Genomic DNA, 57671 nt, shown 5'->3' with positions numbered 1-57671 from the left:
CCTTGGTCGCTAGAGTTGTAAGGCATAGCTTGGGAATGCCTAGAGGGATGCCTTGCATCGCTGCCAGGGCCATATAAGTACCTCCTCCCCCGCCCATGCCAATGGCTCCTTTGATCCGGTTCTCAGCCACCAGCTGGGCTACTAATTTAGAAGCACCTTTGCCCATGACCTCAATAGCTTTTCCCCTGTCACCGAGCTTGCGCAAGCCTTCAAGATCATTATCCGCCGCCAAGGCCACCGCTTCTGAGGTAAAGTCGACCTGAAAATGGCAGGTACCCTCCATCACGCCAGTATTGAGGGTAAGCACCTCCTGTCCTAAAGACCGAAGCCGCTCTAACAAATATTCAAAGACAACGGCTTTCGTATCGAAGCATCCTAAAATCAATATTTTTTTATCGTTCATCCTTACATTCTATTTTAAATGGTACAATTGGCACTAGACAAGGGCCCCTTATACTTCGATATCAAATACGATGCACTGTTCCAGGCATGGCACCACCAGTTCCTTCACCCGTTCATGAATGGGATGGGGCAAATAGGCATCCCGAGCTTCAGCGCTGTCGAAGGTCATTAAAAAGCCATGAGTAAATTCCCCATTCAACCCTTCATTGCCATTATATGGGCCGTGCTCACAGGAAATCAGACCCTCTATCTGCCCTACCATTCCTTTCAAGGCTTCAAAGCACGCGTCAATCTGTAGGGCACTTACCTCTTTTTTAAATTGAAAAACACCAAAATGTCGGATCATACTGTCAATCGATTGGTTTAGAAATCATTTCAAGGTCTTAATATAAGATAGCAAATCGGCGACTTGTTGATCGCTGTAATGATCGATCAGCCCTTTGACCATAAAGGAACGACCTCCCATAAAGCCCTGACGGGCAATGCTGGATGCGGGAACAAACACCGTGGTCCCGCCCATAAAAGCAATGGTAGCTCCCCGCTCGTCTTTATTGACCAGATAGCCCTCTACAGTGCTTCCGTCTTTTTTGCTAATGCGATAAACTGCATAGTTGGACTCGACGGCAGCATCGGGATCGAGGATGGCAGTCAGGAGCGCTTCCGTTTCCCGGGAGGCCGAACCGTCCAGAGCGGGGGCTATTTTTTGACCCTCATTGCCTACCTGATGACAAAGGAGACAGGTTTGAAAGAGCAGTTTACCATTTTCAGGAGCGCCCGACTTCTTGGCTGCCAGAGCCATATAATGGTCTAATTTTTTTTGCAATTGCTGCTTACTTGCTACCTCGGCAGCTTTCACTTCTTTCAATAGCTGTTGGGCGTGAACATCCGATTTTTTGGCATCTAGAATCCGTTCGGCAGCCGATAAGTCGAAGGACTTGGAGCTTAATTTCTTATTCCCATACAGTGCTTTCATCAGGGCACCCCCTTCCACCGTACGGGATAGGTCTGTCACCAGTTCTTTTTTCTCTGATTCAGACAAAGCCGGAAGCCAGGAAAGCACCAGTCTCTGGGCTTCGGCCGCGTCCGATTTTAGCAAGTTACCGATTACCTGCCTTTTTAAGTCCACTCCTATTTTTTCATTTTTTAATAGCGCTACCAAAATAGATCTGCTACCGGCGGGGTCTACTTCCATGGCCTTCAATGCAAGAGTCAAAGTCTTTTCCGAAACATCTTTAGAGAGTATACTTCCGATATTTGTCAGGGGTAATTGCAACTGATAACGCCCCATGGTTTCTAATGCCAGTTGCCGCTCCGACTCTAAAGTACTTTTCAGTAGATTCTGCACTGGCTTCATCAATATTCTTTTCAATGGCTCAGTTTGTATCTGAGCCTGATTTCGAACGGCAAACTCTAAATATTGAGGCTGGTTTTCTTCTTGATAGAGAACCTTTTCGGCCATCCCGTATATATTCGGGTTGGTCAACATTCCCGCCACAGCGACAAAAGTGGACTCATCGAAAGAACCACGTTTTGACAAGGGCCAAAACTTTTGAAATGCAACTTCCCTTGCCTCCTGTGGAAGGGCCTGTATGGCCCATAGCAAGTTCTCAATCGGAATGCCTGCTGGTAAATCCTGACTCAAAAACATATTCAGAGCGCTGCTATATTTTTCCAGTGCTTTTCTTGCCAGATAACGCTCAAGTTTTCTTTCATAGCTCCCTCCCATTTCATTCCCTGGCAGCTCGGGCTTACATGCATCTACCAACATGGCTATTAATGTAGGACTGGCTTTATCCAGATCGGCCGCACTGCGAAGTATTTGAGAACGTATCATAGGATTAGAGTCCTGGGAGTAGGTCATGAGAAGCTCCGACTTCTGCTCGGTAGTCCCTGCAAAACCTACCAATGCCCTCATGGCTTCTCTACGCAGGTCGTCATAAGGCCCTATCATAAGCTGATTGAGGAGCTCCAGGTCATCCGCTTCCAGACTTTCAAGAGCCCACAACGCATGGATGCGTGTAGACTCAGTTTGAGACGAATCCAGAATTATCTTCGAAAGCAGGGGGATTAGCGCCTTGGTTTCCTCTAGAGGTCTATCAGCAATCTGATGCCACGCAGCACGTTTTTGCCAAATTGAAGGCGCTTTTATATGATCTACCAAGTCGGCAGTCGGTATTTTTGTCAGATTGGGGACGGCACGAGGTTTTTGGCTTTCATGTCTGATGCGCCATATGCGTCCATGTCCTTTGTCCCGGTCGGGATGTGTAGTGGGCAGTTCATTATGCGAAACGATTTTGTTGTACCAATCGGCAATATACAAACAGCCGTCCGGTCCAAATTCCATATTAACGGGACGAAACCAGTCGTCTTCTGAGGTCAGAAAATCGGCTTGATGGGTAGCCTCCACCTGGCCATTGGGCAGTCTGATGATTTTCACAGCATTAATGGTGCTGGTAATCGGATTGGCCAACAGGGCCACATCTTTCCATTCGGCAGGAAAACTTCCGGAGTCATCGTCGGCAAAGGCCAGGCCCGAGATGCCCGTACCTCCTACCCGAAAGCCATGCAGCTGAGGCATAAATGGCTGATAGGTCCGGAGCCTATCATTACCTATTCCCGGGAAGGCCGCACCGGGTTCCATTGGGGCTATGGAATAGCCCAGATCATTGGCTTCGCAGCCATACCATTGGCCGTTCCCCCTTAGTTGATAGCCCCAGATATTATTCAGCCCGGCGTTGAGCAGTTCAAGATTTCGCCCATCCATAGAGAAGCGACCAATTTTGCTATAATCAATTACGAGTTTGTCATCACTAATCAGCGACGTTACCTCACCTTTATTTAGTGCACCATGGCTAAAATGTATCCAGTTACCCGGAGCCCGGGTTAATACATGGGTCATGGTATGTGTATCGGTGATCCCAAAGCCAGTCAGCAAAGGCTTACGATGCTCAGCCTGGCCGTCAGCATCCTGGTCATCTAAAAAAAACAACTCTGAGCCTTGAGCCACATATGCTCCATTTTTGTAGGGCAAAATACTCATGGGAATGGTAAGCCCATCGGCCCAAGTCTTCACCTGTGGCCTAGCTGAATCATAGAGTCCGGAGAGAATCAAAATCTTATCCGTCCCTTTAGTCCTACCCGCATACAGATCCAGTATTCTTTTGAATTCCGGGTGCTTCTGTTGAGCCTCCCGATCGTTCATTAATTTAAGCAATTCATCCCATTTTATATTGGTGACAGGGTCGAGGGGATACATCGATGCCGTTTGAGTCCATAGTCTTCCGGCGTCGTCGAAAGTAAGATCAATGGGATTGATGATCCCATCTTTTTCGCTGGCAACCAGCTCCACCACGAAGCCTGGAGGAACTTTAAATCCCGCCAACTCTTCGGCTGGAGAATAAATACGGGTCCGTGTTGAATGTGTTTTCTTTTGCCCATAGGCCATGGGGGCAAGCAGCAGATAAATGCCTGCCAGAATAATAGCATATTTTTTCATTAAGTCTCGGTCTAGGAAATGTGTAATACGTTGGAGTTTAAAGCTCGGTAATAGTCAGATCCCGAAAGGCCACCTGCGCCTTGCCCCCTGAGTGAATCTGCACGGCTATAACTCCCTTCTGAGGGATCGACGGGTCCTTTTCGACATAGCTAGCGGTTTTTATGCCATTAATATAAATTTCATGTAGCGAGCCTTTGCAGCGGATGGTATAGCTATTCCAGCCCTCGGGATTCAGCACATGCCGAAGGGTTGATAGCTTCCCTCCAACCAGCTTTCCTCTTCGGTGTTCGTCGTAGATATCGCCCCAGTAGCCTTTGCCGATATCGGCTTGGTACCCGATCATTTTCCCATCTTTGACAATAGAACGGTATTGAATACCACTATTGATTAGTCCGGTAGAGGCATCTCCCCAGATTTTAAATAAACAGCTGAATTCAAAATCGGCATATTCTTTAGTGGTATACAAGTAGGTATTGGCAGGAATCTTATAAGTACCATCACCACTTCGGATGGTGCTATCGACTACAGACCACGCACTCATCTTGGCAGGGTTTACCGTAGTCCAGCCGGTGAGATCACGCCCATTAAAAATTGATTGAGATTTTGGCAATGACTGCGCCTGAGCGGCAAGTCCGGTGATAAGGAATGCAAAAAGAAGACATTGTTTTTTCATGTATCAAGTGTTTAGGAATATTCTCAGGTACCATAATCATATAATACGAATAAGTCCAAAAACGCTTTAATCTATCTGAAAATAGATATAGACTTTTGTAAAAAGTTTATATCTATCATAGGTTATCTTGATATCAACAATGCTAGTACTCCCTTATTCTCGGCCTGATCTAGCAAGAGGTAAAAACAAAGTCACCCCCACTTACCGTCCAAACACCTTTTCACCGTTGATATAGGTGGCAAGTACTTTGGTAGACAACACCTGTCTGAGTTCGGCCTCCATAGGATTGGTATCGAGCAATATAAAGTCCGCCGATTTTCCTACTTCCAGACTACCCTTTTCCTTCTCCTCAAAGGCCGCTTTGGCGGCCCATATGGTCATGCCACGCAGCGTTTCCTCTCGGCTCAGGGCCTGGTCGTACTGGAATCCTCCTGCCGGAAAACCCGCAGCATCCTGACGAGCGGTGGCAGCATAGAAAGTTTTGAAGGGAGAAATATACTCTACAGGAAAATCCGTGCCAAGTGGAATCCAACCATTGGCACCTAGCAGCCGCTTAAAGGCATAGGCCCCTTTCACTCGCTCTGTTCCCAATCTATCCTCAGCCCAATACATATCACTCGTAGCATGGGTTGGCTGTACGGACGGAATAATGTTATAGTCTTTGAAAAAATGAAAATCGTTTTCATTCACCACCTGAGCATGTTCAATACGCCAACGACGGTCGTTGCCAGGCTTTAAAACCTTGGCATATGCCTTTAATATCTGCCTGTTACCACTGTCTCCTATGGCATGGGTACACATCTGAAGATTACTTTTTACCAACATTTGAGCGAGGCTGTCGAAATGTGCAGGATTGCTCAATAGAAATCCTTTCCAGCCCGATTTATCAGAATAATCATGCAGCAGGCTCGCGCCACGGCTGCCCAGCGCTCCATCGGCATATACTTTGAACCCACCTACATGGAGAAGATCCGTTTTATATGGTCCTTTTTTAATCCAGCGCTCGTAATAGTCCTTCGTATCGTTCAGTAAGGCGAAGACTTTCATTTTTAGCTTTCCCGCTTTCTGGCTGGCATCAACAAGTTCAACCGTATGCTCACTCACCCCGCAATCGTGCACACCTGTAAGGCCTTGTTGAAAACAATACTCCTGGGCCTTGAGGTAGTAGGCCGTGGTCAATGAGTCGGATAATGGGGGAATATGGATCTCCACCAAGCCCATGGCATTATCGATTAGTAATCCGGTAGGCTTTCCATTTTTCAATTCTATACGCCCCCCTACAATTTGGGTGGCAGCCGTTATTCCTGCCCGATCGAGGGCTACCTGATTGGCCAGGGCGGCATGTCCGTCTATACGGGTTAGAAAAACAGGTCTGTCGGGGAACATTTCATCGAGTTCTCTTTTAGTAGGAAAAGACTTGTTTTCCCAGTCGTTCTGGTCCCATCCTCTTCCGAACAACCATTCCATGGGCGCTGACTGGGAATAAGCCTTCATTTTCTGCAATACTTCTTCGTAGGACGTAGTGCCTGTTAGCTCGCATTTCCACATATCGGTGGCATAGCCCGTAAAATGGCAATGTGCATCTATAAATCCTGGCAATATCGCCTTCCCCTCTGCATCTACCGTTTCTTGAGACTCATAATTTTTTAGAATTTCATCGTTACTACCGATGGCTATCACTTTCCCATCCCGAATGGCCATGGCCTCTGCCGTCGTAAAAACGGAATCTACTGTGTACAGCATGGCATGGTGAACGATCAGATCGGCCTTTTGTTTGGAATTACAAGCCAGATTGAGGGTCAATCCTAGAAATAGGGTCCAGTTTAAAAAGGGAATAGATTTCATGCAAAGAAAATAAAAGATTTGGGATCAGTAAAAATACACACTTTTAGTAGATCTGAAAATCCCGTCCTAAAACGTAAGGCAGGCACCATGTTAACAGAATCCTACCAGTGATCCCTCCACTCCTCCTATAACGACGGATTTGCAGAACAGGGAAAACCCTGAAATCTTGTAATTTGAAACTTACACTTTCAAATTACAAGATTTTTTAATGATATTTGTACTTTAGGATTCAATAGTAGAATAAAAAAATGATCGAAAGATAATTATTATCCCCTTGGTAAGAGCACTGGAAAGCATGCCATCGGTAGCTTACTAGGTCCTAGACAGGTAGGCAAAACTACTCTGGCACTGACTTTATCCTCAGAATACATTGACAAACCTTTTATAGATCTAGAACTGGAGTCGGACCTGGCGAAGTTAAGCGATTCGGAGGTATACTTTGCGCAATGTAGAAACCACCTAATCATCATTGGTGAAGTACAGCTCAAGCCAGAAATATTTAAAACTTTACGAGGCATAATCGACAAACGAAAAAGGACAGGTGAAAAGTCGGCCCAATTCTTACTATTGGGGTCTGCTTCTAGAGATTTATTACAACAAAGCTCAGAAACATGGGCAGGTCGAATTCGTTATTTAGAATTAACACCCTTTCTAGCCTCCGAAGTATACACGGACAATCCAATTGATTTTAAAATAGAACGGTTATGGCTCAGAGGAGGCTTTCCTGATAGTTATTTGGCACATGATGACCAAGAAAGTTGGCAATGGCGTTCAGACTTTATCGCGACCTATGTGGAAAGAGACATCCCTAAGCTTGGGATTAACGTTTCCAACTTACGGATGCGCAGGTTTTGGAGCATGTTAGCGCACTATCACGGACAACAAATCAATATGTCGTCCTTGGCTAAGAGCCTAGAAGTATCACATACAACCATACGCCATTATCTAGATATCCTGACAGACCTGTATAGGGTTCGTCAGGTACAGCCTTGGTCTGGTAATACAAAGAAACGACTAATCAAATCCCCAAAGATATATATACGAGACACGGGCCTGTTGCATCGGTTGCTTTCCATTCCGGAATTCGAAGATTTATTGGGCCATCCCGTAATAGGTGCTTCTTGGGAAGGCTTCGTAATTGAAAGTATTTTGAGCAATATATCGGACCAATGGACGGCGAGTTATTATAGAAGTGCAGAACAAACTGAAATTGATCTAATATTTGAACGCTCCATGATCCGATATGCTATTGAAATTAAGAGAACCAGTGCACCTAAGGTTCCAGCTGGATTCCTTAGGGCCTGCGAGGACATTAAAGCCACAAACAAATTTATCATATACACAGGCACTGACCGATTCCCTTTATCAAATCAAATGGAAGCAATTGGTTTAATTGAATTCTTAAAAAATTTTGAGTTGCAAACCTACTGACATACTGCTGTCACTGGCCACCGTTTTCTTTGTATCAGGAATCAATTACTTTACCTTAAACCAGAGAAAGAAATGGAAACAAATCAGAAATCTGCCCCCACCGAAGAAGCAGTTTTAATAAGCCCTATACAGATGCTGACCCATTGGCAGGGCCACCGTAGCCTTACACGGCGGGCAATAGAAATCTTTCCAGAAAAAGAGTTCTATGAATTCAGCATAGGTGGCATGCGTCCCTTTGCACAGCTTTGTATGGAGCTCATAGACATTGCCGGAGCGGGGGTTCGGGGAATGGCTACCGGCGACTGGTCGGGGCCCGATATGAATGGGCACCCGGCTCCTCCGGCCACCAAGGCCGGACTACTGGCACTGTGGGATGCAGACACCGAAGAGATCAATAAATTCTTCCCCCTGATTACACTAGAGAGATTTCAGGAGCATGAAGCGGCCTTCGGGATGTATGAGGCTCCCATTTATAGTAGTCTTCTTTACTTTATAGATAACGAAATACACCATCGTGCGCAGGCTTATGTATACCTGCGTGCCTTGGGAGTAGAGCCTCCGGCTTTTTGGGAAAGGCCTCGTTAAAATAATAAACTGGGCACTTACCGATTTGTAAGGGCCCAGTTTGTTGGATACAGGTTTGGAGCTGTTAAGCCTATGGTACAATCACAAAGGGCGCAACACCAGACTGTGATCCAGCGAGCACTTTAAAATAATATCGACCCATTTCCAAATGTGGCAACATACTACCAACGATGTGCTGCTGCGCATCCAGTTCAGGATCTGACTGCTGAAAAAGTATTTGGCCAGCTTGATTATAAATATGAAGTTCTACATTACCATTATTACCATTGGCACCAATACCATCGAGGGCAAAAACGATATTTTGCTGCGTACTGGGATTGGGCGACACCGTGATTGTAAAAGGTACCTCATAACCCTTTACAGCCACGATACGAGAATAGACATGCGTCCCATCCCAATCGAGCTGATTCAGACGGTAATAACTCCAGCCGGCGTGGCTGTTGTGATCTAAAAATCGATACTCTTTTGACCTTGAGCTATTCCCTGCACCATCGATATAGCCTACTTTTTCAAAATCGTTAATTCCCGTAAAAGAACGTTCCACTTCGAAGCCTTGGTTGTTGGTCTCGCTGGCCGTTTCCCAGGTCACCTCCACCTGATCTACCTCTTTTCGTTCGGCTTCAATCCGAACCAGAGTTACCGGCAAGGCATTATTGCAAAGGTAATCGTTTCCACAGTCGGCTTGGGTACGTAGGTTAGAATGTGGTGGACTATAGGTTAACGCCAACTGTTTTTTATAATAATCGGGGTCCGTTCGTCGTACCAGTTCCTCCGCCCGTAGCTGATGCCCAGACTTATAAGGCTGTTGGATATTCTGATTTGTAGAAGATAATACCTGACCACTCGTCTCAGACCAAATAAAACTCAGGCTACAAAAAATGATTGAAGAAATTGAGTTCATAGGTACGATTATCAAGGTGTATTAGTTTCCAAATTCCAAGTAAATACCTGTTCAACTCTATTGTCCATATTATGGGTAGTCTTGATTTTCGCAAAGTTCAGCGAAAAGCTTTCAGACATCATGGGACAACCTCCACCACACTCAGCAGAGCTAGCTGAATAACTAGCAATAAGTACATCCTCTAGTTCAACTTCCGAGACCTTTCTATCTTCGCCATTATAATATCGGATAAATGCTCTGGGAATGATCATACCCAAAGCTAAGGAGTTCATGATCTTCGTGGAACTGATATCCAGATCCTTGGTCAGGCTATATTCCGAAATGGTTAGTTTAGAAGCCTCTCTCGGCCCCCCAGCACTTGATTCAATTTGCCTTTCCATACCCATCTGGGCACTAGTTAGTTTGACTTCGTCGGCATGTGGCCCAGTTAGCCCTGATCCTGTTGTAATATCTCTAATATGCAGATAAATGCCCTGTGCGTAACTCGTTGAACATGTCAAAATAAGTGCCAGGAGGAGAAAGTACTTGTAGGGTTGCTTCATAAATTCTATATGGTTTAATAAAAAATATCCTACCCACTCAGGAAATATTCTAGAGTGAGTAGGATAAATTTAATCAATACAGACTTTAAATAAAATTATATTTTGCAATATTCAAATTAACATGCGATTAATTCTTAGTCAACCTAAATAAAATGATAAAAAACAAAACATAATTTGCTAACAAAACTATTACTTATCTAAGTGCTTCAATTTCTGAAATGGTTTTGGGTAAGGGCTTTCCAAGTACTCGATTTCCCGTTTCCGTGATCAGCAGATCATCTTCGATTCTTATTCCTGAAAAGTCTCTATATTTTTCGAGTTCTGTATAATTTACAAATGCCGCTAGTTTGTTTTCAGCCTTCCACTGGTCGATTTGGGTAGGAATAAAATAGAGGCCTGGCTCTACCGTTACCACAAAACCTGGCTCTAGAACACGACCAAGTCGGAGAGATTTCCAGCCAAAGGCGGTACCCTTTTGAAGGTTATCGCCATAACCTACGAGTTGCTCTCCAAGGTTCTCCATGTCATGCACGTCCATACCCATCATATGGCCCAATCCACATTGGAAAAACAGGGTATGCACATCAGCAGCCAAGGCCTCCTGCATATCACCTTTCAGAATCCCTTGTCCTTTTAAGCCTTCCAAGAGTTTCAAACTGGCCAAAGCATGGATGTCTTTAAACAAAACCCCAGGTTTGCAGGCCTGTATGGCGGTCATTTGAGCCTCCAGAACGATCTGATACATTTCTTTTTGAATGCTGGTAAACTGTTTTCCTACCGGAATGGTTCGGGTGAGATCGCCACAGTAGCGCATGGCCGTTTCGGCACCGGCATCACAGAGGGCCAGTTGCCCCTCCTGAACCGGCAAATCACGGGCATGGGTATGCAGTATCTCCCCATTTACGGTCAGAATAACGGGATAAGAGACATTTCCCCCACCTGCGATGGCTAGGGCTTGAAGTTGTCCGGCCATGGTGAGTTCAGTCATTCCCGGACGTAGCTCCCGCATAAAATGCAGATGCATATCAACGGAAGTATTCACAGCCTTTTCTATTTCAGCCACCTCTTCCTCCGACTTATAGGCTCGCATGGAGACTATAGCACGAATAAAATCGGCTGAAGCACGGGTAGGGATTTCAGGCACTGCCATCCCCAGTAACGCCTGAAGTCTCAGCGTATGTTCGGCCCGGTAGGGAGGCAGAAAATGGATCGTCTGCCCACTATGAATGGCTTTTTCGACATACTTATAAAAGGCTCTGGCAGGTCGAACCTCAGAAATACCCACCTCCCCAGCCTGGTCCTGCAAGGAGGTTTTAGGGCCTGTCCATACGATATCGTCGAGGGTGAGCTCATCACCAAAAATAATAGTCAAGTCGCTATCCACATCCACGATGGCATTGAGATTGGGGGCATCCAAGCCAAAAAAGTACAGGAAAGAACTGTCCTGACGAAAGGGATAAATATTGTCGCGGTAATTCATACCACTATCCTCATTGCCTAGAAATAGCAAGAGTCCGTTCCCCATTTTCTCTTTAAGGGTTTGGCGTCTGTGTATATAGGTTTGTTTGGAAAACATAGCTAGATAGTCATTTGTAAGGTTCAAATAAAGGCCCCCAAGTTAAACGAAATTCTGTTGCTCACCGCTGAATCGCATGTCCTTTTTGGTGACCAAGACATTTTTTTTTGCATAGCCTCTCTTTTGTCATGCTGACCCTTACAGGTCTACTAAAAGTAGCTCAGGAAGAGCATTTAATATGGACAATGATAAGATACAACGACCCATCATAAACGAGCCAAGAGGTTTTATAAAAAAAATTGCCCTAATTGTATACGAATCCGTGTATCTGGAATAGAAAAACCATAAAATTATGAATAGACACTCAATAAATTAAAGGGAAGCCCATGAATATTAAAGAGTCATTAAATATGATCCTGAATCTAAAGAATGCTTCATCTGAGAAATCTGAGCTTAAAGTCTATAATAAATTCATTGGGCTATTGTCTGCCTTAGAAAATCGAAATTTGACCACTACTCAAATTCAGTCTATAGAAGAGAAACTGAATGGATTGGCATTTTATACTGAAACCGGGGATCGAAAAAAATTCTTCAGAAAAGAGCTTGCCGAATTTGAAAAATTTTTGAGGATAGAACATTCCTTGATACCAGAAGGTTATTTCATGGGTTATGGAATGATTTGGGGGCTTTTTGCTGGCACCTTATTTCAGTTTCACTTTGGCGTTTACGCGGTGATCGGGGGCGTGATCACGGGAATGGTTATTGGGGCAGTCATGGACTCCATGGCTCAAAAACAAGGCAGAGTAATCAAAATCGACGTTTCTTCCAAGACGGACCCGTAGTGGCTTCGCCCAGACAGTTCGGAATTGTAAGGGCCCCCTCCCCGCCCATATACCTTCTACGTTTCTCTCTTAGTCTGGTGTTGATGTTACCAGGTGTCGAAATGACCTTCGGTAAGTGCCGGGAGCCTTGCCCGTAACCTTTCGGAACACGCGATTAAAATTGGTAACATTCTCAAAGCCTGAAGCAAAAGCCACTTCCGCCAGGGTCTCAAGCTTTCCAGATAGAATAAGTTTACAAGCTTCATTAACTCTGATTTCGTTAAGAAATGCCACAAAGGTTTTACCGGTATGTTTCTTAAAATAACGACAGAAGGCCTGCGGTGAAAGATTGGCTTCATTGGCGATCTCTGCGAGAGAAATATGCTTTTGATGATGGCTCACGAGATATTGAAAAATTCGATCCATTCTATTACCTTCAACTTCACTAAGCAGTTGTTCTCCCACATTGGTAGAAAGGGGTTTCAAATGGGGAATTTCGGTAAAAGACTGTAAAAGCTCAATAAAGGAGGAGATCAGAAGACTGCCTCTAGCTTTTGCCAGAGTTAAAACCAATCCGCTCATATGATTGGCATGAGTCTCTGGCACCTGACACCCATTCTGGTGAGCCACTATAAATCTGGCCAGGTGTTGTAATTCAGGCAACAGAAGTAAGGACTCCTGAAGATATTTCAAATTAAAGAAAATGGAGACAGATTTAGTTCTTAACTCAGATTCGGGTGCGAAATAAATGGGGTCACTCTTAAAAATATGGGCCTGATTGGCACCAATTAAATAAATATCCCCCGACTGAAACCGCTGCATATAATTTCCTACAATAAGAATACCACTGCCCTCCACAACATATTCCAGCTGAACCTCCTGGTGACGATGCAAATGCGGGTAGTAATGATTCAATGTTCTCTCCTGGACCACTAAACACTGGTCCTGAACGACTGGTATCGTAAAGGGGATCACTTTCATAGGCTCCAGATTTACTTAGAAACCCCAAAGTTAAGGACAGCATGAATTCAATGAGAATAAAAGATCTATTTTCCGCATAATTAGTCCTGTTCCCAGAATGAGCCGGGAACAGGACTGGCAGAAACCATACAAAATTAATTAAGCATGATCTTTATTGGCTCGCTAAACAACATTTCTGCTACTCCGGAAGTTTTGACCGCCAGCCGGGCAAATACATAATCGCGGCCTTGGAAACTGGTCGGTACATTGACAGACAGCTGAAGCGGCTTGGTCAGATCGGCGACCTCCGAGGCTGGAATAGACGCCGCAGCAATATTATTATTAGGATCTACGATCACGGTAGTACCTATATATAGGCTGATTCGTTCTAAGGATTTAGAATTGTCTAACTTCTCCACGGTAAAACTAGAAGACACCTTTTTATTCGCTTGTGAGAAATTTACATTTGCAAATCTGTGATAAGGCTTCACTGGGACCTCTAGCTCCAGTCGGCCCCTTAAAGCAACATGGATCGTATCGGTATTATCCACCCATGGGCCATTGCCTTTCAGTCTTACCAACTGATAGTCCCCATCGAACAGGCTAGCGGAGAAGGTGCCATCCTGGTTCACATAAATGGGGATTTTGGTAAATAACTGATAACCATGTTGCCAAAGCTCCAGCTGAACACCATTGGAGCGTAGTCCTATAGCCTGATCCTGATAGACAACCCTTCCGGTGAGCTTTGCACTGGGGGCAGGTTTGTTGTCCTTCTCGCATGCCCCGAAAACAAAGATCAGGGCTAGGGCGATGAATAAATTTCTAAGCAATTGGTTCATTTTCATAGTCTTTTTAAATTAATGATAGGGATTCCGGACCACCTTAGGATTGTTATCGATGATACTCTGCGCTATAGAAGAATAGTAATTGCCCATCTGAAAGAAACGCGGGGCCCTAAAACGCGGAGCCCTGAGTTTATCGAAGACATATTTCCCATGGGTAGGATGGCCTGGCCGAACCACACGATAGGGATAAAGCGCATTGATGACTGCATCTGGATTTGACGCATCTCCATTCCAGATCTCATGAGCTTTTCTCCAACGCATCAGATCCCAGACCCTATGGTCTTCAAAGGCCAGTTCCACCCGGCGTTCATTCTGCAAGCGACCCAGAGTAAGTGACTTCAGGCTATTGGCTCCGAAGCCGGCACGCTCCCGAACGGCATTGACATACTCTAAAGCCTCAGAGGTTTTGCCTAGTTCCAAGGCCGCCTCACTGGCATTCAGGTATATTTCTCCCAAACGGAAACGCACCCACCACATATCACTGCGTATCCCACGGGTACTCGACATGGCCGTCTGATCCACATACTTGCGCAGATAGAACCCCGAGTTGGTGACCTCCGTCTGGGAGCGCTGAGGCCCTGATGCCCCTGTTAACAAACCACCGTCGTCGTAAGTGGAGCCTAGCACATTGGATTCCACATTCTTGAAGCTTTTGGAGGTTTCATCCCATACTTTCACCCCAGCCTGAATCTCCACTGGAGTAGCCCTGAAGGAGGTGCCCGGATAAATAACAGTCCCGTAGAGCCTGGCATCCTTATTCTCAAAGGGCCCGGACAGACTGCTATAATAAATATAGTCCGAGTTATCGGCCGTTCGGGTTTTTAAGATTCCGGGACTGCCATCCAGGAACTCGTAATCTTCCACGAGGTTAAGGGAAGGGGTTATTGAGGAAGAAGAGAGGTTATCCTCCCGGACGTTTCGGGCGATATTGTCATAGGTAAAACCATGTCTTTTATCCTTGCTGACCAGGAAATCCTGAGCCAAAATAACCTCTGGGTTTGCCGTTTTCTTGGTGATGGCTTCATAGAAGTTTTCGCCCAGATTAGGATTGGTTTTATAAAGTCTATACTTCCCACTGTTCAAAAGTTGTTGAGAAGCTAACAGGGATTTCTCGTAATAGTCCTGAGCACGAGCCGCTGGAATTCCCACCTCCCTACCTGGAGTCATAATGGGTTCGGCCAATAGATTATTGTATTTCGCTATGGAAGCTGCATACAACATCGCTCTGCTTTTTAAGGCCAGGGCAACATATTTATTGGCGCGGGTGTTACTGTCTTCATTCCCCAGTTTATCCTGAATGTCGTCTAGTTCAGAGGCAATAAAATCGTAAACTTCCTCCTCCCTGTTGCGAGGCTGCTGGAGATTGGTTGGGTCACCTTTAAAATCATAAATCAGCTGTTTGGTTACCAAGGGAACACCCCCCATTCTTTTTACCATTTCAAAATATACGAAGGCCCTGAGAAACCTTAGCTCCGAAGAAAATTGGGATACCTGAACAGCAGAAAGGGACGTACCAAAGGTTGCAATATTCTCTATTGCCAGGTTGATATCCCGAATCAACCCATACTCCCACAGGCTCCAGCGATTGAAGGGGTAGCTCACTATATTGTTGCGACCATCATCGTTATTAGACCACATGGCCTCGTCATAAGCAGCAAATTCCGCCCACCCGGACGTTAGGGAGGTATGTGCCGGGAGGCGATCATAATAATTGGCCAGCAGCCCTTTGATCAGCTTGGGGTCGTTCCAAACTTGTTCTTCCAGAATAATATTCTGTGGCTTTCTATCTAACCAGTCCTCAGCACATCCTGACATCAGGAAAATGACTAAGAACATAAATAGTGATTTTGATATTTTTTGCATGGTGAAAGTTTAATTAGAAAGAAATATTGAACCCTAGATTGAATAGGCGTTGCTGGGGATAAACCAGACCATTACCAGCAGAAATTTCGGGGTCTATACCAAATTTCTTTACGTTGTCGATCGAAAACAGATTGCTGGCGCTGAAATATACTCGAAGTCCACCGCTGCCTATTTTCTTCAGCATTTCGGAATCGAAGTTATAGCCCAGTTCCACATTCCTTAAACGTATATAGCGTACATTGGTCATCCAGAAATCACTTTTCCTGAAATTAACATGACTTGAATTATCTTTTCTAATGGCAGGGTAAGTACCTGGTATCCACTTACTGGCAGGATCGAAAGGATCTTCCCTATGCCAGCGATCCTCCAGCATATATCCTGGAGAAGTACCATTATTCTGATAAGGGATTTTCAATTCCCAATTTCTTTGAAAAGTTTGAAGGGATGCACCTGCAAAGTCCATAAACAGACTAAAACCTTTGTAGGAAAAACTACTGTTGAAGGCGAAGCTCAGATAAGGATTGGCTCCTTCAGCGAAACCAATAGGGCGCTCATCTAGATTATTAATTATACCATCTTCATTCACATCCTTGTAAATAAAGTCTCCTGGCAGCTGTGTTCGGTTACCCTGGCCATCATTATTGATTGGGTGAGTTTCTATTTCTTCCTGGCTTTGGAATTGACCTACTACCTGATATCCCCAATTAATATTTCCCCACCGATCGACATAAGAATCGCGGTATTCCTGATAGGAATTTCCAAATCGGGGTTTATAAAAATCCAGGTCTTTACGGCGTGACATGGTAGCATTGGCACTTAAGGTGTAGTCGACCTGCCCTACCGAGCTCCTATAAGTAATCAGTCCTTCCAATCCTCGGTGGGTATCACTGTTTAAGTTTTCATTAGGCAAAGAATATCCTACTTCAGAGGGCAAGAGGACGTCATACCGCGCGGCGGGTAATCCCTCTCTTTTTCTTTCAAAAATATCGAATTGCCCTGTTAGCTTGCCTTCCAGCAAACCGAAATCGACTCCAATATTACTCGATATATTGGTCAGCCACGAAAGGTTCGTTATGGGTAGTCCCCGAGGCCTTAGTCCAATATTATACTCTCCGTCAAATATGGCGCTTCCCTGAAGATAGTTATAGCCCGTTAGGTAGCTAAAGGGACTCACCAGAAATGCGTCATTCCCTAGCCTGTCGCTGCCGGTGCGCCCATAAGAGGCTCTGAGCTTCAGATTGCTTAGCACCTTGCCCAGTTTTTGCTTAAAGAAATCCTCTTCCGAAATCCTCCATCCGGCAGAGACACCAGGAAAGAACCCAAAGCGCTTGCCAGGAGCATACAAAAATGAGCCGTCATATCGCCCTACAACCTCCAGCAAATATTTTTGTTGGAAATTATAATTGATTCTACCAATGTATCCAGCTCTTGCTTCGGTACTCCATTCGTCGATCAGTAAATCTTGATTCGCAAAGGACATTAAGGGAATATAGTTGTTGGGAGGTACGGTATGCACCACCATCCTTGAGAACTCAGTATCTGACTGCTCATAGGCGGCTACAGCGGATATTTCGTGATTCCCTAACTGCTTGTTATAGCTAAGCTGAAACTGAGCAAAACGATCAACCGTATTATGTTTTCTTCTTTCTCTCCAGGGATTCTGATTACCCCCTCCCGGCACTACCGAATAGCTGTCGGTAACCTCATCGTAGGTGTAGGCATCGTAGGTATATTCAAACCCATCGAAATCAAAGTTATTGTAACTATAAGAATAAGTCCCTTTCGCTTTGAGCCCAAAATCAAAGGCATATTCGGCATAAAAATTCCCTTTTACTACCCGGTTTATTTCGTCGATATAACCTGTAATGTCTTTCTTGTAAGTAGCAGGATTAACATTTACATTATGCGTCTGATTAATATATTTCGGATTATCATTGGCATAGGGCCTTTCGGTGGGCCACATGGTAAAAATACTCAGGAAGGGGTTAAAATAGTCATCCAGCCCTGGAACACCTACCTGAAACCGGTCCTCGATGCGTGCGCTGATTTGGGTTCCTACCCGAAGTCGCTTAGTGACATTGGCATCGATATTGGCCTGGACATTGGTACGATTGAAGTTATAATCGCGAATGAGTGCATCCTGATTTAAGTGGCCCACCGACAAAAAATAATTCACTTTTTCTGTACCACCAGAAACATTTGCATTAAGGCTATATTGGGGCACATTTGGCCTCATTACCATTTTATAATAGTCAAAACTCTGGTAGCCTTTATCGGTACCCTCCTTCCATTTAGCCAATTGTTCGGGAGTTATCGACGGGGTGCGCCCCTGATTCACATCGGACTCCACAAGGCCCCTCATATGTTGATAGGCATTGGCAGGTTTAGGGTAACGGGTAAAATTTTGTAGTCCGTAATAGCCAGAAATATTGATTTTTGCCGGGCCATCACCCGCTTTCCCTTTTTTGGTAGTAACCAATACCACCCCGTTGGCGGCCCGAAGTCCGTAGATAGCCGCGGAAGCATCTTTCAGTATAGAAACACTTTCTATATCGTTTTGGCCCAGATTATTAAAATTCGCTGCATCTGAAGGTACGCCATCGATCACATAAAGCGGGGTGCCCAAATTCCGAATCTGGATGCTGGTAGCCGCCCCCGGACGGGCATCGGCTTTCCTGGCCGTAATTCCCTGTATTCTTCCTACTAGTGCATCTGAAGTACCAATAGAAGGGGTTCTTATCAGATCCTTGGCCTGAACATTTCCAACAGCGCCTGTAACGGTCGCTGTGGACTGGGTTCCGTAACCGACCACCACAACCTCCGAAAGATCTTCGCTAGAAGGCTTCAAGGAGATCTCAAAGTTCGTTCGGTTTCCTATACTGACTTCCTGTGAAGCATAACCTATAAAGGAAAAAATAAGGGTCTGAGCCTGGTCCCCTACCTGCAAGGAAAACCTTCCATCCGCTTGGGTACTGGTTCCAGTACTTGTCCCTTTTACCACCACACTCACCCCGGGTAGTGGGGAATTATGCTCATCAGTAATGCGACCCGACACCGTTTTATCAACGCTTTCGATTTCCTGCGCAATAGGCCATGTTTTGTGCCGTTTCTCCGACCGTCCATCCATGGGCATCATCAAACCCAGAAAAATCAGGGCACAAGAGGACTTGCCAAGTCCCAATTTAGGAATTTGTTGTATACGAAACATTATTTTTAAAATTAGGTGAGAAGTAAATTATTTGGAGCTATTTAGGCACCGCTATCCTATTTATTATTTCTTTATTTATATTAAAAAAAGCATATAATTCTCCCTATAATCAAACCATATAATCGGCCTGAGTCCTGGCATGCTGGTGGTTGTTGCTTATCTGAAAACCTGGAGTTCAGGCTTGCAGATAAGCAACGATATATTTTATACGTAATCGTTTCTTAACGAGATTGCCATTTCAGTTTATTACTCTTTCACCACACGCATCACACCTGTCATAAGGCGCCAATGCCCCGGAAATGTGCATACAAACGGATAGTCTCCGGGCTGGTCTGGCACAACAAATCGTAAGCGATAGGTTTGTCCCGGATTCACCAAGGGAGAAGCTGCTATAATTTGAGGAATATTTGGAACGTAATTTTTCTCAGCACCTTTGGCATCCGTGATCATCTTATCTGCAGCGGTGCCTATAACCTCCATGGTGTTGGGTTTACCAAAAACGATATTATGCTGCATGGCATCGGGGTTTTCAAAGACGATCTCGACCGTCTTACCCGCTACGGCCTTAAAGTCTGTTACATCGTATTTCATCTCCTCTCGTATGGCTTTGATTTTCACAATCTGGATATCAGGATCTTCCTCTGCCATTTCTTTGATACCGAAAGATTCTAAGAAGGTGGTATACTTGCCGGCAAGGTCGGCCGTAACCAGGTCTTTAGATTCGGACAACCATTTTTGATCTTCCCGACTCACCTTTTCGGTACGCTTTGGATTCCAGCTATTTAGGATTCCTCTTAAAACGGCATTTCTTGCAGCGGGATCAAGGTTTCCTGCTTTTTTCAGAACGGCAAGAATTTCTGCTCCGGTAGCATAAGAGGCATACCCCCTCAAACTCCTTTCCAATGCGAAGTCTGCTAGCTGATCCAGCATTTTAACCTCAAAGGTCTTGCTTAGACTATTGTTTTTAAAGTCTTCCTTTTCCGGTACGACATTATCCAAATCGATATTGGCGGAGACCGTAATAGGCCCTGCCTCATCGGATGCAAAACCAAAAGTGCTTCTCCAGGGCCCGTTATTTCCTTCTGTTAACAATATTTTTTCACCCGGAGCCAATCCCTGATCTAATTTTTTACTGATATAATTCGTATTAATTGATCGACTCCTTACGTTCACATTCACTACCGGAACAACTCCTTTTTTAACCGCTACACTGCCTTGGTTAGCAATCTCAACCACTACCCGCGCATACTCTCTGATAAAAGGTTCAGAAGGTTCTATTCTGATATCGGTAATAGCCAATTCGGCCGTTCCTTGAGCCGTAATTGCTTCGTTTGTAGCTTTGCCATGGTTCATCTTACTATGGTCCACGCTCAGTTCTTTAGCCAGTGACATGGCTAACCCTGGCTTCCCTTTCCTTTCAGAGAGGTACTGATCTCTTAAAGCACCATCATGGGCATTCAAAATAGCAGCAAATGCATCGGGCATCCACCGATCTTGAGCATCAGGATAGGTTTCCATAAGTTTCAAAACAGCCTTCCCAATTTCATTTGTAAGAGGGATATCTATAAAAGCCAACAGGGTATTTAACACCACGGAAGGTGATTGATCTTGCAACATGTTTAGCGCAAGCAGAGTCCGCCCCGAATCGAGAGTCTTAGGAAGCACCTTGAGGGCTGTTTTGCGCACATCGGCACTAGGATGTCTCAAGGCTTCTTTTACTACAGACAAAACGGAAGGATCGGAGATGGCCTGAAGCCCTTCCAAAGTCCATAAGGCATGAATGGCAGCCGTATTTAAACCGAGCTCATCTACCTTTTTGTTTTGGATCAGAGCAATGAGAGCGGGAACGACATCTCTATTACCTCGCTCTACCAGCATTCGCTGGGCATGACGTCTCCATAGCATATTGGTATTTTCAAGTGTTTTCACCAACTCCGCAGGTCTTGATTTACTCAAGGATAAGGGCGCGTAGGGAGGAGCATTTTTATAGGCTATTCTATACAAACGTCCGTGGGTATAATCACGCAAATCTGTTTCATACGCATTACCCTCCCCATTCTCCATACCCGGAGGAGTAGGATTGTGCTGGATAATAAAGCTATACCAGTCTGCGACCCATACGGCTCCATCGGGACCTACCTCGGCGAATACGGGAGACACCCATTCATCTGCCCCCGCTAGTAAATTAAAACCTAGTTTATCTTCAAAATCCGTACCCTTTTTTACCATAATATTCCGGTGAAGCAAATGCCCGGTTGGTTCAGATACAAAAGCTACCCGGTTCCAATATTCTTTAGGATAGGCGCGGGCGGTATAGAAATTATGCCCAGCTGCAGCTGTAAATCCACCGAAAACATCTACCTGACGCACCTTTTCGGTAATTGGCTGTATGTCTTTATGGGTATCGGTACTACGACTGCCGTTGTCCACCGTACTTTTCCCGAAATAACGATTCGGTATGGCACTGAACCAGCCATGGGCATTATTAGCTGTAGATCCAAACAAGTCTCCCGACTCATTGAAACCAAGGCCCCAGGTGTTGTTTGAGGTTTTGGCAACAATTTCCATATCACTACCATCTGGCTTAAAACGGAACAGAGCTTGTCCAAAATCCAGAGAATCGCTCTTTCCAACCTTTCCTTTAAAACCTGAATATCCTACTGAGCCATATACCCAGTTATCAAATCCATAATGCAGGTTAGAGGGTCCAGCATGTGTATCTCTGGTTCCAAAGCCGGAGAACAGAATGCGTTTAACATCGGCTTTATCGTCACCATCGGTATCCTGTAAGAAAAGCATATGCGGGGCTTGGGAGACGATAAGCCCTCCATTGGCAAATACCAGGCCTGTAGGAACACTTAATCCATCGGCAAAACGTGTAAACTTATCGGCCTTGCCATCTTTATCAGTGTCCTCACAGATTAAGATATAATCGCTTCCTCCCGTATCTTTTCTTTCGTTGGGATAATCTTTGGTAATAAGCACAAACAGTCTTCCTTTTTCATCCCAGGTCATGGCGATTGGGTGCATGACGTCGGGCTCGTGAGCAAAGACCTCTAAGGTGAAGTCCACAGGAACCTGAATATGTTTAACAGACTCCTCCGGTGATAAAGGCAATTGCTGAAGCTGAGGGCCAGGACGTTGCTCATAATTAGGAAGATTGGCGGGGCGATAGGCAAAAGGTTGTAGATTCAGGTTTTCATGTGCCTTTCTTGCTTCCTCGCCGACCGACCATAAAATCCCCTTTTCCAGTAAGGCCTGAAACCCAGGATTCGACCAGGTACGCTCATCATGGCCATAAGCCGTATAAAAAACACGCCCCTTCCCATGCGTACGTACCCAGGTATAAGGCTCATTTTCTAAGCCAGGCTTATCCTTTATTTGATCCTGAGTCACAATACGTTCCGTCAAAACAATATTATCAGGCTGAAGTTTAGTGTGCAAATAGGTTTCATCAACCGTTTTGAATGGGAGAACACCTGCAATAGCCTGGTGTTCTTTCTGCTTCCAAACTGGCTGAATGGTATCCCAGGTATGCCTCCAGAACTGTCCGCCTATCAGTTTAACAATCGCCTCATTATTTCGGAAGCAATAGGATGCGCAATGGACTGGAATAAAGCCCTTACCACTGGCTACAAAACTCAATAGGGCATCAGCCTGATTCTGACCGATTTCGTCCCAATTGGCATATAGCATAAGGGCGTCGTACTTCTCCAAGGTTTCGGAATTTAAGTCTTCCAGACGCTCGGTATAAGTAAAGTTAATTCCTTTAGGGCCTAGGGCAGCCATTAGTTGGGGTAATCGCTCAGCAGGTTTATGATGGTGCAGCGTATCACCCAGAAACAGTATTTCCAGACGCCTGGCCTGAGCCTTCCCTTTGGTAGCGTTAAGTGACTGCTGCCCCGATTGGTGCGCACAACCCAACAAAATGAAGCCCAGGAAAATATAAATTAAAGTGTTTTTCATCCTATGGCTGAAAAAAGTGAATATTGGTTTAAATGGTTGCATAAGGCATTAAATTCATTTTCACACTGCATTAAAATCAGGAATCTGTACGATCGCCCCCCCTTTGAGGGCAGAGGTATGCGCAAGAATGCCCACACTTGTCCAGTTGGCCGACTGTACTGCATTGGGAAATGGGGCTCTATTTTGAATTAAAGCGGAAATAAACTCATGAGCCAAATGAGGATGGGAGCCTCCATGACCTCCACCCTGTTCATAGGAAAGATGCTTTTCCTCATCCAGATTGTAAACCCCTCTCCCGGTAAACTCCCGGATTTCCTCAGGCAAATAATGGGCATAATCGGGTGTCTTTACTCTTTCCGGAATTTGTTGTTCAGGCTTTTTGGCCGTGTGAATGACGGGATCCTCTCCTTCCATCAATGGCCATTCGAAAGATCTTTTACTACCATAAACTTCAAAGCTCTCCCGATACTGCCGGGCCGTGTCGAATAAGGACCGGTATACATTTGCCGACAAATCGCTATTCTTAAATTTGATATGTGCCGACTCAACAGCAAAAGGAGATTGGTGTATACTGGCCAACTCTTCGCTGATACTTCCCGACCCAAAACAAGAAACATATTCAGCCTCCAACTTTAGGAGCCCGGCCACCGGGCCCACGCAATGGGTAGCATAATGCATTGGCGGAAGTCCTGGCCAATAATCAGGCCATCCTTCCATATCCTGCTGATGACTGGCTTTCAAAAATTGAATCTTACCTAGTTCTCCTTTTTCATATAATTCCTTTACAAACAAAAATTCCCGAGCATACACGACAGTCTCCATCATCATATATTGTTTACCGGTTTCACGTACTGCCTTTACAATCTCCAGGCAGTCTGCCACTGATGTGGCCATGGGAACCGTACAGGCCACATGCTTCCCAGCACGTAAGGCTTTCAAGGTCTGCTCTGCATGATTCGGGATAGGAGAGTTAATATGTACAGCATCCACATTGGGGTCTTGTAGCAATTCATCATAATTATTATAACGCACCTCAATTCCATACTGATCACCTATAGCATCCAATTTCGATTGGGTTCTCTGACAAATGGCATACAGGTTAGCATGTGGATGCTTCTGATAGATAGGTATAAATTCGGCACCGAAGCCAAGTCCAACCAGGGCAATATTAATCTTTTGTGACATAAAGAGCTGCAATTGTAATTTATTAATAAGGCTTTATCAGTTCTACAACGCTTCATAGCGCTGAAATACAATCCTGATTTTACGATACAATTTTAACAGCTAAAAATACCATATCCAAAATTGGTATTGATGAGTTCTGATCATATTTTGATCCATATTGTATAACAGATCAATTTTATGGGCAAAATACAATAACAAAAGATATGATTTGACTTCGCTACGACTATAAATCAACTTACCGGCATTAATTCTATATCCAAAAAAATATATTCTATATAGGAATTTAAAATATTTTACATATTTTAATGCAAACATTTTAGTAAAAATACATTTTTCCATATATTCCATTAGCCATATACGGCTAATGAAGGCTTAATTTAATATAAAAGTAACTGCATACACTATGACAAACAGACTTTTACTTTCGTTTATAACTGTATTTCTGATAAGCCATGCTGTGGAGGCACAGAATGCCGTGGATCATTCCGTCGCAGCATTCAGCAAACAGTATGGAGCGAGTGCAACCATACACCCAGCAACAAACTCCGTAAGCTTTATCCGGTTTGCGGACGCTTACGACATAGGGGGCAAGGGAGCAACGGTCAGTTCCATTGCCCGCGATTTCATGTCTATGCATGGGCAGATTTTTGGTGCTCGCCCACTGGTTGATGAATTTACGGTAACCAGTCAGGTGAAAGACAGTCACGGACAGGCACACCTCACCCTGCAACAAAGCTATCAGAGTGTCCCGGTCTACGATGGGATACTCAAGTATCATTATAATGATCAAGGGAAACTCGTGGCTATTAACGGGAATTTCATTAAAGATATCAAGGTAAAAACGAAACCAAGCATATCTTCTGAGAAAGCGGCAGCCCTGGCGGTGAGGCATCTGCTGACCGGTCAGTTACGAACACCCGATCATCCCACTCAGGTAAAAAGCAATAAACTGTATATTTTCCAAAAAGGGCTGGCTCAGGGTTATAACGGACCCAAGCATCTGGTATACGAAATCGAGCTCGCCAATGACTGGGACGTTCGCGAATTTCTGTACATTGATGCACATGAGGGCTCATTAGTAGAACAATTTAGCGGAATGCATGGAATAGAACGTAAACTGTATGAGGGAAACACCAGCAGTGGGAACCTCAAATACAGTGAAGGTAACGTATTTCCAGGCTCGCTTAGCAAATGGCAGCAGTCTCAGGTGGAGACTGCTGGCCATGTTTTTAATTTGTTCAAAAACAGCTTTGGTTTTGAATCTTTTGACAACCGAAATACTGTAATGATATCAGTGGATAAGAGTTCCAGTATCAAATGTCCCAACGCTACTTGGAATGGGAGTCATGTCAACTTTTGCGAGGGAACTGCAGCCGACGACGCAGTAGCGCACGAATGGGGACACGCCTATACCCAGTATACAAGTGGACTGATCTATTCTTGGCAGTCTGGGGCTATTAATGAGTCGTTCTCGGATATATGGGGAGAAACGATCGACCAGATTAACGGGTATTTCGACGAAAATGAATCCAACGCTGCAAGGACAGCCTGCGGAAGTTCCAGCAAATGGATGATTGGAGAGCAAATGACGGCCTTCGGATCAGGAGGAGCTATCAGAGACATGTGGAACCCCAACTGTAAGTCGGCGCCAGGAAAGGTTTCGGATACACAATACTATTGTGGTTCGGGCGACAACGGCGGAGTACATATCAATTCGGGGGTGCCCAATCATGCCTATGCCCTATTGGTAGATGGTGGTACATTTAATGGCCAAACTATACGGGGCATAGGTCTCACCAAGGCTGCACATGTGTTTTGGAGGGCTCAATCAGAATATATGACGGCTACTACAGACTTCTTAGCCCTTGCCGATATACTGGAATCGGCTATGACCGACCTCATTGGCATGAATCTGGAAGGCCTTTCCACCAGGTCTACACCAGCCGGTGCCAGCAACGAAATAATCAGTAAAGAGGATGTCTACGAATTAAAAAAGGTAATAGAAGCAGTGGAATTGCGTAGGGCGACAAACTGTAATAATTTTTCTGCCTTATTAAAACCAGTAACTGAAGATTGTAGTGGAGCCCAGGCAGAAGAGGCCTTCTTTTTTGAGTCTTTCGAGGCAGGAATGGGAGGCTGGACAGTCAGCAATGAAAGCACCAGTAGTACCTGGAGCAATAGCAATTGGCAACTCAATAGCAATCCACCCGGGAGGCATTCAGGAACCACCATGTACGGGACCAACAGGCTGGGTGGAAATTGCAGCAGTATGATGCAAAACGGCGTCATGCGACTTACCAGCCCTTCTATTACCATTCCCTCCAATGCTTTCGGACCCTTTATGCTGGCCTTCGATCATTATGTGGCCATTGAGACAGGTTATGATGGCGGTAATTTGATGTACAAAATAGACCAGGGACCCTGGATCATGGTGCCCGATACGGCTTTCACGGATAATCCATATAATCGTACCCTATTATCTACTCTTTATGGAAATAATAATCCCAAACAAGGTCAGGCAGCCTTTTCGGGTACCGATGAGGGTACCCTTTCTGGCAGCTGGGGACAAAGCCGGGTCAATCTCACCCGCTTAGGTATAAATGCAGGAGCTACCGTACAGTTAAGATGGGAGATGGGGTCAGACGGCTGCAATGGTTATGATGGTTGGTATATTGATAACGTGAGCATCTATTCCTGTGCTATGCCTACGGTACAATTTATAGAGCAACGATCCGTTGTCAATGAAGCCGTGGAGCCAGCCATAGGAGGGATTTCGGGCGCAGATGACTGCTTACCGTATACAGATAGAAAGATCGCCTTAAGAATCAACAAGGCGCCGAGCAGCCCTGTCACGGTCACCTTTAATCCCTTGATAATTAATACACAAACGGTAGAAGCGCAGGATTATAGTATAACCCCGAATACATTTGAATTCTCTTCGGAGAGATTGGTACAAGACGTTTTTATACGGGTGTATGATAATGCATATATCGAAGGCGATCGCACGCTTGAGCTAAGTTATGTTCTTTCCAATACGGCGGGTGGAGATGCACTACCTGCTACTAACAATCAGAAATACCTGCTCACAATTCTGGAAGACGACCGGGCTCCCGGTGAAACGGAAGTCACCTTACTCCAGAGCGATTTCGAAGGAGAGGATCTGTCGGACTGGAATATATCAACCCATAATAATCAAGATAATTTATGGCGGGTACTTCCTTTCCCGGAAGTATGGCTTGACAATGAGGGGAAAAAATTTATGTATATTTCTAGTGATAAAACTGGAAACGCTGATACCCATAGCAGTGTGGAGTCCCGCCTCTTCAATGGACACAAACTTACCAATATACAACTCTCGTTTCTGGAATATTTCAAAAGCTATTCGGGCGCTAGCGATTTCGATGAACAGGCCTATGTGGAACTATGGGATGGTCAAAACTGGCAAATCCTGTTAACACATAATGAACAAACGGGTGATGCCGGATCTTGGGATCAACCCTACCAACGCAACATTCCGATTCCGAGCAAACTGGCACATGACAAAATGAAAATTCGGTTTAGATACCATGGAAATTATGATTATTGGTGGGCTATCGACAATATAAAAATTACGGGTGATCATCTCCCTGCCATACAGGAGGAAGTATCCTTCCAGGCCGACCAGCAATACCTGGGGCCAAATAAAACCGTCTATTTCCATGATCCTAATACGGGAAATCTTTTAGCAAAAATCCAAAACCTTACGGATCACGACTATGGCTGTACATCGGTTGAAGTGGATCGGTCAGGTGCCAATGAAACGAGTTGGTTTGATCATAACAAAATCACCAAGAAAACGCTTCACGTAATACCTGCGAACCCTAATCCAAATGGCCGTTACGAAATAACCTTGTATTATACCCAGGCTGAACTTTCAACCTTCAATGGGAATCAGATTACGGGCATGGGAAAAACGGAAGGCGGTATAAGCCAGGCGAATGCTGGCAATAGTCTGTGGAAAGAAACCCAGGCTAATCCTGGGGTGAATGGGGGCTGGGCTTATACGAGTATCTTCGATTCAGGCTTATCTGGTTTTGGACTCACAAATGCCACTCCAAGTGGCCCTCTTCCCGTCACCCTAATCAAATTTGCAGGACAGCATAGGGAAGAGGGGAATTTACTAGAATGGTCTACCTCAGAAGAACTAAATCATGCTTATTTCGAGCTCGAAAGATCAAATAATGGCCAGCAATTTAAATCCATAGCGATCATTGCCCCCCAAGCCGACCGCCCTGATGAACTCCGCAGGTATGCCTATTGGGACACCAGACCCTTGCCTGGCCAGAGCTATTACCGACTCAGAATGGTTGATAAGGACGGAAGCCATGCCTTCAGCCGCATCGTGGCTGTGGAAGCGAAATCCTATTTCTCCGCAACTTTTTATCCCAACCCTTTGCAACAATACCTCACGGTAGAGCTTCCAGACCAAATGGACGGCGCCAGGCTTGAAATATTTGATAGCCAGGGGCAGCGTATTTTTGAAAAGAATAATCTCTCCTCCAGCCAGAAACAGACATGGGATTTATCTACTACACTACGGCCTGGACTGCACATTTTGCAGATTACTAGCGGTAACTCCGTTCAGAATTTTAAGTTTATAAAAAACTAAATTATACGGGTAATTTAGAAGTCGGGCTATTTCTTCAATATATAACTATTGGAGGATAGCTCGACTTTGTACTATACGATAGCCTTCAATTTGATCATATGAAAATAAGGGTTTTCAGTGAGTGAGCCCGAAGCACTTCTCCTTGGAAGTCGACTTTTATCTCGTTTATGCACAGGCTATAATATTAGGCACAACCTATATAATGAATCAACTAAGGTTGACCCATTATGGCCAGTTGGCGTATAAGCAAAACTGATGGATTTCTATAATTATCATAAGAAAAACTATCAGATAAATTAAATATACTACCGGTATACATCGAGACAAAATCTATCATTTCTTATAATCATTTATTATCTTGTGTAGAATAAAAAGGGGCACCCCATCTCCATTTAACTAACACACAATGAAAAAAACACTACTATCGCTGATTGTAATTCTATTTTATGCCTCCAATATATGGGCCCAAAAGGGAATTAACGATGCCGTAAAAGCCTTTTCAGGCCAAACAGGCGCCACTGTAACCATTGATAAGGCGACTAATTCAGTAAGCTTTATTAAATTCTCCAACAATAGTACCCTAACATTCCAAACGGAGAATCCACAAAACACAGCCCTAGCCTTTGTCGCACAGAACAAGGCCCTTCTGGGGCTTAGCGATGGTCAGAGCAACTACATTGCTGATAAGTCGAGAAAGGACCATCTGGGACGCGAACATATAACGCTCCAGCAAACTTATAAAGGGGTTCCTGTCTTTGACGGGAAGCTGCATTTCCATTATGATGATAGGAGCAGGCTACGAGCTATTAATGGAAACAACATCTTGATAAACAGGCTAAATGTAGTACCTTCAATACCCAAAAATACTGCAGAAGAGATTGCCGTAAGGTTGGTAAACAGCCAAAAGGCAGGGTTATTTTCCATGGATTTGAAGGTCGAAAAATCGACCTTATTAATATTTCAAAAAGGTCTCGCCCAGGGCTATAATGGAACCAAACACCTGGTTTATGAAGTGGAAGTCACCAATTACGCCGACGTTCGAGAGTTTCTTTATATTGATGCCCATGACCAGACCTTGGTCGAGCAGTTTACCGGAATGCATTCTATCGACCGAAAATTATATATTACCAATCAAAATTCTGGTAATCTCAGATGGCAGGAAGCTAACGGAATTCCGAGTCCAGAATACAATGCCCTGAATATTTGGGAAAAGTCGGAGGTAGATGCTGCTGGACATATGTATAATCTGATCAAAAATGCCTTTGGCTATGCCTCATATGACGGAGCTGATGCGACTATGATCACCATTCATAACAATCCTTCCATCAATTGCCCCAATGCAAACTGGAACGGAGTAACAGCCAATTATTGCGATGAAACCGCTGCCGACGATGTTGTGGCTCATGAATGGGGGCATGCTTATACCGAATATACCAGCGGATTAATATATGCCTGGCAGGCGGGAGCCATTAATGAGGCATTCTCAGACATTTGGGGAGAAACAGTGGACCAGCTGAATGGCTACTTCGACACCAGTGAAAGCGCTGCCCTTCGAACTGGTTGTGGGAGTTCGGCTCGCTGGCAAATGGGCGAAAAAGCCTCTGCATTTGGAGGAGCCATCAGAGACATGTGGGATCCTAATTGTAAGGGGCATCCAGGCAAAATGACCGACCCCTTCTATCACTGCTTTACAAGTGACGGTGGAGGGGTTCATTATAACTCCGGGGTACTCAATCATGCCTATGCCCTTCTGGTAGATGGAGGCGTCTATAATGGTCAAACAATTAATGGCATTGGTCTGACAAAGGCCGCACATATATTTTGGAGAGCGCAGTCGGTGTATATGACAAGAACTACCGACTACGCTGCCCTAGCGGACATTCTAGAATCTGCAGCTTCGGATCTTATTGGAAGTTCCTTTTCTGCCCTCAATACCACCACCGCACCCAATGGCCCCCAGGACCTTAACTTTGCTCAGGAAGACTTTCTCCAACTCCAGAAGGTTGTTTTGGCGGTAGAATTGCGTACAGATGCGGGTTGCGGATTTAACCCTATTCTAAAGCCGGTAGCAGCCTTATGCGAGGGATCCAAACCTGAATTCGCTTTATTCAGCGAAAATTTCGAAAACGGATTGGGTGGATTTACTACATCTTCATTCAGCACTTCAACGGGCTGGATGCCTAGAAATTGGTCTCAGCTAAGTGCACCAGGAGGTAGGACCGGAATGGTGGCCTACGGCCCCAATCAGCAAGGAACAGCCTATGAAGCCTCCAATCAGCAAGGAGTGATCAGTCTGACAAGCCCAGCAATCAATATACCCAGTACCGTTACCGGCAATTTAAGCCTGGTATTCGATCACTTTATCGCGACTGAAAGCGACTGGGATGGAGGAAATATTAAGTATCGCATCAATGGCGGCCTTTGGACGCTGCTTCCACCCACGGCCTTTATAGCCAACCCTTACAATCTCTCCCTGCTTGGGACCAGTGCCGGGAACAACAACCCTCTGGCAGGTCAGCCAGCCTTCTCAGGAACCGACGCAGGAACTGTGACAGGCTCCTGGGGACAGAGTCAGGTAGATCTTTCCGCAATTGGCCTCACCCCGGGCGACCAGCTGCAACTGCGCTGGGATATGGGCACCGATTATACCTATGGTGTAGATGGCTGGTATATCGACGATGTGCGCGTTTATAGCTGCAACGTTACCCCAGCAGTACATTTTGCTACTAATATGACCCTGATTAGTGAAGGAGAAGCACAGACGCCCGATGGTTGTTTGAAGTATGTGGATAAAACCATACTGATACAAATCGATCAAGCCCCAACTCAGCCTGTAATCGTCACCTTGAATACTCCGCTGGGTACGGCTTCTGCAGGCACTACAAAAGACTACAGCTTGAGCACCCCCAGCGTAACACTTCAAGCGGGCGAACTCTCCAAAGAAATAACGGTACGCATTTATAATGATTCCTATGTAGAAGGAGATGAAACGATTGAACTTAGCTATACCATCAACGCCCAAGGCGGAGATGCCTACGCGGCCGATTATAATCAGCAACATATCATCACCATCATCGACGATGATCTTACGCCCGGGACTTATACCCAAACGCTATACGCTAGCAACTGGAACAGAGGAAATGACAATTGGGAAATAGAAAATGGAGGAAATACCCTGGATACCTGGGGGCGGGTAGCGTACGGCAATGCCGCCCTGGACCCTGCCGGCAGACCATTTTTCTTTATCAATAGTGGTGGAACTCAGAATACCACCGTCCTGATGGACGAAAAACTAGTTTCTCCTTCTATCAATACAGTGGGAAAAACCAATATGGTATTAAGTTTTGCTCAAGATTGGTACCCTACTTCGGGAGCCGGTTCCATAGAAAAAGGTACGGTGGAAATCTGGGATGGTAATACCTGGCAAATCCTGTTAACCCAGAACCAGGCAACCGGTCGACGGGGCAATATTTTAAATGAAACGCCTAACGTCCAGAATCTCCCGATCCACGATAGCTATGCGAATATGAATATGAAAATTCGTTTCCGTTATCAGTCTGGCTACCATAGATGGTGGGCAATCGATAATGTTAAGATTACCAGCAGTAATACTTCCAGCATTTTAACCAATACCAATATAAATCAAGGGGATAACCAATATCTTGGACCTAACGAAACGGCCGTATTCTATGATCCGGCCACGGGCAAACTTATGGCCAAAATTAAAAACATGACGAGTCATGATTATGGTTGTACAACTGTAGAGATTGACCGTTCGGGAATTGACGAAACCAACTGGTTTGACTCCTATTCCATTACCAACAAAACCTTTAAGGTGACCCCTACCAACAATAAAGCTGATGGAGAATATGAAATCACTTTATATTATAAGTCCAGTGAACTTCCTAATTTCAATGGATCCGCTATTACCTCCATGGGCAAGAGCGCTGGTAGTATCCTTACAGGCAACTCTGCCAACAGCTCCTGGGCCGAACTTCAAACAGAAGGTGCTTTCGACTCTGACTTAGCATATACGGCAGTGTTCGATTCTGGATTCTCTGGATTTGGGCTATCAACAGCCCCTCCGGTCGGCCCCCTACCTGTCACCTTGGTTCGCTTCGAAGGGGAGTCCTCAAAAGAAGGAAATATGCTTCTCTGGGAGACAGCTCAAGAAATTAACCATGATCATTTCATCGTAGAACGATCAACAGATGCCCGGCGGTTCGAAGCGATCGGCCGTATCAATCAATATGCTCCGTCTGATGGGCTTGGTAGGTATCAATATCTGGACAGAAATCCTGCGGATGGGACTAATTATTACCGACTCAAACAAGTCGATTTAGATGGTAGCTTTGCTTATAGCAAAATGGTTGTCCTGCATGCCGATGCACTAACCACGATTGCTTACCCCAACCCGGCTAGCAGTCGTATGTATATTGGGGTCGAAGGGATGAACATATCGGGAGCCACCATAGAAATCGTTAATAGTGCAGGCCAGCTTGTCCAGAATCAAACACCCAAATGGACAGAGTCAGGAAAGATTGAAGTAGATGTCGAACAGCTCGTCCCGGGCATCTATCAATTAATACTGAAAGGTGGGTTTGGCAAGTATTATTATAAAATTATCAAGGAATAAGATTATCTGACAAATAAGGAAGAGCGACGCCCCCTGCGGTAAATCGCTCTTCCTTGCCTTATTCAGAATCACTATTGATATAGCTTCTGCTCTATTTCCTGGAGCCAGACAAGCAGATTTTGAGCCTCTGGGTCTAATCGATGTTTTTCCCAATCACCTGCCTCGGCCAATAGAATAGGTGTATAATTCCCTTTTTCCGTATCAAATTTATACGCATAATATAGGACGGTTCCACGATCGGCACCTCCCGAAACACGCTTACTGAAACTGGGAGCTCCCAATAAAGCAATCGCCTGAACCTGTCTTTCGAATAAGGAAGAGTCCACTTTTTCATCTACCAATGTCGCAATTTCGAGATTTTCTTTCACCTGCTCAGCCGTTAGACCTACCCCTACATTGGCTTTATTCCACTGTGCTGGAAGATCGTACTGCAATACCTGTCCTCTATTATTAATCAGAAATCCCTTAAACTGATTCCCCCAAGCGTTATTGCTATAGTTCACCTCAAAGTATAACTCCTGCTTCGGCGTCACCTTCTCAATGGAATCGTCGGCACAAGCCATACACAGCAGTAACATGGCAAAAAAGCCTTTTATAAAAGATGATTTTATCATGACCTTTTCCGTTAATCTATTTCAATTTAACAAAAAAAGAGCGTAAATAATGATTAACTTGCCTTTTTAAATTATCTTAAAAACAATAATTGTCATGATCAAAAGGAGGGAATTCATCAAAGCCGGGGCCATGGCAGGTCTGGGTTTGGCGGCTACAGGAAATAGCTTTGCCGCAATGGGCAGTCCAAAATTTCCTGTTGTCAGAACCCCTTTGGCTAAAAGGAACTTCAACAGTAAAGCAGTAGAAGCTACAATACTTCGAATGAAAGGGAAGATAAAAGACCCGGAACTGGCTTGGATGTTTGAAAATTGCTTTCCGAATACCATTGATACAACCGTACAGCATACAGAGCAAAACGGTAAACCAGATACCTTTGTGATAACGGGAGATATAGATGCTATGTGGCTCCGTGATAGTACCGCACAAGTATGGCCCTATCTCCCCCTGCTCAAGCAGGATGCCCCACTGAAGCGCATGGTTGCCGGACTTATCAATCGGCAAACCAAGTGCATCAATATAGACCCTTATGCCAATGCATTTTATGACAGGCCTAAAGAAAGTGAATGGTCTAAGGATGTTACCAAAATGCAACCAATGCTGCATGAGCGCAAATGGGAAATCGACTCCTTAGCTTATGCCGTACGCCTGGCTTACCATTACTGGAAGATTACGGGAGACACGACACCCTTCGATGCAGAATGGGAAAAGGCGGTTGGGCTGATTTTGAAAACTTGCAAAGAGCAACAACGCAAAGACGACCGTGGGCCCTACAAATTTGGGCGAGTAACAGCCTGGTCAACGGATACAGTTCCCGGAAATGGATATGGCAACCCCATCAAACCAAATGGACTTATAGCCAGCATTTTCCGACCATCAGACGATGCCACTATTTATCCGTTCCTAATACCTTCCAATTTATTCGCCGTCATCTCTTTCCGTCAACTGGCCGAAATGTTAACCGCAATGGGCCGGAACTCAACCCTAGCTACCGAACTCTTGGCTCTGGCATCCGAAGTTGAGAAAGCAGTCCAGGAACATGGTGTCTACAAACATCCAGAATTTGGAGATATTTATGCCTTCGAGGTAGACGGATTTGGCAATTACTTGTTAATGGATGACGCCGGTATACCTGGCCTGATCAGCATGCCTTATCTGGATTCGGTTTCTCTTGACGATCCTATCTATATAAATACAAGGAAATTCGCCCTCAGCGATTCAAACCCCTATTATTTCAAAGGGAAAGCAGCCGAAGGGCTCGGAAGTCCACATACACTGATAGACCAGATATGGCCGATGGGTATCATTGCCAGGGCAATTACCTCTGTAGATGAAAAGGAAATTATAGAACAAATAAGACTGCTAAAAAATACCCATAACAACACCGGATTCATGCACGAATCCTTTGATAAGGATGACCCTGCCAATTTTACCAGAAAATGGTTTGCCTGGGTCAATACCTTATTTGGTGAATTGATGCTTAAATTAGAAGAAGAGAGGCCATCACTTTTGCAAAAAATTTATTAGAAATATCGGCTCTGCCTGGACAAGATCCGGGGCAGAGCCGTTCCACATTTTTTTAATATCTAGGTATCAACCTCATTAACGCCGTAAACCTTCCTTAATAAAGGCAAGACCTTCCCGCATAAGCTTTTCTTCCGACTCATACATTTTACGCCAGATATTTGCAGCAGGCAGTTTAGTACCAAAGGCCTCTATTCCTATCCATCCATCATATCCTATTTCTTTAATGGCCTGAAAGGCCCCTTCCCAGTCGACATTTCCTTTTCCTGGAGTGGATCGGTCGCTTTCAGACAGCTGTATATAGGTAAGTTGATCTTTCAGAAGATGAAAGGCTTCTCCTACACGCTTTTCCTCAATATTTGCGTGGAATGTATCAAACATGATTTTGCAATTGGGGTGATTTACTTCTTTAACGAAGCGCTGAAGCTCTTCGGCGCTGGAGGTAAGATATAATTCAAACCTGTTCAGATATTCTAAACCCAAAGTAATATCCAGGGATTCGGCATAATCGGATAATTCTCGGATACCGTCTATACCTCTTTCCCACTCATCCTGAGTGGCTGGCTTACCCGTAAAAACTCCCAAAGCAGCATGAAACGGCCCCATTAATCTTGAGGCTCCAAGTACCAGGGCACAGTCGATACAACTTTTTAAAAATTCCAGACCGGACTTCCTAATGCCTGCATCGGGGCTGATCAGATTATGCTGGGCTCCACAAAAAGTATCGGCAGCACAAGCTAAGCCCAGTGCATCAAGTTTTTCGCGAAATTTAAACCAATGTTCGGGATTGTTATTAAAGATAGGTACTTCCACTCCATCAAAACCAATATCCTTAATTAATTCCAGTGTGGGAAATATACTTTCATCGATTTCTGTCCCCCATAGGAGAAGATTCATACTGTATTTCATCCTGTATTTATATTTCAAAATACAATTCTACATAGATGAAAGGAATTTATTGCAGTCCGATTTGATAAATGTTGGATTAATTTTGATGGCCGCTTTCGGCCAATCATTCAGGAAATGTCGCCCTACTTACAGATTAAGCACTCTGGTAAATACCAGTTTATTGCTGTTATGGTAATATAAGGTAAGTTCATTGGCTTTAAGCTCATAATGGTCGATAGCGGGTAGAGCGTTCACAAATACTTCGCCCCAAGGCGTGTCGCTACGCTGAGTGCCACCTCCTGCTATCTGGATCGTATTTTGCTGACCTGTTTCATAATATCCGGTAATGTAGTTAGCCGGCGTCATTGCTTCCAATTCCCCCTTCTCACGAAAAATCATTCCAGCTACCTTTTCAGGATTCTCAGAATTTTTTACCGAAATATTCTTGTCACTCTCAACAATCGATACCAGTTTCCAACTACCGGTTAGTTCTGGAGTTTTCTGCAACGCCGATTCCTGACGACATGAATAACACATCAGGACAAAAAAGATCAATACCCATTCCATTTTTAAATTTTTCATATCATTTGAGTATAGCGTTGTGAAATAACTCCTACCATAAACTAGTTCGTTCCGAGGATTAGATTAGATTAAATTCATGCCAGGTCGTTTTTCTAAACGTTGGGGAACCAGCATTCGTACTTTATTTACCCTTCCTACTATTTTTTTTACCAAAAAGAAACAGTTTTCATAGTCTTAAAATCAAACTTGAGCGCGGTCGATCTCTGGTATTTATTACTAATTTAATAGAATTAAGCTAGAATCCTTGTAGAATACTAAATAAATGGCTTTAATTTGATTAAATTTGATGGAAAAAGTTTTTAAATGGACAAAATTGAGACACATTCATGAAAGCTCCTATTCATAAGAATATCGAAAGCCAGATACGCAGTATTACTATTCAGGAGCTCATTGAGCCTCATTTTGATTCAAACTGGCATTTCCACCCTCACTATCAGCTATTTACAGTCCTGAAAGGAACTGGGAAACGTTTTATTGGCGACTCTATTCAGACTTTTGAACCGGGAGACACTGTTTTTCTGGGTCCTGACATCCCTCATTTATGGCGCAACGATGCTTCTTATTATGCTGGGGACGAATCCCTTCAGACCCATGGTATTGTACTGTATTTCCAGGAAGATTTTTTGGGGAAAGATTTCCTCGAAAAACAAGAAATGTTACCCCTTAAGCAATTATTTCTGGAGTCCAAACGCGGCATTCATTATAAAGGACCCCTCCAGGAAACCATTCGACTAACGCTGATGGAAATGCTGCACATGGACGGATTTAAGAGTATACTAAAATTATTGTCTCTTTTGGAGATGATGAGTATAGAACAGGAAGGAACGCCCATCGCCAGTCTGGGTTATACCAACCAATTTAAGCTTTCGGAAACCGAACGCATGCAAAAAGTTCACAACCATGTACTTCAACATTATCAGCAAGACATTCGTCTGGGAGAGGTTGCTGCCCTGGCTGGAATGACCGAAGCAGCATTTTGCCGCTATTTTAAGGCACGGTCGAACAAAACGTTTGTAGATTTCGTAAACGAAATCAGAATTGGTCATGCTTGTAAATTACTATTGGAACAGAAAACAAACATTTCACAGATCGCTTATGACAGTGGGTTTGACTCCCTATCCAATTTTAATAGGAACTTTAAAAAATATACAGGTACGACTCCTCGGACTTATAAATCCAGCTACGAGATTTAGATAAGTACCGGACAACGGATGAGTAATGGGCATGCGGCAAAGAATGAATGCAGCATGCCCATGAAGCACTTACGTAACCATGCTGGTTTATAAACCAAAACCTAAGGCAAGCCCCTTCGCTGGAGCAGCAAAAGTATACTTGGGCGTTGCAGTGCCCGTGGACAGGTCTAATTGGTACATATGGCTGCTACCCCCTGCCGTAATAATTCCATAGGCTGCTCCCGCCCCATTTCCTATATCAAAACCGATTTCGCTAACTGCATCGATACCCAAAGGCTTACCTTCGACAAGGATTCCGTCATTGGGTGGATTCTGTTTGAACAACATATCCATTTTGCTATCGATATCATAGAGCATGGTACTAGAAACACCGGGATAGCTATTGGTGTAGGCACAGGCTGTAACAAATGGAGTTACGCCGCCCACCCCAATTTTAAGGTCGCCATCCAGAATAGTCACTCCAGTATGCACGTTGATTCTAAGATTCTGTCCGGTATTACTTACCACCCGTAGCCGGTCTGCTACCGGGTTAAAATCAACCCCAAAATTTGAACCCATAATCATTACGGGGCTTCCGTCAGCAAGTTGCAAGCTAGATATAACCGTTGCAGCAGCGGAGGCTAAATCGATTCCATATATTTTACTATCACTACCCAAGGCATGAAGTTTTCCATCTACAGGGCGAAGATCTATCCCTTCCAGAAATACGGCTGCGGGTAGTCCTGAGACAACCTTATTCGCAAATACCTGCCCCGTTATCGGATTGAAAATGGTAAGCCCATTGGCCATGTTCAGGGCATAACCGACCGGTAAAGCCGGAATGGCGAGACCAATAACATTAACCCCAGATGGTAAATTACCAAGTTTTTGAAGGCGCCCCGTAGCAAGATCTACTAAATCCAACTCCCATTGGCCCCCAACCTTTACAGAAACTATGGGATAAATATCCGAAGGATCTTCGTCGGGAGAAATATCAAAACCTCCGACAGCCTCAATGTCCAAACCAAGCATCCCAATGGAAATAAGCGCACCAGGGTTCGGTGGATTTTGCATATATAACATATCTGTTGAAGCATCGATATCGTAAAGAGCTGTAGTGCTGGCTCCAGCCCGACTGTTGGTATACGCTACAGCTCCAACCATAGGATTTACCGGACCATTCAAGGGGTTGTCTCCGGGAACTATTGCGCCGGTCTCGGGATGTAGACGCATATTCTGACCGGAGGAGGTTACCACCCTGATTCGGTCCACGGTGGGATTGAAATCGAATCCTATCTCTGCTCCATTTAGACTGCTGGCAATAGGAGCGGTACCTATCCGAGTAGCCTTCCCTTGCTGATCGCCCATACGAACATTAATATGGTACAAATTACCTTGCATGCTAATCGCATATAGCTGACCCGTTGCAGGCCGGAAGTCAATACCTGCCAACTGATCTCCCGGTTCAAGACCGGATACTAAAAAGGACCTCTCAGGCATGGAAGTATTCTTAATATTCATCTCATGCAATTTATTATCGTCTGATAGGGCATAAAAGATACGATCGGGAAGGGTTTGAACGTCCGGCTCAAGGCGATGATCCTGGCATGAACTTAGGGCCATACCTATCCCCAAGACGATTAGAAAATTAGCATGTTGAAATAATGTGTTAAAAAATTTCATAGAAGTTAAGTAAGGTGAATGATTGAAGGGCGCCTATGGCCCCACCTACCTACGCAAATGAAGTCGATATAGATTTTGACCCTGACAAAATATTTTCCTTCCTCAACATTTCGTATATTGATGATCATCGAGCATGACACCGGCAGGTTGAATCCGAAGATATTTAGGACTTTACAAAGGACATTTTGTATTGTTTTATCGAAAAATATCTTCCAACTTTACTGAAAGTACAACAAGCTAAAATATATACGCATGCAACATCCTACCATCATCAAACCGCACGAAAATATTGCCCATGCTCCCCTTGAGCAAAATGGCTTAAACTCATGCAAAACGATTTATCTGCAATCTACTCCTGAAGAGCTTGTAGAACTGGCTTTAAAAGAAGGCGAAGGAGTACTTACCGACGCTCATGCGCTTATGTGTGACACCGGAACCTTTACAGGCCGTTCTCCGAAAGACAAGTTTATAGTACGAGACGAGCTCACCGAGGATCTCGTACATTGGGGTGAAATCAACAATCCCATTACCCCATCGAATGTAGCCAAGATCTATCATAAAATGCAGGACTATCTTAACGGAAAGACAGTCTATACCCGATATGCCTATGCAGGTGCCGATGAGCAGTTCAGGCAGCCTATAATGGCCACCACTACCCAAGCTTGGCAGGGGTTGTTTTGTCATCACATGTTTATTAGGACTGAGGAGGATGAACTGGCAGACTTCTCTCCTCAATGGACCATACTTTGCATCCCTGAATTCCAGGCCGAAGCGAAAACGGATGGTACACGTCAAGGCAATTTTACGATCATTGATTTTTCTAACAAAAAAATTCTAATAGGAGGTTCTGGATATGCTGGAGAGATCAAGAAGGCCATATTCACGGTCATGAACTTTATTCTCCCCGTAGACTACCAGATACTGCCAATGCACTGTTCGGCCAATATCGGCAACTCGTTGAATGGCCAACCTAGTACGGCTTTATTTTTTGGTCTTTCTGGAACCGGGAAAACCACCCTGTCTGCAGACCCTAGTCGAGAGCTGATAGGCGATGATGAGCACGGCTGGTCCGCGGAGGGCATCTTCAATTTTGAAGGAGGTTGCTATGCCAAAGTAGTAAATCTGACCATGGAGCAGGAGCCTGAAATATTTGCTGCAATCAGAGAGCAGAGTATCCTGGAGAACACCCGCTTTTTCCCTGATACCAATAAGGTGGATTTTAGCAATATTTCCGTCACAGAAAATACGAGGACGGCTTATCCCATTCATTTTATCTCCAATGCCTGCCATCCTTCTGTCGGACCCGTTCCGGATCATATATTCTTTTTAACGGCCGATGCTTTCGGCGTACTGCCCCCTTTGTCCAAACTGACCACCGAACAGGCCATGTATTATTTCCAAACCGGATATACAGCCAAACTTGCAGGCACAGAAATGGGCATCAATCAACCCGTAGCAACATTTTCTGCCTGCTTTGGAGAAGCGTTCCTGCCCTTACACCCTAAGACTTATACCCAGATGCTAGGTGAAAGACTGGAACAGAGCGGAGCTCAAGTATGGCTTTTAAATACTGGCTGGATAAGCGGGCCTTATGGCATAGGCAACCGTATTCCACTGGCCTACACCCGGGCACTACTTCATGCAGTGTTAGATAATAGTCTCGAACATGTCCAATTTGACAAACATCCCGTCTTTGATGTAATGGTGCCCCAGCACTGCCCTAACGTCCCCGATACCATCCTTAACCCGGAATACTCCTGGCTGGACCCTGAAGAATATGAGCGTAAGGCCTGGATACTGAAAGAAAAGTTTGATGTAAATGCCCTTCGTTTCGCACCGGAGCGGTAGATCGCCAACCGCAGCCAGTGCAGATTACTAGGCAAATACGATTACACCCTTCGCATTTCTACCTGACAACATATCCTCGAAGGCCTGCGGCAGGTCGTCGAGGGTATATTGTTGGGTTATCATTTTATCCAGTTTAAGATCACCCTTCCTATAGAGTGCCATTATTTTTGGAAAATCTATTTGGGGACGGCATTTCCCGTAGAGGGGATTCATATAGATCTTGTCCCATTCGAAGAGGCGCATATCGATTGTTATTTCCTCTTCTATGCCACTTACCTGAATGGCTGTTCCAGCATTTCGAATCATGGCCAATGGAGCTGCCCCAAGAGCAGGTATAGCAGTGCATTCGAAGGCATAATCTGCCCCTCTTCCCCCGAAGCGTTCCTTTATCTGTAGCGCCACCTGGTTTAATCCGATGTCTTTTTTATGAGCAAGAATGCTCTCGGTAGCGCCGAATTGCTTTGCCATTTCCAATTTGTTAGGATTGATATCTACCGCTACTATCCGGGCTGCCCCGGCTAACTGGCAGGCATTGATAACGCTAAGGCCTACACCACCACAGCCCAATACCACCGCCGAACTTCCTGCTATCAGTCTGGCGGCATTAACTACAGACCCAAAACCCGTCATAACTCCACAGCTGATGATGCTTGCAGCAGAAAAATTCAGATTTTCCTCATTTACTTTCACCACTGCCGATTCTTTTACCAAGGTATATTCACTTAAAGTCCCGAGGTTAAAAGAACGCTCTATTGGGTTTCCATTCCATCGGGTACTCGTTAGATGAGCATGGCCAGGGGTATGCCCGTTACCACCGGCCACCACAGGAGAGTGGCGCTCACAGATATGCTGATTGCCTTCCTGACACTGAAAACACTGTAAACAGGGTGTTGCCCAGTTAAGAATTACTTGGTCGCCCGGTTTGAGATTGACTACTGCTGATCCTACCCTTTCGATTATCCCCGCCCCTTCATGGCCCATCACTATAGGCTTTCCCCAGGACAAGGAATCGTAATCGGTATGGCAAAGACCCGCCGCCTTCATTTTCACAATCACCTCGTCGGATCTGGGATCGCTCAGGAATACTTCTTCAATTACAAAATTACCCGCTCCCGTGGCAACGGCACTTCTTGACCGTATGGACATAAATTCTCTTTTTTAAAAATATTATTGCTCTACACTATTCCAGAATGAGGTTAGCCACTTTAAGGTCGATATTCCGATCGGTTAACCTGGCTACATCTACCTTCTGCTTATCCTTTAACAACTTAGTTCCCACCACATAGGATTTCGCATGATTTACCGCATCAACTGCTAACAGCGTATCGTCTTTAAAGTACCAGACAGAGAAACAATGCGCATGCTCTATCCTGGTCAAGATCCTATTATATCCCGCCGACAAACCAGCGATCTGAAGTTTCGTGTCGAACTGATCGGACCAAAACCAAGGAAGGGCGTCATAAACTGGCTGCTTCCCTGCTATGGCTGCGGCGGCGACTTTAGCCTGATCAACAGCGTTCTGAACCGACTCCAGCCGCACAAAACGTTGATAATGCAGGTTGAAATGATTGGTACAATCGCCAATAGCATAAATGGCCGGGTCGCTTGTCTGAGCCCTTCCATCGACTCGAATTCCATTTTCTACAATGAGGCCCGCCTGCTCTGCCAACTCCTGATTAACCTGGATGCCCACTCCTACTATCACTAATTCGGCTGGGTACTGAGACCCATCATCACAGATTACTATCCCGCATTCCCTACTCGAGCCAATAGATACCACGTTCTTAGAAGTCAGAACGGAAACGCCATGCGCTGCATGAAGCCGTTGAAAATAATCGGACATAAAGGGTGCAGTAACCCGCGCCAGGATCCGTTCCTCTCTTTCCAAGACAACTACCGAGGCCCCCATTTTACTTAGAGAAGAAGCAGTCTCTAAACCAATATAACCACCACCAATAATGACCACCCTGCTCGAAACTTGCTCCTTAACTTTATTCCGGATATGTTCGACATCACTAGCCGTTCTTAACACTGATACACGGCTACATGCTTCGATGCCAACAATAGGAGGCAGCAGCGGCCTAGCACCAGTAGCAAGTACCAGTTTGTCGTAGGCGACCCTACGCCCGTCGTCGAGCTGAATAGTCCTTTCTCCAGGTTTAATAGCTGCTACCTTGATGCCCAAATGCAGATCAATCTTCTCTCTTTCATAGCTTTCCTCAGCCTTTAACAGGTTCTTCTCGATTTTGTCTGTGCCAGCCAAATAGGCTTTAGAAAGTGGTGGTCGGTGGTATGGGCGCATTGGATCGGCATCGAAGAGCTGAATTTCACCTTCCCAACCTTCCTTGCGGAGGGCAAAGGCGAAGTTTACCCCGGCATGGCTCGCCCCAATCACCACACATCTACCACCATTTGACTCTGTTGCTGACATTTTTAAATGTTATTTGGCTACCGTTAATACAATTCCATCTATTGCGTCGCTTATTTCTATCTGGCAGCAAAGCCGACTGAATTCGTTAGCATTATCGTCAAGTTCCAACATATCCGTCTCTATTTCGGAGGCCGGACCGGTTTTTTCCAGATCGCCGGGAGCTACGAAAACATGGCAGGTAGCGCAGGAACAAACTCCTCCACAATCGCCATCTATTCCCTTTACCCCATGGCCTACCGCCAGGGACATTACCGATCCAGAGGTACCTTCAAGCGTAATACTATCGTTGTCGCTTGTAACAAACGTTATTTGAGCCATAGTGCTAGAATTATTTTATTGCGTTAAATTTCACTTGAATAGTATCGTAACCCACCTTCCTTTGAAAGTCGCTGAGCATCTCTATATTTTCTTTACATTTCAGTATTTGAATGGTACTCACTTTCTCGGCCAAGGTCGAAAGCAGAATTTTCATGATTTGTCGGGCATGCGTAGCTCCAAGACAATTATGATGGCTAAATCCGAAACCAACATGGGGGTTGATCTTCCGGTCCAGAACAATTTCGTCGGGATTTTCGAATACAGCAGGATCCCTGTTGGCCGAGGCCCAGCACAGGGAAATACGGCTATCTGCCTTTATAGCATGTTCGCATACTTGCGTATCCTCTTTCACGACCCGGCCCATATGAGTCAAAGGGGAGAAATAACGAATCATTTCTTCCACCGCTCGACCTATAATTTCAGGTTCCTGGCGGAAGCGCTCTAAAGCGCCCGGATGGTCGGCTAAATAAGCGATAGCATTGGTAACGGCATTGATTACCGTATCACGGCCCCCAGCAAAGGTCAGAACGAGAACTCCCTTGACCTCTTCCTTAGTCATTTTTCGACCATCTATTTCAGATGCCAGAAGTACGGAATATAAATCCTGGCCTGGGTGAAGAACAGCCCTTTCGATCTGCTCATCTATATAATCATATAAAACCATGGCCTTGTCACCGTCCAAAGCCTCTCCTTCACTACGAAATACATGTGTGCCCCAGGATATCCATTTCTGTGCTTCTTCATGGGAGGTATTGAGAAGCAAAGTAAGGGCATGCGACTGAATAGGTAGAGCCAGCTCGCTCACTACTTCAACCTGCGACTGAAGTAAAGCCTGACCAATTAGTTCCTCGATCTGTTTCCTGAGTATGGACTGATAATCGGCTTGCAGAGGGCGCTTAAACCATGCTTCGAGTAGCTGCCGGTAAGTTCCATGTCGGGGAGGATCCAGTTCAAAGGGAAGCTGACGCGTTTCCCTGATATTTACCTCCGAAGGAACTACAATCCTGCCCGGTATATCTTCGGAACTGAAGGTCTTATATTGATGCGCACATTTTCTCACATCCTTATGCCGAAGTACCATCGTCACTGGATCGTTCTGGTCGACCATTTCACCTAAACCCCTCTTTTCTCTTGCACTAGCAAAAGGGTCCGGAAGCACGCTATTCTTCATAATGTACCAATTTGTATGTATATGATTTTATTTTCACCATACAAAGATGAAGCTTAAATATTCCCAATACATATGTAGACTTGATCATTTTATAAACAATTCTGTTCAATTTTTCTTTAATTTTAACCTTTTACTACAAAATAGAATATAAATCCTCGACAAGAGATAGAATCCAGGACCCGGATAAATGGGGAGCAAGCCATATGAAACCAATTTTAGAACCCATATACGTTGGCGACCAGAGGAGCATTGTAAGCTTTCATTATAAAAAAAGGAATTTTGAAACACCCTGGCATTTTCATCCTCAACACGAGTTGACCTACATAGAGGAGAGCTTGGGCACCAAATTTATTGGCGACTATGTGGGCCCCTATCGTCCGGGAGAATTGGTACTACTACGCTCGAACCTCCCCCATTGTTGGAAAAATAGCAGCAATCAGAAGCATGATGCGCAGTCGTTTGTAGTGCAGTGGGACCTGGCTACCTATCCGAAAGTACCTGAACTTGCCCCTATTCACGACCTGCTTAAGGCGGCCGCGAAAGGGATTATATTTGACCATAATCATACAGAACCCGTTATCAAAATGGTCAAAAGGCTACCTGAGCTGGATGGTCATTTCCGCTATCTGTTTTTATTAAAAATACTGATAACCCTTACAGAGTGCCCCTATCAGACGCTATCCGAAGCCAGCTTTATCAATGATTTACCGTCAGAATATGGCAACCGTATGGCAAAGATTCATGAATTTGTAGAGCAAAATTTTCATCGGAAAATTTATCTGAATGAGCTGGCAGATTTAGTCAGCATGTCCGAACAATCCTTTTCCCGATTTTTTACTAAGATGATGGGCCGCCCCTTTTTTGCTTTTCTTAACGAGTACCGCATCAACATCGCCACCCGCATGCTGTTGGACAGTGATGCCTCTGTATCGCAGATAGGTTTTGCCTGCGGCTACGAGTCTTTACCGTTTTTCCATAAAAAGTTCAGTGAACTTCATGGGCTCTCCCCTATGAAATATAGACAGAGGCATTAAAGAAATGGAATGAACGGCAGGTAGACTACCGTTCATAGTAAAAATCAGCGTTTGCTTTATTCTGGCTTTGGAAACTTTCTAATGGGGCTATATCGAATGTAAGACTCAAAAATTTCGCCGTTGGAGGTGGTACGTGGGTCCTGTGTTTTCACCAAGTATTCCTGTAACTCTTTAGCCATTTGTCGCCTAATCCCTTCAAAAGTCGGATCCTGAGCCAAATTCTTTAAGCATCCGGGATCGTTCTGAATGTCATATAACTCCTCAGCTGGGCGCTTGTCTACTGCCATATGAAAATACGGGGCTATATCTGCCTGGTCTCTTAAAATATTAAGAGGAGATTCCACAAAATCATCAATATCGTGATAAGCACCATGCATGGGCCCGAGGCTACCATCCTCTTCATATTTTTGGGGAGCCCCGGCAGGCCAACGTTCCGGATGCACATTCCAGATGTACTGAAACTGAGCCTTTCTGATGGTACGCTGAGGATAGCCATGATTATTCCATCGAGAGGACGAATGTCGTTCACGTGAGGCAAACACGGCTGTACGTTTTTTATCGACAGTCCCCGACTGATTACTTTTTAATATATTCATAAGACTTCTACCTTCAAGCTTCATGGTCTTTTGGCTAATCCCAGCGGCATCCAAAAAAGTGGGAGCAAAATCCAGGCTGCTCACCAGATCGTTGACGACCCTCCCCCCCTTTACCTTTGCCCCCCACCGAATGGCTAGGGGCACATGAACTCCATATTCGTAACAGTTCGCTTTTGCCCTGGGAAAGGGCATACCATTATCCGAGGTAACCACCACGAGGGTATTTTCTAGCTCTCCCTGTTTTTCCAGCCATGAAAGTATTTTTCCCAAATGGTTATCGTACCATTGAATTTCGTATAGATAGTCGAGCATATCGGACTTTACCTCATCCTGATCGGGCAAGAAGCTGGGGACTTGAACATCGGAAAGCTTCATTCCGCTACGCTGACCGATGCCAGTGGGGTAGCGACGGTGAGGCTCCTGGGCACCCATCCAAAAACAAAAAGGTTGATTGGGAGATTTCTGTTCGAAGAAGTCCTGAAAATTCGCCGCATAGTCATTATTACTGATGCCTTTAGGGGCAGTCAAGGTATGGCGGTCATATTGTTTGCCAGCCGGATTGTGCTCCCTCTCAAGAACCTTTCCCGGTCCCCATCCCTTGCCCGTAAGCCCCACAAAATACCCCGCATCCTGCAGTACATCCGTAAATATTTGAAGGTCTCGAGGAAAGGTGCTCGCATGCGTACCTGCGGGGCCAACTTGCCAACAATTTTTCCCAGTCAAAATAGCTGCCCGTGAGGGGCTACACCCAGGAGAAGCCACAAAGGCATTGGTAAACAATACTCCTTCCCGAGCCACCCTGTCGAAAGCAGGGGTACTGATTGCTTTAAAACCATAGGCTGAGGCATGGGCGAATGACTGGTCATCAGAAATCACGAAGAGAATATTCGGACGTTTACCGGGTTGATGAGTGGTGTTGGAACCCACAAAAGCAAAGCCTAATGCACCGACCAACAACGCTGCCGATAGAATAAATTTGGGGAGTATAAAATGCATATTACTTGAATTAGTTGGCATAACCGGGATTCTGTTCGAGGATAGCGCCTGTATTTCTTTCTATTTCAGAATAGGGTATTGGAAAAACATTATGATAAGGAGCCACATCAACCCCGAATTTGGCTGCTGTAGGATGTCCGTTACAGTATTTGCTCGTTCGATCGTAAAGCAACCCCAGTCTATTTAAAGTCAACCTTCGCTTTTCTTCTACTCCTAGCTCCCGCATTCTTTCGTCAAGAATAAAAGAGATCGACACCTGTGCGGGCGTTACCAGTTTAGCCTGGGCCCTTTTTCGAATAATGTTTATATCCTCTGCTGCCAAGCTCGTGTTCCCCATTCCCAGATAGGCCTCTGCACGGATTAAATAAGTTTCCGCCAGTCGAATAAAATATTGATCGGTATAAGTGGTCCCGGCAGAAGAGGCATTTAAGGTCTTTAATATCGGGTCTACAAACAGCTCTAAGGGATGGTTGCCCGGAGTGGTTACTTTAGACTGATAGGGATAAAAATTGCGTATGGTGTCGTCGGTGCGCTGCTTAAAAATATCGAATTCGGAAATCCATCTCCCATACCATTCCGAAGCTGGATTATTAAACTTCACATCTCTTACGAAATTGTATTCGGAATTTCGCATATCCTTCCAATCTAACGTCCAGATCCCATAGACAAAATGGTCTGTCCCCCGGAATCGCCCAATGCCCCGGCCTCCTGTGTAGTCGGATACTCCCAAGGATAAAAAAGGAGTAATACCAGCTGGATCCTTATAAGGGAAACTATAGGGTCGTGGCGCACAATCCCGCTCCAGCTGAGGCCCTTCCTTAGCCGACGATTTTATGACACCTCCCAGCAAATCTACCTCATATTGAAAAACCCAAATTCCTTCTTTATTTCCTGCGCTGCGGTTCTGATTAGAACGTCGAAACAAATCCCAGTAGACATCTCCCGGCTCAGTACTCCGGGATCCAAACCGAGAAGTCATTAATGCCGTATTCGGATCGTCAATTACAAGACTAGCGGCCTGTACCGCTTTATCAAATTGTTGCAGCGCTAGGTACGTTTCTGCCAATAAATGTAAGGCTGCTAAATTGGTTATTTCCCCATCTTTCACCTTATCTATTTCAGGAAGATTTTCTGCTGCAAAGGCCAGATCTTCGACGGCTTGCAGATAACTTTCCTCCCTGGAAGCCCGCACATAATTTTTTTTATCAGTGGTCACCTCTTCCAGTTCAAGGGGTACCCCACCGTAAAGATGTGTGAGGTTTCGGTAAGCAAGGCCTCGGAATAGTCGGGATTTCCCTTGTATCAATACTTTCTGATCTTGACCCAAACTTGAAGTTTCCAATCTGTTCAGAATAATATTAGCACTCGAAATAATTTTGTAATACTGTTGCCAGTGAAAACGTGCCTGCTCCGAGTTGGGAGTCAGCGTCGCAGGATAACTTCCGAATCGCTCGTTGAGTTGTTGTGCCGCATTATACCCCAAATCTGTCCCATAAATATAATCGAGTGGTCTGTGCTCGCCATCCGACAGGATCCCTCTGGTCAGATCGTACAGTGCATTCACTGCCAAATCAAAGTCTTCTTTAGTAACGAACGCATTTTCAGGACTTGCAAAATCCAGTGGAATTTCCTTTAATATAGCTTCTTCATTACAGCTACTTATCCAGAATACTGGTAATAAAATCAGGATGCGTATAAGGCTTGAAATTTTCATAATTCTAAGGGTTTAGGAATTTAAAATCGGAGGTTAATACCCAAGGTCCATGCACGCATGACAGGTCGTCCATTGGCATCCAGCCCGCTACCGGTTTCCGGATCCCAGCCGACCCAATTAGTCCAGGTAGCTAAATTTTTTGCACTCACAAACAATTTTATATCCTGTATATGCAGCGCTTCTAACTTTTCTTTGTCTATGTTATAGGATAGAGTAATATCCTGAAGTCGTACAAAACTTCTATTGCCATACACATTATATTCCGTAGCCGGCCCCTGGTCTAGCCCTCTGTAGCGCGCATTGGGATTGGAGGGTGTCCAGTAATCGAATTCCTTCCAAAGATTATTCCGTCTGATATTATCTCCTATGCCCAAACTGGTAGGCATATTTAACCCCAAATAGCCCTGACGACCGCCTTGAATAGAATTTATGAAAAATCGAAAATTAAAATTCCGATACTTCAATTCATTTAAGATACCAAAATTATAAGCGGCTTCTTTCTTACCTCGAATTACCCGGTCATTGGCATCATAAAAGCCATCGTTATTTTGATCTATAATTTTATGCGTACCCACAAAGAATCCAGAGGGTGCGCTATCTCCTAGCTGAATGATCCCCTCCGACTCATAATCATAAATAGCACCCAAGGGTTGACCAATAAACAATCCACTTGCCACCAAGTCGTCCTCTTTACCATCCCCATCATTATCCTGTCCTAATAGCGAAACTACTTTATTCTGGTTAGAGGCGATATTGAAATTAATATCCCAACTAAATTCCCTTTTGCTTATCAATTTACCATTCAAAACCAGTTCCGCTCCTCGATTGGCTATTTTCCCTACATTAGAGGTTATTTTATTAAAACCTGTTACCTCAGGGATATTGACATCAAAGATCAGGTCATTCGTTTTAGTAGAATAGAAATCCAGATTTCCTGAAACTCGATTTTTCAAAATGGCAAAGTCCAGACCGAAGTTGAAACCTGTGGTGGTTTCCCAGGAGAGGTCGGGATTAGCCAAGGTCGTTACCATTTGCCCAAACTCGGTTCCACCACCATCTCCAAATACATAGGCGGGATACATGTTCAATCGGGCTAAAGATGCATATCGGTTCACTAAATTACCATTGGTGCCGTAAGAACTTCTTAATTTGAGGAGATTGATGGCAGGTGAACGCATAAACGATTCTTCGCTGAGCACCCACCCTAACCCCACTGAAGGGAAAAGAGCCGTTTTAGCATTTTCGGCAAAGCCCGAAAAACCGTCTCGTCTTAAAGTAGCAGTAAGCAGATACTTATACTTAAACTCATAATTGATCCTTCCCGTCTGGTAAATATAACTTTCATCCCAGGCCGAAGAAGATATATTTTTAATAGCTCCTAAGCTCAAATCATGATATTTTAATCGCAAATTGGTGAAGTTTGATCCTGTGGCATTCGTATTTTCATAATTACGTTCTCTGCGGCCCGCAACTACTGTTAAATCCAGCTTATGATTCTCACCAATATTTTTTTTATAGTTTAAAATATGATCCAATGTCCAGTCATAAGAATTGCTATTGATCTTAAATGCCTCACCTGCTGCTCCATTCGAGTAAGGATTACTTCCAAAATGACGGGTCCATGCCAAGGTATGTCCATAATTTAAACGATAAGAAAGTCCGCGTATAAATGGGAGATCTATGTTAGCGTAAACATTCCCGAACAAACTATTTCTTTTATCATAATCAGCAGCTTGGGCTACCAAGAAGGGGTTAGCATTATTCGTACCATTCGGGTTCAGGATAAAGGAGCCATCCTCGTTGGTAGGCTTAACCAATGGAGACATGATGGTGATACCATATAAGTTTGGAGCCACTCCGGAGAAATCGGAAAAGGAGGCGAAGGTCTGAGTCCCCACTTTGAACCAGTCAAAGACCTTATTTTCTATATTAATTCTGGTTGTAATGCGCTGAAATTTATCATTCATTACAAAGCCCTTTTGTTTGGTGTATCCTCCAGAAAGAAAGTAGGATGTCCTTTCTCCGGCACCTCGTACACTTAAATTGTGGCTTATAATAAAACCTGGCCCCGTGGTATTATCCCACCAGTTATAATTAGACCCATTTTCAAACCCCTCCCTGAGAGGAGGATCGTTGACAACATCTAAGTAGGTGTAATCCGGATTGGGCGTAGTATAATCAGGAGCCAAAAATGATTTTTTCCAATCGATATCGGCAGACTTCTTTAAAAACCCCTCTCTATCTAATAACGTGAGCGCATTACTTGGATTTTGAGTAGAATAACTTCCAGAATAATTAAATACAGGTTTACTTTCTTTACCCCCACTTTTAGTAGTAATCAGGATAACTCCGTTTGCTGCCTGGGCCCCATAAATGGCCATACTACTAGGATCTTTTAACACATCTACAGACTCTATATCTGCAGGGTTAAGATCGCTCATACTACCCGAAAATATAATGCCATCGACAACCAAAAGTACATTCTGATTTCCGTTAATAGTTGTCCTCCCCCTTACAGATATGGCAGGACTTTGCCCTGCACTGGTTACCTGACCAATATTCAGCCCTGGTACGGTTCCTTGCAAGGACTGGGCCAGATTGACATTTGGTGATTCCCGAAAGGCATCGATATTTGCCCGCGCAACAGATCCAGTCAGATCACTCTTTTTTTGTGTACCATAGCCCACTACCACTACTTCCCCCAGGGCCTGAACATCTGGTTGGAGTTGAATAGATACGAAGTCCTTATTATCTAGGGCTATCATCTGGCTTTCATAACCGATAAACGATATCATAAGGGTAGGTTCTAAGATATTTCTGGGTATAGAGATAAAGAAAGCTCCCTCAGCATCGGTTGTAGTACCTATTGAAGTCCCCTTGAGCAGAATATTAACCCCTGGCAACCCCATTCCTTTTTCATCAATTACCTCTCCTTTAACGTCTAATAATTGAGGTGGAGAATTTTTAAGTTTGTCCATTGCGGGGGGAATTATTCTTTGCTGAGATTCATAAAGCATAATTCTATTTTCTGATATTCTATAGCCTATCGAAAGCGGCGTCAAAAGCGTTCCTAATATTTCATCTAATGGCCTGGCTTCTACGTTGACACTTACCTTCTGATGAATGTTTATTGAACTGGAGCTATAAACAAAATGCAGGGGTGCCTTTTTCTCTATACGGTGCAATACTGCCTTCAAGGGGACTTCTTTCACCATAATCGTCATATTCGTTTTTAACAATTCCTGCCCTAGCGCATCTCGTGCATATGTAAGCCCCGAAAAGAGCAGCAGCAGGACGAACTGTTGGAAAGAAATTTTCATAATGGTCCAAAGAAAAATTGGAATCTGTAAAGAATTGTACATACATTCACATAGTTTTAGGTTAGACATGACGTTAAAACGGGTGTGCTCTAAAGCCCACGGGCATGCAAACAGCCATTTGCATTGAGCACATAACAAACCGGTAATGTTGACGCATTGCCGGTTTTACTCTTTCTATTCCGATGGACATCCTGTTCCGGAAATAAATATGGTAATACCTCTTACTTCATAATGGGCATTGACTACACCACAAATCAAGTCGAGTTGCTTAAACATGGATAACCCCCGCAAATTCCCTGTAAAAGCACATTTTCCCAACGCGGGGTTAGATAAGACGATCTCGACCCCATAAATCTGCTGCATTTGTTTAAGAATATCACTGAAGGATACTTCATCGTACTCTGCAATAATATCCTGACTATCAAGCACCACAGGTTTAGGATCGTCGACAATGTCCGACCTTAAGGTCTTATATTGTGTATCATAAACTACTTTTTGGTTTGGTGTGAGAATCACCCCATTTTTTTTGAAATGCTGATCTATCTCGCAATCATAAACCGAAACCCGCCCTGTGCTAACAGAAACCTCAACAGTACTATTAGCCTTCTGTGGGCGGATGCGAAAACTAGTACCTAATACTTCTGTAACCAAATTCCCTACATAAACCCTGAAAGGGCGTTTCGGGTTAGAAACTATATCGAAAAAGGCTTCCCCTGTTAGATATACCGTTCGAAGAGAATCACCATAACTCTGATCAGTTACCACCTTAGCTCCTTGTTCCAGAAAAACCAGACTTCCATCTGGTAAAATTACTTTTTGAGGACTTGCAGCCATATTGATAGATTCAATTCCATGATGCACTTTTTTTCCAATAAAATCGGATTGTATAATCCAGAGCATACCAATAGCCACAGTAGCGGCTAATCCTGACCATATACCTAGCATCTTCCATCCGGGCCATGGCCTCTGCATCCCAGTTTGTCTGCAAATATTTCTCCAGCCCTCCTCCATTTGATTCCGCTCCGCTAATACAATATCTTCTCCATCTTCGAGTTGACTATTCGCCCATTCCTCGAGTAAGTCATCTTCTTCGGGGCTAGTGCAGCCCCTTTGATATTTCTGTATGATCCGGTCCAATTCTTGCTGTGTCATGACTGCTTAATTATGGGATTGAAACCGATAAAGATGCTGCCTAAGCATCTTAATAGACTTGGTAATATGATATTCAACTGCCTTATCGGAAAGCTCCATTTTTGAGGCAATTTTTTTTACAGGAAGCAGCTCCAGTTTACTCATTCGGAAGATTTGAGCTGTTTTTGTAGGCAGTTTTTGCAATACCTGTTCGATTGCCGTATGTAAGTCAGAATCACTCCAGGTTATATCATCGTCTGTATGATCGATTATGCCCTGGATCATCTGATGCTCCCTGAATCTTCTTAAATTAATCTGCGACCTAATGGATTTATTTATCAAATTTCTCGCTGAAATAAACAGATATATTTTCAGATTTTGAATTATGGTTTGCTGTCTATTCTGCCATAAAGACGTCATAAGGTCATGTATTACCTCCTCCGCTTCCTCTCTCACACCCAACTGACGAAAGGCATAGCGATAAAGAAACTTCCAGTATCTTCGGTAAATCATTTCAAAGGCGTGTTCATCCCCTCCTTTCAGAGAAGATACAAGTTCGCTATCTGTAGTATGGGAGTCATGCATGAATTCATCCTTTTTGCTAAGGTTCCATGGAGCGGTCATTTCCCTAATATTTATTCAAGATTTTTTTGAATAATATCGTCGGTCAGAAGATAACGACTAAGTTATTGAAGACGTTTCTTTCTTAAAGATTGAAACATTTCAGGATTTCCTTCTCATTCCTTCATATTAGAATAAGGCAGGAAGGTGTTCCCCTTACTTGGGTAAAGTAGCATTCTTCCGTCATTTACTAATTTAATACTCTTCTTACTCTTCCTGTATATTAAAACAGGCTCTTTCAGTATATGCTTCGTCTCTTAACCTTCGTAACCTATCATGGCTTGGACACCGTGCCGGAGGGTCATAAATAATTCCATATTAGGTAGCGCTCCATATTCATATAGGATAGGATACCTACTGGCGACGCAATATCAAATATGTTCTCCAATTCCTAAATTTCCAAGATATAATTACCGAACGTTTGGTATATTTCAATTTTACTGTAACTTTGTTGTATGAGACCACAGAAAATTTTAGATCAAGATTTGATTACGGCGCTTACCACCGTGTTCAGAAGCAAAGGGTATGAGGGGGCAAGTCTGAATGAGTTAGCCGAAGTGACTGGACTAAAAAAGGCTAGTTTATACCATAGATTCCCCAATGGAAAGCAGGAAATGGCCGAAGCTGTAATTTCTCACATGGATCTATGGGTACAAAATAATGTGTTCAGGGCCCTCACCATAAACGATCGCCAACCCAGTATAAGGCTCACAGACGCATTGGCTCAAATCCGAACTTTGTATGACGGAGGAAAGGAAACCTGCATTTTCAGAGCATTTTCCATGCAACAAGGTTTGTCTCTTTTTCAGGAGAATATCAGGGAAGGCATTAATGATTGGATTGAAGCATTTACCAAGCTGGGCAAGGATCTGAGCCTCTCACCAGCAAAGGCCAGAGAGTTGGCGGTTCAATCCTTAATTGATATACAAGGGAGTCTAATTTTGACGAAAGCCCTGGATGATAGCAGCATCTTTGAAAAAGCCTTGATCAATATTGAAAAAAGGTATTTGAAGACTTAAAAAAATTTAAATAAATAATTTACCGAATGTTCGGTATATTATTTACTATAGATCATTGAGGATCAAAAAGGAGCAATTAATTCAAAACAAAACCCATCTTATTATGCGAACCAAATACAAAAAAACTGATGTTAATGGTGTCAAAATCGCCTACCGGGAGGCCGGAAATCCGCAGAATCCTACTATTATTCTATTGCACGGTTTTCCTTCTTCCTCTCATCAATACAGAAAAGTGCTGGAACAATTATCCGATGCCTATTATTTAATAGCGCCCGATTATCCTGGTTTCGGAAACAGTGACTATCCCGATCCCTCGGAATACCATTACACCTTTGACAACATAGCCAACACGATAAACTTATTTCTGGAACAAAAAGAGTTAAGGACATATGCTCTAATGATACAAGATTACGGCTCTCCGGTAGGATTTAGAATTGCAACGGCGCATCCAGATAGGATTACGGCTATCATCAACCAGAACGGCAATGCCTATGAAGAAGGGCTGGGTGAAGCCTGGAAGGATATCAGAGCCCTATGGGCCAACAGAAATGAGGAAACGGAGAAAGCATTAGCACCGACCTTTACATTGGCAGCACTGGAATGGCAATACACCCACGGCACGCGCAATCCTGAAAATGTTAATCCTGACACCTGGAATCTGGATTATCTGAACCTGTCGAAGCCTCACGCCCACAAGATCAGCATGGACCTGTTCTACGACTATCAAAATAATTTGAAACTGTATCCTGCCTGGCAGGAATACCTACGCAGCCATCAGCCACCCCTATTAATTGTTTGGGGCAAGAACGACGCATTCTTCCCAGAGAGCGGGGCCACAGCCTATAAAAAAGACGTTAATCAGATCGACTATAACCTATTCGACACCGGCCATTTCGTCTTGGAAGAAGATGGAGAGATTATTATTGAGAAAATGAGGCATTTTATGGAAAGGGTTACGCAAGAGACGGCGAAGGAGTAATTTTTCCGATCTATCGTTTCTTCTGAAGCGCCCATATATAGGTAGGTCGAGGACTGGTCCTGCAAACCCGTAATATTGAACCGCCATGAAGCATTCACCCGGTTCATACCGATTTAGGTAATCCAAAATTCTGGGATGAAGTTGGAAGAAAATAGGATAGTTAACATATGGATAGATTACTCCATCAAAATGGTGAAATGGACTCTAAATAACGCCTAATACCCCGCTTTTTAATAACAGTCTCCAAGCGAACAGCCTCCGATCTCTTTTCAAACGACTGTTGATGTACCAAGGTCCAAGGAGAGCCAGAAGAAGTAAATTTACCTCTTCCAGCATTATGTTGCTCGAGCCGAACCGCCAAGTCCTGCGTTTGCCCTACGTAATATTTTCTCAACGAAGGGCTATACAAAATATAAACTATGAAGTTCATATAGTAATTTACAAAAAAAGACCGTCTTTGCAGACAGCCTTTCTTCAATTTGGTCGGGATGACAGGATTTGAAGACGCG

General features: G+C 44.4%; 39 protein-coding genes (1 of these 39 running past the window's edge). 11 read left to right on the top strand and 28 right to left on the bottom strand.

Annotated elements, in window-relative coordinates; genetic code table 11:
* The 5 genes from X939_RS0115735 to X939_RS0115715 all read right to left on the bottom strand — a co-directional run.
* Positions 1 to 403: the 5' portion of a Tm-1-like ATP-binding domain-containing protein gene (locus X939_RS0115735; protein ID WP_025764250.1), read on the bottom strand. The gene continues 830 nt to the left of window position 1, outside the view; 403 of the gene's 1233 nt are visible here — the first part of the coding sequence; it begins with the start codon at positions 401 to 403; its stop codon lies off the left edge, out of view.
* A gap of 48 nt (positions 404 to 451) precedes the next feature.
* A complete protein-coding gene (locus X939_RS0115730) occupies positions 452 to 748 on the bottom strand; it encodes a Dabb family protein (RefSeq protein WP_025764249.1) in 297 nt (98 codons plus the stop codon).
* Positions 749 to 772: 24 nt separating this feature from the next.
* Positions 773 to 3898, bottom strand: a complete 3126-nt coding sequence (locus X939_RS0115725; protein ID WP_025764248.1) for a DUF7133 domain-containing protein — start codon at positions 3896 to 3898, stop codon at positions 773 to 775.
* Between the two features lie 37 nt (positions 3899 to 3935).
* Positions 3936 to 4571 carry a 3-keto-disaccharide hydrolase gene (locus tag X939_RS0115720; protein ID WP_025764247.1) on the bottom strand — a complete coding sequence of 212 codons (636 nt, stop codon included), beginning with the start codon at positions 4569 to 4571 and terminating at the stop codon, positions 3936 to 3938.
* Between the two features lie 201 nt (positions 4572 to 4772).
* Entirely contained in the window at positions 4773 to 6416 is a 1644-nt protein-coding gene (locus X939_RS0115715) for an amidohydrolase (protein ID WP_025764246.1), read from the bottom strand.
* Positions 6417 to 6716: 300 nt separating this feature from the next.
* Here X939_RS0115715 and X939_RS22540 point away from each other — a divergent pair, with 300 nt between their 5' ends.
* Together X939_RS22540 and X939_RS0115705 are read left to right on the top strand one after the other, a co-directional pair.
* Positions 6717 to 7847 carry an ATP-binding protein gene (locus tag X939_RS22540; protein ID WP_044199737.1) on the top strand — a complete coding sequence of 377 codons (1131 nt, stop codon included), beginning with the start codon at positions 6717 to 6719 and terminating at the stop codon, positions 7845 to 7847.
* Between the two features lie 72 nt (positions 7848 to 7919).
* Positions 7920 to 8432, top strand: a complete 513-nt coding sequence (locus tag X939_RS0115705) for a DinB family protein (RefSeq protein ID WP_025764244.1) — start codon at positions 7920 to 7922, stop codon at positions 8430 to 8432.
* Positions 8433 to 8502: 70 nt separating this feature from the next.
* Here the strand turns inward: X939_RS0115705 and X939_RS23160 are convergent, their stop codons facing one another.
* From X939_RS23160 to X939_RS0115690, 3 genes are all read right to left on the bottom strand, one after another.
* Positions 8503 to 9333 (bottom strand): hypothetical protein, encoded by an 831-nt coding sequence (locus tag X939_RS23160; RefSeq protein WP_025764243.1) that lies wholly within the window; start codon positions 9331 to 9333, stop codon positions 8503 to 8505.
* An 11-nt stretch (positions 9334 to 9344) separates the two neighbouring features.
* Positions 9345 to 9875 (bottom strand): type VI secretion system tube protein Hcp, encoded by a 531-nt coding sequence (locus X939_RS0115695; RefSeq protein WP_025764242.1) that lies wholly within the window; start codon positions 9873 to 9875, stop codon positions 9345 to 9347.
* A gap of 193 nt (positions 9876 to 10068) precedes the next feature.
* On the bottom strand, positions 10069 to 11451 hold the full coding sequence (locus X939_RS0115690) for an aminopeptidase P family protein (RefSeq protein ID WP_025764240.1): 1383 nt from the start codon (positions 11449 to 11451) through the stop codon (positions 10069 to 10071).
* A 326-nt stretch (positions 11452 to 11777) separates the two neighbouring features.
* Between X939_RS0115690 and X939_RS0115685 the strand changes: the two genes are divergently transcribed.
* Positions 11778 to 12233 (top strand): hypothetical protein, encoded by a 456-nt coding sequence (locus X939_RS0115685; protein WP_025764239.1) that lies wholly within the window; start codon positions 11778 to 11780, stop codon positions 12231 to 12233.
* 69 nt (positions 12234 to 12302) lie between these two features.
* Here X939_RS0115685 and X939_RS0115680 read toward each other — a convergent pair whose 3' ends face one another.
* The 6 genes from X939_RS0115680 to X939_RS0115655 all read right to left on the bottom strand — a co-directional run bounded on the left by X939_RS0115680 (position 12303) and on the right by X939_RS0115655 (position 24239).
* Entirely contained in the window at positions 12303 to 13193 is an 891-nt protein-coding gene (locus X939_RS0115680; protein WP_025764238.1) for an AraC family transcriptional regulator, read from the bottom strand.
* 134 nt (positions 13194 to 13327) lie between these two features.
* Positions 13328 to 14017: a DUF3823 domain-containing protein gene (locus X939_RS0115675; RefSeq protein ID WP_025764237.1), complete on the bottom strand. Its 690-nt coding sequence runs from the start codon at positions 14015 to 14017 to the stop codon at positions 13328 to 13330.
* A 12-nt stretch (positions 14018 to 14029) separates the two neighbouring features.
* Entirely contained in the window at positions 14030 to 15880 is a 1851-nt protein-coding gene (locus X939_RS0115670; protein ID WP_025764236.1) for a RagB/SusD family nutrient uptake outer membrane protein, read from the bottom strand.
* 13 nt (positions 15881 to 15893) lie between these two features.
* On the bottom strand, positions 15894 to 19088 hold the full coding sequence (locus tag X939_RS0115665) for a SusC/RagA family TonB-linked outer membrane protein (protein ID WP_025764235.1): 3195 nt from the start codon (positions 19086 to 19088) through the stop codon (positions 15894 to 15896).
* A 246-nt stretch (positions 19089 to 19334) separates the two neighbouring features.
* Positions 19335 to 23054 (bottom strand): PVC-type heme-binding CxxCH protein, encoded by a 3720-nt coding sequence (locus tag X939_RS0115660; protein WP_025764234.1) that lies wholly within the window; start codon positions 23052 to 23054, stop codon positions 19335 to 19337.
* Between the two features lie 60 nt (positions 23055 to 23114).
* Positions 23115 to 24239, bottom strand: a complete 1125-nt coding sequence (locus X939_RS0115655) for a Gfo/Idh/MocA family protein (RefSeq protein WP_025764233.1) — start codon at positions 24237 to 24239, stop codon at positions 23115 to 23117.
* Positions 24240 to 24642: 403 nt separating this feature from the next.
* On the opposite strand from X939_RS0115655, the gene X939_RS23155 reads away from it, so the two are divergent.
* Positions 24643 to 28887, top strand: coding sequence for a M4 family metallopeptidase (locus X939_RS23155; protein ID WP_025764231.1), 4245 nt, complete (start codon positions 24643 to 24645; stop codon positions 28885 to 28887).
* A 406-nt stretch (positions 28888 to 29293) separates the two neighbouring features.
* The gene (locus X939_RS23150; RefSeq protein WP_025764230.1) at positions 29294 to 33523 is read left to right on the top strand and encodes a M4 family metallopeptidase; all 4230 of its coding nucleotides are present in this window, start codon (positions 29294 to 29296) and stop codon (positions 33521 to 33523) included.
* A gap of 71 nt (positions 33524 to 33594) precedes the next feature.
* Here the strand turns inward: X939_RS23150 and X939_RS0115635 are convergent, their stop codons facing one another.
* A complete protein-coding gene (locus tag X939_RS0115635) occupies positions 33595 to 34137 on the bottom strand; it encodes a hypothetical protein (RefSeq protein WP_025764229.1) in 543 nt (180 codons plus the stop codon).
* Positions 34138 to 34231: 94 nt separating this feature from the next.
* Here X939_RS0115635 and X939_RS0115630 point away from each other — a divergent pair, with 94 nt between their 5' ends.
* Positions 34232 to 35662, top strand: a complete 1431-nt coding sequence (locus X939_RS0115630; protein WP_044199732.1) for a glycoside hydrolase family 125 protein — start codon at positions 34232 to 34234, stop codon at positions 35660 to 35662.
* Positions 35663 to 35737: 75 nt separating this feature from the next.
* Here X939_RS0115630 and X939_RS0115625 read toward each other — a convergent pair whose 3' ends face one another.
* Both X939_RS0115625 and X939_RS0115620 read right to left on the bottom strand, forming a co-directional pair.
* Positions 35738 to 36556, bottom strand: coding sequence for a sugar phosphate isomerase/epimerase family protein (locus tag X939_RS0115625; protein ID WP_229236073.1), 819 nt, complete (start codon positions 36554 to 36556; stop codon positions 35738 to 35740).
* Positions 36557 to 36694: 138 nt separating this feature from the next.
* Positions 36695 to 37129, bottom strand: coding sequence for an META domain-containing protein (locus X939_RS0115620; protein WP_025764226.1), 435 nt, complete (start codon positions 37127 to 37129; stop codon positions 36695 to 36697).
* 326 nt (positions 37130 to 37455) lie between these two features.
* On the opposite strand from X939_RS0115620, the gene X939_RS0115615 reads away from it, so the two are divergent.
* Positions 37456 to 38322 (top strand): AraC family transcriptional regulator, encoded by an 867-nt coding sequence (locus X939_RS0115615; protein ID WP_025764225.1) that lies wholly within the window; start codon positions 37456 to 37458, stop codon positions 38320 to 38322.
* A gap of 87 nt (positions 38323 to 38409) precedes the next feature.
* Here the strand turns inward: X939_RS0115615 and X939_RS0115610 are convergent, their stop codons facing one another.
* A complete protein-coding gene (locus X939_RS0115610) occupies positions 38410 to 39984 on the bottom strand; it encodes a DUF4394 domain-containing protein (RefSeq protein WP_025764224.1) in 1575 nt (524 codons plus the stop codon).
* Between the two features lie 252 nt (positions 39985 to 40236).
* Between X939_RS0115610 and pckA the strand changes: the two genes are divergently transcribed.
* A complete protein-coding gene (pckA, locus tag X939_RS0115605; protein ID WP_025764223.1) occupies positions 40237 to 41832 on the top strand; it encodes a phosphoenolpyruvate carboxykinase (ATP) in 1596 nt (531 codons plus the stop codon).
* Positions 41833 to 41859: 27 nt separating this feature from the next.
* Here pckA and X939_RS0115600 read toward each other — a convergent pair whose 3' ends face one another.
* From X939_RS0115600 to X939_RS0115585, 4 genes are read right to left on the bottom strand one after another with little or no spacing between them, the layout of a single operon-like run.
* Complete coding sequence (locus X939_RS0115600; protein ID WP_025764222.1) at positions 41860 to 42978, bottom strand: Zn-dependent alcohol dehydrogenase; 1119 nt, start codon at positions 42976 to 42978, stop codon at positions 41860 to 41862.
* Between the two features lie 34 nt (positions 42979 to 43012).
* Entirely contained in the window at positions 43013 to 44263 is a 1251-nt protein-coding gene (locus tag X939_RS0115595) for an NAD(P)/FAD-dependent oxidoreductase (RefSeq protein WP_025764220.1), read from the bottom strand.
* Positions 44264 to 44272: 9 nt separating this feature from the next.
* Positions 44273 to 44581, bottom strand: a complete 309-nt coding sequence (locus tag X939_RS22520) for a 2Fe-2S iron-sulfur cluster-binding protein (RefSeq protein ID WP_044199728.1) — start codon at positions 44579 to 44581, stop codon at positions 44273 to 44275.
* A gap of 10 nt (positions 44582 to 44591) precedes the next feature.
* Positions 44592 to 45752, bottom strand: a complete 1161-nt coding sequence (locus X939_RS0115585; RefSeq protein WP_025764219.1) for a cytochrome P450 — start codon at positions 45750 to 45752, stop codon at positions 44592 to 44594.
* Between the two features lie 203 nt (positions 45753 to 45955).
* Between X939_RS0115585 and X939_RS0115580 the strand changes: the two genes are divergently transcribed.
* Positions 45956 to 46786 carry a helix-turn-helix domain-containing protein gene (locus tag X939_RS0115580; RefSeq protein ID WP_025764218.1) on the top strand — a complete coding sequence of 277 codons (831 nt, stop codon included), beginning with the start codon at positions 45956 to 45958 and terminating at the stop codon, positions 46784 to 46786.
* A gap of 56 nt (positions 46787 to 46842) precedes the next feature.
* Here X939_RS0115580 and X939_RS0115575 read toward each other — a convergent pair whose 3' ends face one another.
* The 5 genes from X939_RS0115575 to X939_RS0115555 form a co-directional block, all read right to left on the bottom strand.
* On the bottom strand, positions 46843 to 48378 hold the full coding sequence (locus X939_RS0115575; RefSeq protein ID WP_025764217.1) for a sulfatase family protein: 1536 nt from the start codon (positions 48376 to 48378) through the stop codon (positions 46843 to 46845).
* Between the two features lie 10 nt (positions 48379 to 48388).
* Complete coding sequence (locus X939_RS0115570; RefSeq protein ID WP_025764216.1) at positions 48389 to 50092, bottom strand: RagB/SusD family nutrient uptake outer membrane protein; 1704 nt, start codon at positions 50090 to 50092, stop codon at positions 48389 to 48391.
* Positions 50093 to 50112: 20 nt separating this feature from the next.
* A complete protein-coding gene (locus X939_RS0115565; protein WP_025764215.1) occupies positions 50113 to 53454 on the bottom strand; it encodes a TonB-dependent receptor in 3342 nt (1113 codons plus the stop codon).
* A 132-nt stretch (positions 53455 to 53586) separates the two neighbouring features.
* The gene (locus X939_RS22515; protein ID WP_025764214.1) at positions 53587 to 54564 is read right to left on the bottom strand and encodes a FecR family protein; all 978 of its coding nucleotides are present in this window, start codon (positions 54562 to 54564) and stop codon (positions 53587 to 53589) included.
* Positions 54565 to 54570: 6 nt separating this feature from the next.
* Positions 54571 to 55167, bottom strand: a complete 597-nt coding sequence (locus tag X939_RS0115555; RefSeq protein ID WP_052353476.1) for a sigma-70 family RNA polymerase sigma factor — start codon at positions 55165 to 55167, stop codon at positions 54571 to 54573.
* A gap of 452 nt (positions 55168 to 55619) precedes the next feature.
* On the opposite strand from X939_RS0115555, the gene X939_RS0115550 reads away from it, so the two are divergent.
* A complete protein-coding gene (locus X939_RS0115550; protein ID WP_025764212.1) occupies positions 55620 to 56183 on the top strand; it encodes a TetR/AcrR family transcriptional regulator in 564 nt (187 codons plus the stop codon).
* Positions 56184 to 56286: 103 nt separating this feature from the next.
* The gene (locus X939_RS0115545) at positions 56287 to 57162 is read left to right on the top strand and encodes an alpha/beta fold hydrolase (protein WP_025764211.1); all 876 of its coding nucleotides are present in this window, start codon (positions 56287 to 56289) and stop codon (positions 57160 to 57162) included.
* Between the two features lie 184 nt (positions 57163 to 57346).
* Here the strand turns inward: X939_RS0115545 and X939_RS0115540 are convergent.
* The coding region (locus X939_RS0115540) for a GIY-YIG nuclease family protein (protein WP_229236072.1) at positions 57347 to 57671 on the bottom strand (325 nt) is incomplete at its 5' end.

The organism is Dyadobacter tibetensis Y620-1, assembly GCF_000566685.1.
GTDB lineage: Bacteria > Bacteroidota > Bacteroidia > Cytophagales > Spirosomataceae > Dyadobacter > Dyadobacter tibetensis.
The sequence above is the reverse complement of the archived record's forward strand: the minus strand, read 5'-3'. Positions and strand labels throughout refer to the sequence as shown.

What these genes read in the sequence shown, in the direction of transcription:
- X939_RS0115730 (WP_025764249.1), bottom strand. Translation starts at nt 748, where the DNA reads ATGATCCGACATTTTGGTGTTTTTCAATTTAAAAAAGAGGTAAGTGCC.
- X939_RS0115725 (WP_025764248.1), bottom strand. Translation starts at nt 3,898, where the DNA reads ATGAAAAAATATGCTATTATTCTGGCAGGCATTTATCTGCTGCTTGCC.
- X939_RS0115720 (WP_025764247.1), bottom strand. Translation starts at nt 4,571, where the DNA reads ATGAAAAAACAATGTCTTCTTTTTGCATTCCTTATCACCGGACTTGCC.
- X939_RS0115715 (WP_025764246.1), bottom strand. Translation starts at nt 6,416, where the DNA reads ATGAAATCTATTCCCTTTTTAAACTGGACCCTATTTCTAGGATTGACC.
- X939_RS0115705 (WP_025764244.1), top strand. Translation starts at nt 7,920, where the DNA reads ATGGAAACAAATCAGAAATCTGCCCCCACCGAAGAAGCAGTTTTAATA.
- X939_RS23160 (WP_025764243.1), bottom strand. Translation starts at nt 9,333, where the DNA reads ATGAACTCAATTTCTTCAATCATTTTTTGTAGCCTGAGTTTTATTTGG.
- X939_RS0115695 (WP_025764242.1), bottom strand. Translation starts at nt 9,875, where the DNA reads ATGAAGCAACCCTACAAGTACTTTCTCCTCCTGGCACTTATTTTGACA.
- X939_RS0115690 (WP_025764240.1), bottom strand. Translation starts at nt 11,451, where the DNA reads ATGTTTTCCAAACAAACCTATATACACAGACGCCAAACCCTTAAAGAG.
- X939_RS0115685 (WP_025764239.1), top strand. Translation starts at nt 11,778, where the DNA reads ATGAATATTAAAGAGTCATTAAATATGATCCTGAATCTAAAGAATGCT.
- X939_RS0115680 (WP_025764238.1), bottom strand. Translation starts at nt 13,193, where the DNA reads ATGAAAGTGATCCCCTTTACGATACCAGTCGTTCAGGACCAGTGTTTA.
- X939_RS0115675 (WP_025764237.1), bottom strand. Translation starts at nt 14,017, where the DNA reads ATGAAAATGAACCAATTGCTTAGAAATTTATTCATCGCCCTAGCCCTG.
- X939_RS0115670 (WP_025764236.1), bottom strand. Translation starts at nt 15,880, where the DNA reads ATGCAAAAAATATCAAAATCACTATTTATGTTCTTAGTCATTTTCCTG.
- X939_RS0115665 (WP_025764235.1), bottom strand. Translation starts at nt 19,088, where the DNA reads ATGTTTCGTATACAACAAATTCCTAAATTGGGACTTGGCAAGTCCTCT.
- X939_RS0115660 (WP_025764234.1), bottom strand. Translation starts at nt 23,054, where the DNA reads ATGAAAAACACTTTAATTTATATTTTCCTGGGCTTCATTTTGTTGGGT.
- X939_RS0115655 (WP_025764233.1), bottom strand. Translation starts at nt 24,239, where the DNA reads ATGTCACAAAAGATTAATATTGCCCTGGTTGGACTTGGCTTCGGTGCC.
- X939_RS23155 (WP_025764231.1), top strand. Translation starts at nt 24,643, where the DNA reads ATGACAAACAGACTTTTACTTTCGTTTATAACTGTATTTCTGATAAGC.
- X939_RS23150 (WP_025764230.1), top strand. Translation starts at nt 29,294, where the DNA reads ATGAAAAAAACACTACTATCGCTGATTGTAATTCTATTTTATGCCTCC.
- X939_RS0115635 (WP_025764229.1), bottom strand. Translation starts at nt 34,137, where the DNA reads ATGATAAAATCATCTTTTATAAAAGGCTTTTTTGCCATGTTACTGCTG.
- X939_RS0115630 (WP_044199732.1), top strand. Translation starts at nt 34,232, where the DNA reads ATGATCAAAAGGAGGGAATTCATCAAAGCCGGGGCCATGGCAGGTCTG.
- X939_RS0115625 (WP_229236073.1), bottom strand. Translation starts at nt 36,556, where the DNA reads ATGAATCTTCTCCTATGGGGGACAGAAATCGATGAAAGTATATTTCCC.
- X939_RS0115620 (WP_025764226.1), bottom strand. Translation starts at nt 37,129, where the DNA reads ATGAAAAATTTAAAAATGGAATGGGTATTGATCTTTTTTGTCCTGATG.
- X939_RS0115615 (WP_025764225.1), top strand. Translation starts at nt 37,456, where the DNA reads ATGAAAGCTCCTATTCATAAGAATATCGAAAGCCAGATACGCAGTATT.
- X939_RS0115610 (WP_025764224.1), bottom strand. Translation starts at nt 39,984, where the DNA reads ATGAAATTTTTTAACACATTATTTCAACATGCTAATTTTCTAATCGTC.
- pckA (WP_025764223.1), top strand. Translation starts at nt 40,237, where the DNA reads ATGCAACATCCTACCATCATCAAACCGCACGAAAATATTGCCCATGCT.
- X939_RS0115600 (WP_025764222.1), bottom strand. Translation starts at nt 42,978, where the DNA reads ATGTCCATACGGTCAAGAAGTGCCGTTGCCACGGGAGCGGGTAATTTT.
- X939_RS0115595 (WP_025764220.1), bottom strand. Translation starts at nt 44,263, where the DNA reads ATGTCAGCAACAGAGTCAAATGGTGGTAGATGTGTGGTGATTGGGGCG.
- X939_RS22520 (WP_044199728.1), bottom strand. Translation starts at nt 44,581, where the DNA reads ATGGCTCAAATAACGTTTGTTACAAGCGACAACGATAGTATTACGCTT.
- X939_RS0115585 (WP_025764219.1), bottom strand. Translation starts at nt 45,752, where the DNA reads ATGAAGAATAGCGTGCTTCCGGACCCTTTTGCTAGTGCAAGAGAAAAG.
- X939_RS0115580 (WP_025764218.1), top strand. Translation starts at nt 45,956, where the DNA reads ATGAAACCAATTTTAGAACCCATATACGTTGGCGACCAGAGGAGCATT.
- X939_RS0115575 (WP_025764217.1), bottom strand. Translation starts at nt 48,378, where the DNA reads ATGCATTTTATACTCCCCAAATTTATTCTATCGGCAGCGTTGTTGGTC.
- X939_RS0115570 (WP_025764216.1), bottom strand. Translation starts at nt 50,092, where the DNA reads ATGAAAATTTCAAGCCTTATACGCATCCTGATTTTATTACCAGTATTC.
- X939_RS0115565 (WP_025764215.1), bottom strand. Translation starts at nt 53,454, where the DNA reads ATGTACAATTCTTTACAGATTCCAATTTTTCTTTGGACCATTATGAAA.
- X939_RS22515 (WP_025764214.1), bottom strand. Translation starts at nt 54,564, where the DNA reads ATGACACAGCAAGAATTGGACCGGATCATACAGAAATATCAAAGGGGC.
- X939_RS0115555 (WP_052353476.1), bottom strand. Translation starts at nt 55,167, where the DNA reads ATGACCGCTCCATGGAACCTTAGCAAAAAGGATGAATTCATGCATGAC.
- X939_RS0115550 (WP_025764212.1), top strand. Translation starts at nt 55,620, where the DNA reads ATGAGACCACAGAAAATTTTAGATCAAGATTTGATTACGGCGCTTACC.
- X939_RS0115545 (WP_025764211.1), top strand. Translation starts at nt 56,287, where the DNA reads ATGCGAACCAAATACAAAAAAACTGATGTTAATGGTGTCAAAATCGCC.